This is a genomic window from Bradyrhizobium retamae (assembly GCF_001440415.1).
GTDB classification, from domain to species: domain Bacteria; phylum Pseudomonadota; class Alphaproteobacteria; order Rhizobiales; family Xanthobacteraceae; genus Bradyrhizobium; species Bradyrhizobium retamae.
Genome location: NZ_LLYA01000124.1, coordinates 1 through 56,091, shown reverse-complemented (window position 1 = coordinate 56,091; position 56,091 = coordinate 1). Strand labels below are relative to the sequence as shown.

Genomic DNA, 56,091 nt, shown 5'->3' with positions numbered 1-56,091 from the left:
GGACTTGCGATAGGGCTTTGCCAGCAGCAGCACGCCGGAATCCAGGCGGCCGTGATGGACGATAACGTTTTCGGTATATCCCGAGGTGTAGAGTGTCTTGAGGTCAGGCCGGCGCTTCAACGCTTCGTCGACGAGCTGGCGGCCGTTCATGATGCCGGGCATGATCACATCGGTAAACAGCAGATCGACGTTCGGGACGTCGTCGATGATGCGCAACGCATCGGAAGCGTTGGCTGCCTCCAGGGTGGTGTAGCCCAGGCTCTCGATCTGGGTGATCACATAGCGCCGCACCAGCGCATCGTCCTCCACGACGAGGACAGTTTCGTTGCCGCCCTCGATATTCCCGAGACCAGTGCAGCGGCGATGGGAGCGGCCCGGCCGCAGGGCGCTGTCGTTCCGGGGGCAGCGCTCTAGCAGTCTTACCGCTCGGCGCGTCGCAGACCATTGCCATCGAGGGCAGCCTCGATGAGCGAAACCGGATCGGCGCCAAACTGCCGTTGCGACAACGGAACCGACAGGCGGCAAACGAGACCTTCCGGGCGCCAGTCGAATTCCGCGCGGCCACCAAGTTGCGACTCGATGCTGGCGATGACGCTTCTGGTTCCGAACCCTCGCGACACCGGCTTCTCGACATGTGGCCCGCCAGTCTCCGACCATATGATCTTGAGAAGGCCCGCCTGATCCTCCCAACACACCGACAGCCGGCCCGACAGCGCAGACAGCGCGCCGTACTTCGCCGAATTGGTGACGAGCTCGTGCAGTGCCAGCGCAACCGTCTGAGCCGTCGCCGGCTCGAGATGGATCTCCGGGCCGGACAAGTCGATCTGGTCGCCGGTGGAGTAGGGCGCCAGCTCCTCATCGATCAGTTTGCGTATTTCGGCGCCCTGCCAGCTCGAGAGCGAGAGCACGGTGTGCACGCGCGCAAGCGCATTGATCCGTCCTTCGACGGAACGGACGTAGCTCTTCACATTGTCGCCGCGCGTCAATCGGACGATGGATTGCGCGAGTGCCAGCGCGTTCTTGGCGCGGTGGTCGACCTCCCGCGCCAGCAGGCTTTGCCGCTCCTCGGCCTGCTTGCGTTCGGTGATGTCGACGGTGACGCCGCTGACGCGGATGACGCGGCCGCCCTTGTCGGTGCTTGCCGCCGCCGTTCCCGCGCACCAGCGCACCTCGCCATTCGGCCGGATGATGCGGAATTCCGCTTCGTATGATTTCGCGCCCCGGGCGAAGCTGGCCCACGCCTCGTGCAATTCATGAACGTCGTCAGGGTGAAGCAGCGCCTGGATATTGGCCGGCGTCAGTTCGAACTTGCCGGGATCGACGCCGAGGATCTGATACTGGCCTTCGTCCCACATAAAGTCGCCATTGACCCAGTCCCAGTCCCAGGAGCCCATCTTGCCGGCCGCGATCGCCAGACTGCGGCGCTGCTCGCTTTCCAGAAGCCTGGCGTGCGATTCCTCGAGTTCGGCGGTGCGCGCGCGAACCCGGTCCTCGAGTTCGACGTTGAGCCGTTCGAGCTGGCGCGTTTTGCGATAGAGCTCCGCGAACACCTTGATCTTGGCGCGCAACACTTCGGGCACCACAGGCACCGGAACGTAGTCGACCGCGCCCATCTCATAGCCGCGCAGCCGGTCGATGTCGCTGACCTGGATCGCGGAGATGAAGATCATCGCCGTCTTCTGGAAGCGGGGATGTTCGCGGATCATGGCGGCGAGCTCGAACCCGTCGAGTTCCGGCATGCAGACATCGACCAGGATGATGGCAACATCGTTCTTGAGCAGGAATTCGAGCGCTTCGCGCCCGGACGAGGCCTTGACCAGGTTCTCGCCGAGTTCTTTCAGGATGACCTCATAGGCGAGCAGCTTCGCCGGCTGATCGTCAACCAGAAGAATGTTTACCTTCTCTTGATCCATCATCTGCTTACGCCGATCAGCGGTGTAACCACATTCGGATGGCGAGCAGCAACTGCTCGGTATTGACGGGTTTGGCGAGATAGTCCGAAGCGCCGGCTTCGAGGCATTTCTCGCGGTCGCCCTTCATCGCCTTGGCGGTCAGCGCAATGATCGGCAGGCGGCTGAAGGACGGATTTTCGCGGATGACACCGATGGTCTGATATCCGTCCATCTGCGGCATCATGATATCCATCAGCACGATTGCGATATTTGGATTTGATTCGACCAGAGCGATGGCCTCGTGGCCCGTCGTCGCGGTCAGCACCTTCATCCCGCGCCGCTCGAGAACGCTTGATAGCGCGAAAATGTTGCGGGCGTCGTCGTCAACCAGAAGCGCGGTCTTGCCAACAAGATCCTCATCGGAGCTATTGAGCTTTTCGAGCATTCTCTGCTTCTCGACGGGCAATTCCGTGATCACACGGTGCAAAAACAGCGACGTTTCGTCGAGCAGGCGTTCCGGCGATTCGACGCCTTTCACCACGATGCTTCTCGCCATGGTGTGAAGTTCCGCATCCTCCTCGGCCGAAAGTTCCCGGCCCGTGAACACCACGACCGGCACGTTCGATAGAGTTTCGTCTTTGCGAAGCCGGTCAAGCACCTCGAACCCGCTCATGTCAGGCAATCGCAGATCGAGCACGACACAGTCGCAGGGCTGGTTCCGCAACGTCGACAAGGCATCGGCGCCAGTGTCGGCGGTGAGGATCTCGATGTCGTCATGGCCGAGCAACTCGGTGATGCTCATCTGCTCTGCGGCATTGTCCTCCACGATCAGCAGGCGCTTGCGGCGGGGCTTGGCGTATTCCTTGATCTGCGACAGCGCCGCGCTGACGCCCTCGGTCGTCGTCGGCTTGTTTACGAAGGAAAACGCGCCGCGCGCCAGCGCATGCTGGCGGTCTTCGTCGAGCGTGATGATCTGCACCGGAATGTGCCGCGTCAGCGGACTGTGCTTGAGTTGGCTCAGCACGGTCCAGCCCAGCATGTCAGGCAGGAATACGTCGAGTGAAACCGCTGTCGGCTGGAACTGCTTGGCGAGCTCGAGCGCTTCGGCGCCGCGGCTCGCGACCAGCACCTTGAAGCCCTTGTCGCGGGCCAGATCGATCAGCACCCGCGCATAATGCGGATCGTCCTCGACGATCAGGAGGATGTTGTCCCCCGGCGCGAGATCGAGACGGTCGTCCGGCAATTGCTCGACGACCCGCTCCTGCGTCGAGGTGGCTTGCAGCGCTGGCACGGGCGTGAATGGTGACGGAGCGGCGATGCGCGGCGCGATCGTGGGGCCGGAATATTTCAGCGGCAGATAAAGCACGAAGGTGCTGCCCTTGCCGGGTGCGCTGCGCAGATGGATTTCGCCGCCGAGCAGGCTCGCGAGCTCGCGGCTGATCGCAAGGCCGAGACCGGTGCCGCCGTATTTCCGGCTGGTGCCGGCGTCCGCCTGCTGGAATGCTTCGAAGATCAGTTTCTGCTTCTCCAAGGGAATGCCGATGCCGGTATCCGTCACTTCGAAGGCGACGACGGCGGGGGCGTGATTGAGGATCGGGTGTTCGGCGCTCCAGCCGCCGACGGCGGCCGAAACGTTCAGCTTCACGCCGCCTTCCGCGGTGAACTTGAACGCGTTCGACAGCAGGTTCTTCAGCACCTGCTGCAGCCGCTTGGAGTCGGTGACCAGGCTGCGGGGAAGATTCTCGTCGACATTGATGTTGAACGAGAGGTGGCGGTTTTCGGCCTCGTGCTTGAACGGGCGGCCGACGGTCTCCAGCAGGCTCGACGTCAGGATTTCCTCGGCATCGACCGTCACCGTGCCGGATTCGATCTTCGACAGGTCGAGGATGTCGCTGATCAGGTTGAGAAGATCGGTGCCGGCGCCGTGGATGGTGCGGGCGAACTCGACCTGCTTCGGCGACAGATTGCCGTCGGGGTTTTCGGTGAGCTGCTGGCCGAGGATCAGGATGCTGTTGAGCGGCGTGCGCAGCTCGTGCGACATGTTGGCGAGGAATTCGGACTTGTACTTCGATGTCAGCGCAAGTTCCGTTGCTTTTTCCTCAAGCGCGCGTCGTGCTTGTTCGATTTCCTGGTTCTTGCGTTCCACCTCGACGTTGCGTTCGGCGAGCTGCTGGGCCTTCTGTTCGAGCTGTTCGTTGGTCTGCTGCAATTCCTTCTGCTGCGTCTGCAGTTCACCTGCGAGCTGCTGGGATTGCTTCAACAGGCCCTCGGTTTGCATCGTGGCCTCGATCGAGTTGAGCACGATGCCGATGCTGTCGGTCAATTGTTCGAGGAAGGTCATCTGCGACGTGGTGAACGGGCCGATCGAGGAAAGCTCGATCACGGCCTTCACCTGGTTCTCGAACAGCACCGGAAGCACGACGATATTCTTCGGGATCACGCGTAGCAGCGCCGAATTCACCGGCGCCGTATCGCTAGGGATGTCCGACACCAGCCGCTGGCGCTTGTCCATGGCGCATTGGCCGATCAATCCTTCGCCGAACTGAATGACTTGCGGATGCGGATGGGCACCGTCGCCGGCATAGGGGGAGAGCAGGCGCAATTGCGGCGTCTCGGCATTCTCCACCTGGTAGATCGCGCCCATATGCGCGTTGACGAGCGGCGCCAGTTCAGTCAACAGCAGCCGGCCGACGGTGGACAGTTCGCGCTGGCCCTGCAACATGTTGGTGAATCTTGCGAGGTTTGTCTTCAGCCAGTCCTGTTCGGTGTTCACCTGGGTGGTGAGCCGCAGGTTGCCGATCATCGTGTTGATGTTGTCTTTGAGTTCGGCCACTTCGCCGCGGGCGTCGACCTGAATCGAGCGGGTCAGGTCGCCCTTGGTCACGGCGGTTGCCACCTCGGCGATCGCGCGCACCTGCGAGGTCAGGTTGGCGGCGAGCAGGTTGACGTTGCCGGTGAGGTCCTTCCAGGTGCCGGCCGCGCCGGGCACGTTGGCCTGGCCGCCGAGCCGCCCCTCGACGCCGACTTCGCGCGCCACGCTGGTCACCTGATCGGCAAAGGTCGCGAGCGTCTCGGTCATGTTGTTGATGGTGTCGGCAAGGGCTGCGACTTCGCCCTTCGATTTCACCGTCAGGTTCTGCTTCAGGTCGCCGTTGGCGACCGCCGTCACCACCTTGACGATGCCGCGGACCTGTTCCGTCAAATTCGCCGCCATGAAGTTGACGGTGTCGGTGAGGTCCTTCCAGGTGCCGGCGACGCCCGGGACCTGCGCCTGACCGCCGAGCTTGCCCTCGGTGCCGACCTCGCGCGCCACGCGCGTCACTTCGCCGGCAAAGGCGTTGAGCTGGTCGACCATCGTGTTGATGGTGTTCTTCAGTTCGAGAATTTCGCCCTTCACGTCCACGGTGATCTTGCGCGACAGGTCGCCGCGCGCCACGGCGGTCGTGACTTCCGCGATGTTGCGGACCTGCGTGGTGAGGTTGGCCGCCAGCAGGTTGACGTTGTCGGTCAGGTCCTTCCAGGTGCCGCCGACGCCCGGCACCACGGCCTGGCCGCCGAGCCGCCCCTCGGTGCCGACCTCGCGCGCCACGCGCGTCACTTCGGCCGCGAAGGAGCGTAGCTGCTCGACCATCGTATTGAGGGTGTCCTTCAGCAGCAGGATCTCGCCGCGGACGTCCACCGTGATCTTCTTGGAGAGGTCGCCGCCGGCGATCGCGGTCGCGACCTCGGCGATGTTGCGGACCTGTGCCGTCAGGTTCGAGGCCATGAAGTTGACGTTGTCGGTCAGGTCCTTCCAGGTGCCGGCGACTTCAGGCACCTGGGCCTGGCCGCCGAGCTTGCCTTCGGTACCGACCTCGCGCGCCACGCGCGTCACTTCCGAGGCGAAGGCGTTGAGCTGGTCCACCATCGTGTTGACGGTGTTCTTCAGTTCGAGAATCTCGCCCTTGACGTCGACCGTGATCTTCTTCGACAGGTCGCCCTTCGCCACCGCCGTGGTCACCTCGGCGATGTTGCGGACCTGGCCGGTCAGGTTGCCGGCCATCGAGTTGACGTTGTCGGTGAGGTCCTTCCAGGTGCCGGCGACACCGGGCACGTTGGCCTGGCCGCCGAGCCGCCCCTCGGTACCGACCTCGCGAGCCACGCGGGTCACTTCGCCCGCAAAGCGGTTGAGCTGGTCGACCATCGTGTTCAGCGTTTCCTTGAGCTGCAGGATTTCGCCGCGCACGTCGACCGTGATTTTTCGCGAGAGGTCGCCGCCGGCAATCGCGGTCGCCACTTCCGCGATGTTGCGCACCTGCGCGGTGAGGTTGCCCGCCATCGAATTCACGGAGTCGGTGAGGTCCTTCCAGGTGCCGGCGACGCCGGTCACCTGGGCCTGGCCGCCGAGCTTTCCGTCGGTGCCGACCTCGCGCGCCACGCGCGTCACTTCGGATGCAAAGGCGTTGAGCTGGTCGACCATCGTGTTGAGCGTTTCCTTCAACTGAAGGATTTCGCCCGAGACGTTCACGGTGATCTTCTTCGACAGGTCGCCCTTGGCCACCGCGGTCGCGACCTCGGCGATGTTGCGGACCTGGCCGGTGAGATTGCTGGCCATCGAGTTGACGCTGTCGGTGAGATCCTTCCACGTGCCGGCGACGCCGCGCACCAGCGCCTGGCCGCCGAGCTTGCCTTCGGTGCCGACTTCGCGGGCCACGCGCGTCACTTCGCCGGCAAAGGCGTTGAGCTGGTCCACCATGGTATTGATGGTGTCCTTCAGCTCCAGAATTTCGCCGCGGACGTCCACCGTGATCTTTTTCGACAGGTCGCCATTGGCGACCGCGGTCGTCACCTCGGCGATGTTGCGGACCTGCGCCGTCAGGTTGGAGGCCATCGAGTTGACGCTTTCAGTGAGGTCCTTCCAGGTGCCGGCGACGCCGAGCACGTTGGCCTGACCGCCGAGCCGTCCCTCGGTGCCGACTTCGCGCGCCACGCGCGTCACTTCGCCGGCAAAGGCATTGAGCTGGTCGACCATGGTGTTGAGCGTTTCCTTCAACTGAAGGATTTCGCCCGAGACGTTCACGGTGATCTTCTTGGAAAGGTCGCCGCCGGCGATGGCGGTCGCGACATCGGCGATGTTGCGGACCTGCGCCGTCAGGTTGGAGGCCATGAAGTTGACGTTGTCGGTGAGGTCCTTCCAGGTGCCGGCCACACCAGGCACTTGGGCCTGGCCGCCGAGCTTGCCTTCGGTGCCGACCTCGCGCGCCACGCGCGTCACTTCTGATGCGAACGAGTTGAGCTGGTCGACCATCGTGTTGATGGTGTCCTTCAGCTCGAGGATTTCGCCGCGGACGTCGACCGTGATCTTGCGCGAGAGGTCGCCGCGGGCGACAGCGGTAGTGACGTTGGCGATGTTGCGGACCTGTGCGGTGAGGTTGCCGCACATCGCGTTGACGGAATCGGTCAGATCCTTCCAGGTGCCGGCGACGCCGGGAACGATCGCCTGGCCGCCGAGCTTGCCGTCGGTGCCGACTTCGCGGGCTACGCGCGTCACTTCGGAAGCGAAGGAGCGGAGCTGGTCGACCATCGTGTTGATGGCTTCCTTGAGCTGCAGGATCTCGCCGCGGACGTCGACCGTGATCTTCTTCGACAGGTCGCCATTGGCGACCGCAATGGTCACCTCGGCGATGTTGCGGACCTGGCCGGTGAGGTTGTTGGCCATCGAGTTGACGCTCTCGGTCAGATCTTTCCAGACGCCGGTCACTTCCGGCACCTGGGCCTGGCCGCCGAGCTTGCCCTCGGTGCCGACTTCGCGCGCCACGCGCGTCACTTCCGAGGTGAACACGCCAAGCTGCTTGATCATCGTGTTGACGATGGTGGCAGACTGCAGAAATTCGCCGCCCAGCGGGCGGCCGTCGACGTCGAGTTGCACGGTCTGCAGCAGATCGCCCTGTGCCACCGCGGCGACCGCGCGCGTGACTTCGCGGGTTGGCCACAGCAGGTCGTCGATCAGCGTGTTGACCGAGCCTTCCATGTCCGCCCACGAGCCGCTCGTGAGGTCGAACTTGACGCGCTGGCGCGTCTTGCCTTCGCGGCCGACTACCTGGCCGACGTGCTCCAGTTGCTGCGCCATTCGCTGGTTGGAGGCGACGATTTCGTTGAAGGTGTCGGCAATCTTGCCCTCGATGCCGAGATGATCGCCGGTCATGCGTACCGAGAAATCGCCGGCGCGCATTGCCTGCAATGCGTGCAAAAGATCTTGCATCGGATCGGACGTGCCGTTGGCGGGAGGTGGCTTGGGTTTGGCGACCCGGCGAGCGGAGGGAGATGCTCCAGGGGAAAGATCACTCATGGTGTCTCCTCGGCCAGTTCGCAAAATCTCATTGGCTGAGATGCAATTTCACGAATAGACCCGCTGCCCCGCGGCAGATCAAGTTGGAATAACGGTTTAGGTCGTGAAATCAATGACATGGAACTCAGCCCCAACCCTCCACAATGCCGCGGGAACCCAATCGTTCCAGCCGGTTAAAAATTATTTGGAACCGAAAATAAAAACGCCCCGGTAGGCCGGGGCGTTTTGATGTTGTGATCGCCGCCGATCGACGAAGGGATCAGGAGCCCTTCGGATTGATCTCGGTGTAGTTGCCCTTGGCGTCCCACTTGTAGACGACGTAGTCGATCACCTTGATGTCGCCCTTGGCATCGAAGCCCAGCTTGCCGAGCACGGTGTCCCATTCGCCGGCCTTGATGGTCTCCATGACCTTCTTCGGTTCGGTGGTCTTCGCCTTCGCCACGGCCTGCGACCAGACCTGCATCGCAGCGTAGGTGTAGAGGGTGTAGCCCTCGGGATCGATGTTCTTGCCTTTGAACTTCTCGACGATCGCCTTGGCGGTTGCCTTGTTGCGGGGGTCGGGACCGAAGGTGAACAGCGTGCCTTCGCCGGCCGGGCCCGTGATGGAGGCGAATTCCTTGTCGTTCAGGGCATCGCCCGCCATCAACACCGTCTTGAGACCCTGATCGCGCATCTGGCGCAGGATCAGACCGGCTTCCTGATGGTAGCCGCCGACAAACACCAGGTCGATGTTGTCGCGCTTCAGCCGCGACACGATCGAGTTAAAGTCCTTGTCGCCCTTGTTGTAGGACTCGAACATCTTCTCGGTGACGCCGGCCTTGTTGAGCGCCTTCTTAGTTTCGTCGGCAAGGCCCTTGCCGTAAGTCGTCTTGTCGTTGAGGATGGCGACGTTCTTGCCCTTGTAGTTCTTGACGATGTAGTCGGCGGCAACCAGGCCCTGCTGGTCGTCGCGGCCGCAGACGCGCGCCACGTTCCACAGCTTGCGCTCGGTGAACAACGGGTTGGTCGAGGCCGGGGTGATCTGCAGCACGTTGCCGTCGGCGTAGGCTTCCGACGCCGGGATCGACGACGACGAGCAGAAGTGACCGGCAACGAACGGGATTTTCGCGCTGGCGAATTTTTCCGCGATCGAGCGCGCCTGCTTCGGGTCGCAGGCATCGTCGCCGACCTGCAGCGCCAGCTTCTTGCCGAGCACGCCGCCGGCGGCGTTGATGTCGGCCACGAATTGTTCGGCACCGTTCTTCATCTGCCGGCCGAATGCGGATTCGCCGCCCGTCATCGGGCCCGCCACTGCGATGGAGATGTCCTGCGCCAGCGCCGTTGTCGACAGCGCCAGCGATGCGCCCAATGCCAGGCCGATGAGTTTCAGTGATTTCATGAGGTGTCCTCGCAGGTCAGTCGATTTCAGGAAGCACCCGGCAGGCCGGGTACCAAAATCACGCCTATTGTCGGCTGATTTTACGGCGAAGTCATCGGCAAATTTCGGGCAAATCCACGATCGGTTCGCCGCATCTTGCCGCAGCACGCAACCAAGGGTGCGCCGGGGGCGGGTGGGACCGCTACTCCCGGCGGCCGCCCTCCAGATAGGCGGCGCGGATTTCCGGCCGCTGCAGCAATTCGCTGCCGGTTCCGGACAGCGTGATCAGGCCGTTGACCATGACATAGCCGCGATGGGCCAATTTCAGCGCGTGGTTGGCGTTCTGCTCCACGATCAGCACGGTCAGGCCGTCCTGCCGGTTCAGGGTCCGGATCGCATCGAAAATCTGCCGCGCGATCAGGGGCGCCAGCCCCAGCGACGGCTCGTCCAGCATCAACAGGCGGGGCCGGCTCATCAGGGCCCGGCCGATCGCCAGCATCTGCTGCTCGCCGCCGGACAACGTGCCGCCGCGCTGGGTCATGCGTTCCTTGAGCCGCGGGAACAGCGCGAAGACGCGTTCCAGGCCGCTCGCCCGGTCGGCCTCGCTTGAGTCGGTGGCGTCGGCGCCCATCTGCAGGTTTTCCGCCACGCTCATGCGCGGGAAAATCCGGCGGCCTTCGGGCGACTGGGCAATCCGCAGCCGCGCAATCTCATGCGTCGGCACGCCGGTGATATCCCGGCCGTCGAACTCGATGCGGCCCGCGCGGGCACGGGGCCGGCCGAAGATCGTCATCATCAGCGTCGACTTGCCGGCGCCGTTGGCGCCGATCAGCGCGACGATCTCGCCGGCGTTGATGTCGAGGTCGACGCCCTTCAGCGCCTCGATCTTGCCGTAGGCCGCCCGCAGCGAGCGGATCGCGAGCAGGGGGTGAGTCATGACCCGCTCCCTTCTTCGCCCGGCGCGAGCCTGTCGGTTCTCCCTCCCCCTGGAAGGGACACCTTCCATGGGGTGGTGGGGGACTTGTCGCGCGGCTCGCTCACGTTCCGCTCTCCATCACCGCGATGGCTTCCTCCTCGTCGGCGCCGAGATAGGCCGCGATCACCTTGGGATCGTCGCGGATCTGGCGCGGCGTGCCTTCGGCGATCTTGACGCCGTGGTCCATCACCACGACGTGGTCGGAGATTTCCATCACCACGCTCATGTCGTGCTCGATCAAAAGGATCGAGGTGCCCTGGTCGGCGCGGATCGAGAGTAGCAATTCGCTCAAAGCAGCGCTTTCGCGCGCATTCAATCCCGCAGCCGGCTCGTCGAGGCAGAGCAGGGCGGGCTGGGTGCACATTGCGCGCGCGATCTCCAGGCGCCGCTGGTCGCCATAGGGCAGGTTGCCGGCGGCATCGTCGGCACGATCCAGAAGACCGATGCGCTCGAGCCAGGTCCGCGCCAGATCGATCGCGGCCTGTTCGGCGTGGTGCCAGGACGGCGCGCCGATCAGGCCAAGGAACGTCAATCCGGAGGCGCGCATCAGCGCGTTGTGCTGTGCGACCAGCAGGTTTTCCAGCGCCGTCATCCCGGGAAACAGGCGGATGTTCTGGAAGGTACGCGCGACCTTGGCCAGTTTGGCGATCCGGAAATCGTTCAGCCGCTCGAGCCGGATGGCGCGGCCATCGTCATGGGTAAGGCCGATGGCGCCCGAGGTCGGCTTGTAGAAGCCGGTGATGCAGTTGAACACCGTGGTCTTGCCGGCGCCGTTGGGGCCGATCAGCGCGGTGATCTCGCGCCGCTCGGCGTCGAAGGAGAGGTCGTTGACGGCGACGATGCCGCCGAAGCGCATCGATAGGCGATCAACGCAGAGAATCGGATCGCCGCTCATCCGTGTCCCTCCTTGACGAGGTCGGACGAGATCGCCTGGCTATGCTTGAGGAACACGGTCGGCGCGCGGTGGCCGACCAGGCCGCGCGGCCGCCAGATCATCAACAGCACCATCGCCATGCCGAACACCAGCATGCGGTATTGGTCGAACCCGCGAAACAGCTCGAAGCCGCCGATCATGGCGAGCGCCGCCAGCGCAACGCCAAGTTGGGAGCCCATGCCGCCGAGCACCACAATCGCCAGCACCAGCGCCGATTCGTGGAAAGTGAAGGATTCCGGGCTGATGAAGCCTTGTCGGGTCGCGAAGAACGCGCCGGCAAGACCGCCAAACAACGCGCCTGTTGCAAATGCCGTCAGCTTGGTCGTGGTGGTGTTGATGCCGAGCGCGCGGCAGGCGACTTCGTCTTCGCGCAACGCTTCCCAGGCGCGGCCGAGGGGCAGGCGGCGCAGGCGGATCGTGACCCAGTTGGTGAGCAGCGCCAGCGCCAGGATAATGTAAAACAGAAATACGATGCGGTGCGTCGGTGAGAATTCGATGCCGAGCAGGGCGGCAAGCCCGTCGTCGGCCGGCGTCAGCGGGATGCCGAACAGGGTGGGCCGGGGAATGCCGGTGACGCCGTTCGGGCCGCCGGTCAGGGTCTGCCAATTGATCAGGACGAGGCGGATGATCTCGCCGAAGGCCAGCGTCACGATGGCAAGATAGTCGCCGCGCAGCCGCAGCACAGGAAAGCCGAGCAGCACGCCCCAGAACGCCGCGAGGATGCCGGCGAGCGGCAGGCAGATCCAGAACGACAGCCCGAAATTGGTAGCCAGCAACGCATAGGAATAAGCGCCCACCGCATAGAACGCGACGTAGCCGAGGTCGAGCAGGCCGGCGAGGCCGACCACCACGTTCAGCCCCCAGCCGAGCATGACGTAAGTCAGCACCAGGATGGCGAGGTCGAGAATATAGCGCTCGTTGTAGAAGAGGACCGGCACCAGGAACGTGAATACCAGCAGCACCGGCGCGACCAGGCGTCGGGCGAGCGATAGTGCGCTTTGCACCGAAGGCGGCACCACCCTGACGGTGTCGACCGGTCCCCACCAACGCCGCAGCAGCTCGACGAGGATGCTGCCGCCGAACACGGCCGCAACCATGACTGCGAGGTCGTCGAAGCGCGTCCAGTAGACCAATTGCCCCTGCGGGCCGGCCTCGGTGCGCACGCCGATCATCAGCGAAAACAGCACCAGCGCCACGAACGCGCTGATCAGCGCTTTCTTCAGGATGAAGGCGGCGCCAGGGGCGCGCGAGGTTTGGGCGGCGGGGGGTGCGCTCACGCTGCGGCCGTCCATCAGACTTTTTCGACTTCAGGCCGGCCGAGCAGGCCGGTCGGAAGGAAGATCAGGACCACGATCAGGATCGAGAACGCGGCGACGTCCTTGTATTCGACCGAGAAATAGGCCGACCACAGCGTCTCGATCAGGCCGATCAGGAGACCGCCGAGCATCGCCCCGGGGAGCGAGCCGATGCCGCCGAGCACGGCCGCGGTGAACGCCTTGATGCCGGCGACGAAGCCCATGAAAAAATCGACCAGCCCGTAATAGAGCAGGTACATCATGCCGGCCACCGCAGCGAGCGCAGCGCCAATCACGAACGTCATGGAAATGGTGCGGTCGACATCGACGCCGAGCAGCGACGCCATGGTCTGGTCCTGCGAGCAGGCGCGCATGTCGCGGCCGAGCCGCGTGCTCGATACCAGCCAGGTGAACAGCGCGAGCAGCACGATGGTGGTGACGACCACGATGATCTGGACGTTGGAAAGCTGCACGATAAAGCCTTCAGGGCCCTCGTGCAGGGTGTAGCCCCCGGTGATGATCGGCGGCACCGGCTTGACCCGGGCGCCCTGGGTGACCTGCGAATAATTGCTCAGCACGAATGACATGCCGATGGCGGAGAGCATCGGCGCCAGGCGGAACGAGTGTCGCAGCGGCCGGTAGGCGATGCGCTCCACCGTCCAGCCATAAAGTGCCGTGATCGCCATCGACACCAGCAGCACGACCAGCAGGATCAGCGGGATGGCGGTAAGCCCGAACGAGACCAGGATCAGGAAGGTGATCAGGGCGATGAAGCCGCCGATCATGAAAATATCGCCATGGGCGAAATTGATCATGCCGACGATGCCGTAGACCATGGTGTAGCCGATGGCGATCAAGCCGTAGATCGAGCCGAGCACGAGGCCGTTGATCAGTTGCTGGGCGAAATAATCCATGCGCTGCCGTTTTTTGTATGAGGACGCGGCGAGAGCTCCGGCAGCCCATGACGACGCGTCGTGGCATTTTCTAACAGTGGGAACCGGGGGCGGCAACAGCGCCGGCTGCGGCTTATTTGGCTTGTACAGAGCTAGTTTTTGCGCAGGCGGTTCCGGCGCCACACTCCGGACACGGCATTGCCTTTCACGATCCCACCGGAACCGCTGTTCCGCTGCAACCGACGCCGCGGCTCTCCGTTAGTTCCGGCTACGTCTCAACAACGGAGATCCCTCAATGAGTAAGATGAACCAGAACCCGGGTCAGCAGAACCAGAACCCGGGTCAGAAGCCCGGTCAGCAGCAGCAGGGCGGCGGTCAGAAGTCGGGCCAGCAGCAGCAGGATCCGGGCCGTCAGGGTCAGAAACCGAGTCAGGATCCACGGCAGATGCCAGAGTAGAAGGGCATGCCAGGACAGAAAAAGGCCCCGCCGAGAAGGTGGGGCTTTTCTTTTTGTGCGTTGCCAACTTCATGTCCCGGACGCGGCGCAGCGCCCCCTGGCGGTGGGCCGCAGAGCCGGGACCCGCTTTGGTCCCGGCTCTACGTCGCGTCAGTTCGTGCCGCGTCCGGGACATGAAGCCCGGGCTGACGTAGCGCCCAGCTAGGTCTTCAGCAGACCTAGTTCGGCGATGATCGCGTTCGCCTCCTTGACGGCGTGGTTGGCTGCCGGCACGCCGCAATAGATCGCCTGCTGCAGCAGGATTTCCTTGATGTCGTCGGGCGTGAAGCCGCCCTCAGTGAGCGCCGCGCGCACATGCAGGCGGAATTCATCCCACTGTCCCAGCGCCACCATGGTGCCGATCACGAGCACGCGGCGGGTGCGGTGGTCGAAATGCGGCCGGGTCCAGATGTCGCCCCAGGCATACCGGGTGATCAGGTCCTGAAAATCGGTATTGAACGCGTTGCGGTTCTTGATCGACTTGTCGACCCATTCATCGCCGAGCACCTTGCGGCGCTGGGCCATGCCGTCGTCGCGGCGTTGGTTGTCGTCCATTGGCACCCTCTCTCTGTCATTGCGAGGAGCGAAGCGACGAAGCAATCCATGTCTGCGCAGGCGGTGAAATGGATTGCTTCCTTCGCTCGCAATGACGCCCTGGGTTGAATTAACTACCGTTGCGTCAGGAAGCCGATCGCCGCGTCGGTGAAGGCGTGCGGCTGCTCGACATTCGAAATGTGCGCGGCATCGAGGATGGTCATGCTCGCGCCGGGAATCCGGCTGCGCATGAATTCGGCATCCGCGACCGTCGTCGACATGTCGTGGCGGCCGGCGATCACCAGCGTCGGGCTCTTGATCTTGGGCAGCAGTTCGCGCTGGTCGAGCGTCGACAGCGCCTCGCAGCAGGCGATGTAGCCCTCGACCGGCGTGGCCAGCATCATCGCCTTCATGTTGGCGGTGATCTGCGGCTCGCGCTCGCGAAAGTCCGCCGTCAGCCAGCCGGCAATCACGGTATCGGCCACCGCGGCGATGCCGCCTTCCTTCACCGCCTTGATGCGCTCGTGCCAGCGCGTCGGGTCCGGGTAATAGCAGGTGGTATTGGACAGGATGATCTTGCCGAACCTGTCAGGCGCGTTGGCGCCCAGCCATTGCCCGACCATGCCGCCCATCGACAGGCCGCACCAATGCGTCCGCGCGATGTTGAGATCGTCGAGGATCGCGAGCACGTCGCGGCCGAATCGTTCCAGCGAGTAGGGACCGCGCGGCACGCTCGACTTGCCATGGCCGCGCCGGTCGTAGCGGATGACGCGGAACACCTGGGTGAGTGCCTTCATCTGCGGCTCCCACATCTGCATGGTCGAGCCCAGCGAGTTCGACAGCATCAGCGTCGGTCCGCCGTCGCGGCCTTCGACGGATACGTTGAGCAGGCAACCGTCGGCGTTGATCATCGGCATGGCAGTTCTCCGGCTTCTTATTTGTCGTCCAGCGAAGCGAGCAGGCGGTCGATCAGGGCTTGCGAGGCGCCCTGATAGGCCATCGGCTCGAACAGTTTTGCAATCGTGTCGGCATCAAGCTGTGCGGTGACGTTCGCGTCCTCCAGCAGCACATCGCGTAGATGTTTCTTGTCCTTGACTGCCTTCCTGCTGGCAGCCTCGACCAGATGATGCGCGTCGCTCTTGCCGATCTTTTCGGCCAATGCCATCGCCACCGCTTCCGCCATGATCAGCCCGTCGGTCGCGTCGAGATTGGCGCGCATCCGCGCGGCATCGACTTCGAGTCCTTCCGCGATGTCCACAATGGCTGCAAGCGCACCCGAGGTGACGAGCAATAACGTCGGCAGCGTCGGCCATTCCGCGTGCCAGGGGCCGGCGCTGCGCTCGTGATCCTGCACTTGCGCGGCAAATATCGTCGCTGCGAGGTTGGGCGCCATAGTGGCTGCCGCGAGCGCGCTGGCTGCCGCCACCGGATTGCGCTTGTGCGGCATGGTGGAAGAGCCGCCGCGGCCTTCGCCCGAGGGTTCGAACGCTTCGCCGACATCGGTCTGCATCATTAAGGAGACATCGCGCGCGATCTTGCCGCAGGTGCCGGCGATGATGGCCAATACAGAAGCAGCTTCAGCGATGCGGTCGCGGTGGGTGTGCCAGGGCGCGTCCGGTAGCGGCAGCTTCAGTTCCTCGGCCAGTTTTTCCGCGACTGCTAATCCCTTGTCTCCAAGGGCTGCGAGTGTGCCGGCGGCGCCGCCGAATTGCAGGGCCAGTGCCTGGCTGCGCACGCGCTGCAGGCGCAGCTTCGAGCGATGCAATGCAGCGGCATATTCGGCGAGCTTCAGTCCGAACGGCATCGGCAGCGCATGCTGCAGCCAGGTGCGGGCGACCACCGGGGTGTGGCGGTGCCGTCGCGCCAGTCCGGCAAAGCCTGCGATCGCGCGATCGATGTCGGCGAGCAGCGCATCGGTGCCGGCACGAAGACCGAGCATGGCGGCGGTGTCGATGACGTCCTGGCTGGTCGCGCCCCAGTGCACATAGCGTGCGGCCGCCGCGTCCGATTTGGCGACATTTGCGGTCAGCGCCTTGACCAGGGGGATGGCGAGGTTGCCAGCATTGGTCGCTGCCTCGGCCAATGCGGCGATGTCGAATGATTCGGCCCGGCACGCGCTGGAAATCGGGTCGGCCGCGCTTGCCGGAATCACCCCGGCTGCGGCCTCGGCGCGCGCCAGCGCCGCCTCGAAATCCAGCATGTTTTGCAGGCTCGCCATGTCGTCGCAGACGGCGCGCATCGCCGCGCTCGACAGCATCGGGGCAAGCAGGGGGGGGAGGGACGTGCTCATTGACGCGACCTAACCATTCCGGCCAGTCAATGCCAATGCCCCTTGTCGGGGTCGCGCCTGCTGCGGTTGCGAATATGCATCGCCCATCGCGTCGACGGCCTTCCTTTTGGCCCGGGCGTGCTTTACTTGGGAGCTATCAGGTTGACGCGATCCAGGAGGGCACCCCCATGGCCATGACGATGAACGGCGAAGTCCAGCTTGCGGCGTCGCGCGAGGCCGTGTGGGCCAAACTGAACGATCCGGAAGTGCTGAAGGCCTGCATTCCCGGCTGCGAGGAGCTGGAAAAGACGGAGGATAACGGCTTCCGCGCCATCGCCAAAATGAAGGTCGGGCCGGTCTCCGCCCGCTTCAAGGGCAAGGTCATGCTGAGCGATCTCGACCCGCCCAACGGCTACAAGATCTCCGGCGAAGGCGAGGGCGGCGTTGCCGGCTTCGCCAAGGGAGGCGCCACGGTGGCGCTGACCGAAAAGGATGGCGGCACACTCTTGAGCTACAACGTCGAAGCGCAGATCGGCGGCAAGCTGGCCCAGCTCGGACAGCGCCTGATCAACGGCGCGGCCAAGAAGCTGGCCGACGAATTCTTCACCAATTTCGGCAAGGCCGTGCAAGGCTGATTCTGACGACGCTGATTCTGACGAGGCTGATTCTGGCGAGTCCAATCCCGCGAGGCCCCCTCCGATAGCTCCGTCAAGTCACTCAGGCCATGCCCCAGAAGAGGGGCTCGTTGGGGCTCCTGAGGTTGCTCATTATCGGGATGGCCCATATTATGGGCTTTGGAATGACTATAAACGTCTGCGTTGCCCGCTTCGGCAGTGCGGCTCAAGAGAGTGGTTGATGGCCAAGATTTCCCTGATCGTGAACGGTAATCCCGTGAACGCCAACGTCGATCCCCGTACCCTTCTGGTCCAGTTTCTACGGGAAAATCTCCGGCTGACGGGCACCCATGTCGGCTGCGACACGTCGCAGTGCGGCGCCTGCGTCGTGCATCTCGACGGCAAGGCGGTCAAGTCCTGCACCACGCTCGCGGTGATGGCTGACGGCCATGAGGTCAAGACCATCGAGGGCCTGGCGCCCGACGGCGCGCCGCTGCACCCGATGCAGGAAGCGTTTCGCGAGCATCACGGATTGCAGTGCGGCTTTTGCACGCCTGGCATGATCATGACCGCGGTCGATCTGGTCAACCGCAAGGGCCACGACCTTGCGGACCATGTCATCCGCGAGGAGCTCGAAGGCAATCTGTGCCGCTGCACCGGCTATCAGAATATCGTGACCTCGATTGCCGCCGGCGCCAAGGCAATGGCCAAATCCGCTTAACCGACATGCCCGCTTAATCGACAAGTTCGCCTAATCGATTTCATCGCGAGTAGCGATCAGGAAGTTCTCATGTACGAATTCAAATATCATCGGCCGGCGACCGTGCGGCAGGCCGCCAATCTCCTGGTGAAGAACGAAGACGCCAAGGTGATCGCCGGCGGCCACACGCTGGTGCCGGTCATGAAGCAGCGGCTTGCCAGCCCGCCGCATCTGGTCGATCTGTCGCACATCGAAGGGCTCGATGCGATCGAGATGAAGGGCCGTTCGCTGGTGATCGGTGCGACCGCCAAGCATGCCGATGTCGCGACGTCGCCGATCGTCGGCGAAGCCATTCCGGCGCTCGCCGAACTCGCCGGCGGAATCGGCGACCCCGCAGTGCGCCATAAGGGCACGCTCGGCGGCTCGCTCGCCAATAACGACCCGACGGCGGATTATCCCGCCGCCGTTCTCGCGCTTGGCGCCACCATCGTCACCAACAAGCGCCGGCTGAAGGCGGAGGAATTCTTCCAGGGCCTGTTCACGACCGCGCTCGAAAGCGACGAGATCATCACCAAGGTGATGTTCCCGCTGCCGAAGAAGGCGGCTTACGTCAAATTCCGCAACCAGGCCTCGCGTTATGCGCTGGTCGGCGTGTTCGTCGCCAAGCGCCCGTCGGACGTGCGCGTTGCCGTCACCGGCGCCGGCTCTGAGGGCGTATTCCGCGCCACCCTGTTTGAGGAAGCGCTAAAGAAGCGTTTTTCGCACAAGGTGCTCGACGGCATTTCGGTATCGCCGGAGGGGCTGAACAGCGATCTCCACGGCAGCGCCGAATATCGCGCGCATCTGATCGGCGTGCTGACGCGCCGCGCCGTCGAAGCCGCGACGGCGAAGTAGGCTTGCCGGTTATTTTGCCGATTTCCGGCGCATCAAGATTGGCCATCGCATGAGTGCATCGGCGCTACCCAAATCCGTCGATGGGATGCTGGAGCTATTGACTTCGCGCGGCTATCTCGCGGAGCGGTCGCTCGCGACGGTCACCTATCTCTCGCTGCGCATGGGCCGGCCCTTGTTTCTCGAAGGCGAAGCCGGCGTCGGCAAGACCGAAATCGCAAAGGTCCTGTCGGCCGCACTTGGACGAAAGCTGATCCGCCTGCAATGCTACGAAGGCCTCGACGTCGCCTCCGCGGTGTACGAGTGGAGCAGCGCGGCGCAGATGATCGCGATCCGGCTGGCAGAGGCCGCCGGCGATACCGATCGCGAGCAATTGTCGTCAGATATCTTTGCCGAGCGGTTTCTGATCAAGCGCCCGCTGCTGCAGGCGTTGGAGCCGGACGTTGCCGGCGCGCCCGTGCTGCTGATCGACGAACTCGACCGCGCCGACGAGGCGTTCGAGGCGTATCTCCTCGAAATTCTCAGCGACTTCCAGGTCACGATTCCCGAATTCGGCACCATCAGGGCGCCGCATCCGCCGATTGTCATCATCACCTCGAACCGCACTCGAGAGATCCACGACGCGCTGAAGCGCCGCTGTCTCTATCATTGGGTGGATTACCCCGAAGCCGAGCGCGAGCTGGCGATCGTCAAGTCGCGCGTACCCGGCATTTCCGCAAAACTGTCGCAGCAGGTCGTTCACTTCGTGCAGGCGCTGCGCGATCAGGATTTTTACAAGTCGCCGGGCGTCGCCGAGACCATCGACTGGGCCACCGCGCTGACCGAGCTCGACGCCCGTTCGCTGACGCCACAACTGGTCGGCGACACGCTCGGCGCGCTGTTGAAGTACCAGGACGACATCGCGCGCATGCAGGGCGACACGCTGCAAAAGGTTTTGAAGGACGCGACAAGCGATTGACCCCGGCGTCATTCCGGGTTCACGCTTCGCGTGCTCGGAATGACGGAAGTGGACAGCGCGATGGCCATCGACCACCTCAATCCCCCGACCGGCCACATGGCCGACAATATCGTCGGCTTCGGCCGTGCACTGCGCGCTGCCGGCATTCCCGTGGGGCCTGGTGCCGTGATCGACGCCCTCGACGCGCTGCAGGCGATCGAGATCGGCAACCGTGCCGATGTCTACGCCACGCTGGAAGCGATCTTCGTCAAGCGCCACGAGCATATGCTGATCTTTGCCCAAGCCTTCGACCTGTTCTTCCGCGCCGCCGAGGACTGGAAGCACATGCTGGATTCGGTGCCGTTGCCCGATCACGCCAAAAAGAAGCCGCCGCCGGCCTCGCGCCGCGTGCAGGAGGCGTTGGCGCAGCCCTCGGCGCGCGATGAGCTACCGCAAGTCCAGGAGCAGGAACTGCGGCTGTCGGTCTCCGACAAGGAGATCCTGCAGAAGAAGGACTTTGCCCAGATGAGCGCGGCCGAGATCGCGGAAGTGACCCGCGCCATTGCGAATATGAAGCTGCCGCAGGCCGAGCTGCGCACCCGCCGCTATCAGCCCGATGCAAAAGGCCTGCGGCTCGACATGCGCCGAACCTTGCGCAGCAGTCTCCGCACCGGCGGCGAGATCATCGATATCCGAAAGCTCGGCCGGATCGAAAAGCCGGCGCCGATCGTGGCGCTGCTCGATATATCGGGCTCCATGAGCGAATATACCCGCCTGTTCCTGCATTTCCTCCATGCCATCACCGACGCGCGCAAGCGTGTCTCGGTGTTCCTGTTCGGCACGCGACTCACCAACGTGACGCGGGCGCTGCGGGCGCGCGATCCCGACGAAGCCTTGGCGAGCTGTTCGTCTTCGGTGGAAGACTGGGCCGGCGGCACCCGCATCGCTACCTCGCTGCACTCTTTCAACAAATTGTGGGGTCGCCGCGTGCTCGGGCAGGGCGCCATCGTGCTCTTGATCTCCGACGGGCTGGAGCGCGAGGCGGATGCCAAGCTCGCCTTCGAGATGGACCGGCTGCACCGGTCCTGCCGTCGCCTGATCTGGCTCAACCCGTTGCTGCGCTACAGCGCTTTCGAGGCCAAGGCGCAGGGCATCAAAATGATGCTGCCGCACGTTGACGAATTCCGCCCGGTGCATAACTTGACCTCGATGGAAGGGCTGATCGAGGCGCTTTCGGCGCCGCCTCCGCCGCACCACATGAGCCGCATCCGCTCAGCAGCTTGAAAGGGCATCCCATGCTCAATCGCGACGAAGACATTCTGCAGGCCGCCGAAAACTGGCAGAAGGCTGGTCACGGCGTGGCGCTGGCGACCGTGGTCGAGACCTGGGGCTCGGCGCCGAGACCGGCCGGCTCCAGCCTCGTCATCAACGATGACGGCACGTTTCTGGGCTCGGTCTCCGGCGGCTGCGTCGAGGGTGCGGTTGTTACCGAAGCGCTGGACGTGATCGCCAGCGGCAAGCCAAAAATGCTGGAGTTCGGCGTCGCCGACGAGACCGCCTGGAATGTCGGCCTGTCCTGCGGCGGCACCATCCGCGTGTTCGTCGAGAAGGTGGGCCAATCGTGAAACTGGAAACCCTCACTCAGGTCAATGCCGAGCGCGCCGCGCGCCACCCGGTCATCGTGGTGACCGACGTCGCCAATGGCGATCAGCGGTTGGTGAAGGCCAAGGACATCGCGACCGATCCCTTGAGCGCCGAGCTTTCAAAGCAGCTCCGCATGGGCAAGAGCGGCATGGTCGAGGCCGGCGGCAAGAAGCTGTTTTTCAATGTCTATGCGCCGACCGCACGACTTGTCATTGTCGGCGCAGTCCATATCAGCCAGGCGCTGGCGCCGCTCGCCCGCTCGCTTGACTACGACGTGACGGTGGTGGATCCGCGCACCGCGTTTGCAAGTCCCGAGCGCTTTCCCGATGTGCCGCTGATCGCGGAATGGCCTGATGTGGCGCTGCCGCCGCTCAACGTCGATCACTACACCGCGTTCGTCGCGCTGACCCATGATCCGAAGATCGACGATCCGGCGCTGCTGCACGCGTTTGAGCGCGACTGCTTCTATATCGGCGCGCTCGGCTCGCGAAAGACCCACGGCAAGCGCGCCGAGCGGCTGAAGGCGCAGGGCGCATCCGACGCCGACATTGCGCGCATCCATGCGCCGATCGGCCTTTCGATCGGCGCGGTGTCGCCCTCGGAGATCGCGGTCGCGATCATGGCCGAGATCACCGCCGAGCTGCGGCTGGCGAAAGAAACCGCGAAGGTGCAGGCGGCATGAAGTTCGGTCCCGCCAGTCCGGCCGATGCGATTGGCGGCGTCACCGTGCACACGCTGCGGCAGGGACCGCTGGTGCTGAAGAAAGGCACCACGATCGGGCCTGCCGAAGTCGAGGCGCTCGACAAGGCAGGTGTCAAGGAAATCGTCGTGGTGCGGCTGGAGGAGGGCGACGTCTCCGAAGACGAAGCCGCCGCCAGCATCGCGCAGGCCGTCGCGGGCGAGGGCGTCAATGTCGAGCGCGCCTTTACCGGCCGCGCCAATCTGTTCGCAGCACAGGCCGGCGTCTTGGTGGTCGACCGCGCCGCGGTCGACCGCATCAATGGCGTCGACGAAGCCATCACCTTCGCCACGCTGTCGGCCTTCAAGCCGGTGGTCGAAGGCGAGATGATCGCGACGGTAAAACTGATTCCGTTCGGGGTCGAGGCAAAGCTGCGCGATGCGGCCGTGGCCGCTGCAGGCCGCGATGTGCTGCGGATTGCGCCCTTCGTCATCAAGCGGGTCGGCGTGGTCTCAACGCTACTGCCAGGGCTCTCGCCAAAAGTCATCGACAAGACCCTGCGGGTGACGGCGGAGCGGCTGGCGCCTGCCGGTGCCAGCATCATTGCCGAGCGGCGCGTGCCGCATGACGAGGCGGCGCTGGCATCCTCGATCAGGGAATTGCTCGGCCTCGGCGCCGAGCTCGTCATCGTGTTCGGCGCGTCCGCGATCGCCGACCGCCGCGACGTGATTCCCGCCGCGATCAGCGAAATCGGCGGCGCAATCGAGCATTTCGGCATGCCGGTCGACCCCGGCAATCTGCTCCTGATCGGCAGCGCCGGCGGCGTGCCGGTGCTGGGCGCGCCGGGCTGCGCCCGCTCGCCGGTCGAAAACGGTTTTGACTGGGTGCTGATGCGGCTTCTCGCCGGGCTGAAGGTCACGCGCGCTGAAATCACCGGCCTCGGCGTCGGCGGCCTGTTGATGGAAATCGTCACGCGGCCGCAGCCGCGCACGGTTGCCGATACCGAAGCCAACCGCAACGTCACGGCCATCGTGCTTGCCGCCGGCCGCTCGACCCGCATGGGCGGTCCCAACAAGCTCTTGGCCGAAATCGACGGCAAGAAGCTGGTGCGCATCGTCGCCGAGCAGGCGCTGGCCTCGAAGGCAACGGATGTGATCGTCGTTACCGGCCACCAGGCCGAATTGGTCGAGCAGGCCTTGGCAGGCCTCAATGTAAACTTCGTCCGCAACCCGGATTTCGCCGGCGGGCTGGCCTCATCGGTGAAGGCCGGCATATCAGCGGTGCCCGACAGTGCCGACGGCGCCATCGTCTGCCTCGGCGACATGCCGCTGATCTCGGCAAAACTGATCGACCAGTTGATCGAGACGTTTGCGCCGGACCGCGGCCACCTGATCGCCGTCCCCGTCAGCGACGGCCGGAGGGGCAACCCCGTGCTGTGGTCGCGCCGCTTCTTCAAGGAGTTGATGACGCTGGACGGCGACGTCGGCGCCCGTCACCTGATCGCCAAGCACACTGAGGCCGTGGCCGAAGTGCCGGTCGAGGGAAACAGCGCGTTCCTCGATATCGACACGCCGCAGGCGCTGGAGGCGGCAAGACGGTCGTAAAGCAACCACCGCTGTCGTCCCGGCCCTTATGCGCAATTGCGCATCAGGAGCCGGGACCCATAACCACCGCTGCCGTTGTTGCGACGAGCTGGGGCCACAGCCTAGCCCCAACACGTCATCCTGTAGTTATGGGTCTCCAGGCGTTCGCCGGGACGACAGCGTGGATAGACTGACGCTTCCATTCTCAATCAACCGTTCACCAAGTGGAAACTCCCTCCGGCTTAGATTCTACCCGTTACCTCGGGGGAGGGGATTTTGATCGTTTCGACTGTCGCGGCACAGCGCCGCGCGCTGTTTGTCGTTGCATTGACACTGATACTGGCCGTCTCGAGCTATGTCACCAAGGCATGGGCGGCCGGCGCGGTCGCGATCGGCAAGTGCGGCGCTTACGGCCAGGCCTATGACTATGTCGCCGAGGCCGACGCGCGCGCCGCGGCGCTGAAGCAGTGCAAGGGCACCTGCACCGCGATCACCATGAAACGCGCCTGCGCTGCGTTCGCCGTCGACATGACCAATCCCTGCGGTCCCCACGGCTATGCCGTGAAATCCAAGATTTCGAGCTCGCTCAACGCCGCGACAAAGAAGTGCTACGAATTCGGCGGCAAAGAATGCGTGATCCGCGCCTGGGTCTGCGACGCCAAGGGGTGATTATTTTGCTATCGTCATTCCGGGGCGCGCGTTAGCGCGAGCTATGATGTTGCAATTGCACATCAGGGTTCGATGCTTCGCATCGCCCCGGAATGACGTCGTCACAGCGGAGACATCATGCAATTCGACACCAAGATCGCGGTCGTGATCCGGACCGATCTCGAAGCCTGGCAGAAGCTCAACGTCGCATCCTTTCTGGCCGGCGGCATCGCCGCCGCTTTCCCCGAATGTATCGGCGAGCCCTATGGCGACGGCTCAGGCACCAGATATCTGTCGCTGATCGGCCAGCCGATCTTGATCTACGGCGCTGACCGGCCGGCGATCTCCCGCGCGCTCGAACGCGCGCTCGCCCGCAACGTGACGCCCGCCATCTACACCGAGGATATGTTCAAGACCACGCATGACGCCGCCAACCGCGAGGTGGTGAGAACGGTGATCCGCGCAGAGCTCAACCTCGTCGGCCTGGCGATGCGCGCCGAGCGCAAGGTGATCGACAAGATCGTCGACGGGCTGAAGTTTCACAGCTAGCGGATCGATGATTCAGAGCGAGTCCTCAGAGGTTACGTGCTTTCATTGGTACGAAAGCTCTGACCGTAAATTCTGTGCCTTTCGAATGCCGAAAGGGTCTTCGCGGCGGGCCAGCGTCCGATAGGTGGCCAGATCATCTTCCTGGAGCGCCGGTCCCTCGCCACGGCGCCCAACAGAGCCCGCGCCTGACGCCAGCGGCAGCGAGGTGCCAACACCCGCATACAGGTATCGATTGCCGTAGGCCTGCTTCAACGCTGCAAATGTCGGCTCACCGGTGCAGTGGCCCGGAGCGATGTTCTCTACCTTGAACGTTTCCTTGAGCGCTACCACGGCCTTGGCAATGATCTCGTCCGATGCGACGACGAGGTGGAAACCGCCGGCGATCAAGCGAATTCTGGGATTGATCGCCGTCGCCGCCTCGACGATCTTTTCGATCCCAGGGTGCGCGCAGCCGACCACGAGCACAATGCCGTCCGAGGTGTTGATGGCCAGGGACAACTCTTTGAGCTCCCTCGTGCCGGGGGCGTCAGATACCAGTGCTATCAAGGTAACTCCTGGGGCGATTTCCGTTGTCTTATCGACAAGCTCGATGTTGGCTCGCTGCCACGCGGCGCCGAACTTCATGACTTCCGGCGGCCTGCCGTCGTAGTAGCGCATCTCGGACGGCAAAGTCTCGTCCTTGCGGTAGAAGCTCGATGGCAGCGACGAACCGTAAATGCCGAATCCTTCCCTGGGTGCGTAGATCTTAACCGTCGGATTCACGCTCAGAACATGGTTCAGGCCAGCCATGTGGTCGGAGTGACGGTGCGACAGGACGACGAAATCGATATTGGTGAGGTCAATACCCTTCGCCTTGACGTTAGCTGCGAAGATATCTGGATCGTTGCCTGTGTCGAATAGAATTCGTTTACCGGCGACCTCCACGAGCGCGGAGAAGCCCCAATCCTTCTTCATCGCGGCATCGCTGCCGAAGGCGTCGTAGAGGATGGTGATCTGGCTGTCAGGCTCAGCCGCAACGATCCTGGCAGGGGCAGCTACGGCGGCAACGCCGCCAAGTGCGACCGCAAAAAGCAATGCTGCGCGAAATTTCATGGCAATTCTCCTCTTTGAGAACGCCCCCTTGAGTTTGTTTATCGCAGCCCTGCGCGATTTCGCGATTGGAATCCCGCGCCTTGCTCGGCGCTGATCAGACGATATTTGAGCTATGCCAAAACACCGCTTACTTGTTCGACGAACCGGTCGTCGTTCCCGGTGTCATTCGCGGCTAATGCCTACGACGCTGAGGCCGTGATCAGTGCAACGCATGAGTACGCCCTATTTCCGGACGTGTCACTACGAAGGTCGCGAGGCGCGGCATAGACGCTTGGAGCAGCATCTCGTGTCAGCACCGCTGACATGCCTCAGCCAAAAAAGAGCGGGGGCCACAGCACGCATCGCTCACCCCGGGGCTTTGAGGAGTTAAAGGCGTGATCCGTGCCGAGCTCAATCTGGTCGGGCCCGCGATACGTGCGGAGCGCAAGGCGGTCGACAAGATCGTCGACGGGCCGAAGTTTCATATCTAGAGCAGTCGACCGGATAAGTTCAGAGCGGTCGGCGGCCGTTCGCTTTGATGCGCATTCCAGTGGGCCAGCGCGCCAACTGGTTCCGAAACGCAGGCTATGCCAAAGCAATCTCGCTTAGTCTTCGTCCGGCTCGCGTACGACCGGGGCTTCGTCTGCGCCCTCTTCTTCGTCCTCGTCCTCTTCCTCTTCCTCTTCGTCCTCATCGTCTTCATCAGGATCTCGAGGCGGCGTCGTGTTGCCCACGATCACGAAGGGATTGCAGTCGATCAACCTGGCAGAAGGTTTCTCGGGAATGTGTCGGGTCATGTTGGTGCTCCTTGGATGTGACCGTGTGAGCTAAGAGGCGGGCATCTCGGTCACGCCGCTACAAGCCCCGACGAACGGACATCGTTCCGACTGCGTATTCCTTCGCCAGCGGACATCATCGGGAGCGGTGACAATGTCAGCTTGTTCCAATGACAGAAATGGTGCCGTCAGACATCGCGCCGTCGTCTCCGCACAAGAGCGGACACCGAGCGGCGGCCGTCCTGGTCCTCAACTGTGCAGTCCGACAAATCCACGAAGCTTCTTGACCGTCTCGGCAGCGTCCTTGGCTTCCTCGGTTGTCAGGACGGTGATCTCGCCATTGCGCCTGTGCATGACGCTGTGGTGGATTGGTGCGCCTGAAAGGCCGTCCACCTCGGACTTCACCGCGATATCGTCGATTTCGGAGAGCGGGAACTCGACGGGCTTCTTGTTCCACAGCAACATTTTTTGCTGCAGTATCGCCTTGCCGGAATCCTTGTCGAACGTAAGCGTGGTCGAGCCCGCTTTCAGAACGAGCTTGCTCGGAGCTTCTTCGATACTAGTCATGGCAGGTCTCCGCTGTTTCCAACTTTGACTTGGCGGCTATCGGGCGATGCCTCGATAGACGACGATACTGCCCCTCAGCGACCGGTGATGATGATCACTGCCAGTACAGAAATTGCGAGCAATGCAAGTCCGACGACAAGCATGTCCCGCCTTTCTTGTGCGGCGGTCGCGTCTTGCGAATCTCGCAAGGTTTGTGGGCCCTGTCGAGCGACAAATTGACGCCAATGCCGCACGCCTCGAAGCGTAGAATCGCGCGCGGCGGCTCCTCCAGGCCGTCTTGCGGCAAGGCCGCAAAACGCGAATACTCCCGCCAGCCGGGTTTCCCGAAGGGAACTGCGGCCAAAAAGCCCGGCATAGGGGCAACGAGGGAGGATATCATGGCGCGGGAGTCCGGGCGCGATACGCCCAATGGCAACAATTTCAGTACCAGCCGGCGCAGATTTTTGGGCAGTTCAGGACTGGCTGCGATCGGCGCCGTCATCGGAGGCGCGATGCCGCTCTCACGCAACGGCAGCGGAATCCCTCAAGCCCATGCGCAGGCCGCGCCGGCCGCGCCCCCATCGGCCGCCACGCCCGCGCCGGCCAAGGGACCGCAATACCTGAAATATCCCGGCAAGCACGAAGGCCTCGTCGTGCTCGGTGAGCGGCCGCTGGTCGCCGAGACGCCGGAAAGCCTGCTCGACGATGACACCACGCCGATCGAGAAATTCTACATCCGCAACAACGGGCAGATCCCCGAGGAGACGAAGGATCCCGACGCCTGGAAGATCACCATCGATGGCGAGGTCAACAACAGCCTCGAGATCACGCTCGGCGAGTTGAAATCGAAATACAAGGCCGTGACGCGGCGCATGGTGCTGGAATGCGGCGGCAACGGCCGCTCACAGTTCTCACCGCCGGCGCGCGGCAACCAGTGGACCAATGGCGGGGCGGGCTGCGCCGAATGGACTGGCGTGCCGCTCGCCGATCTGCTCAAGAAGGCGGGCCTGAAGCCATCCGCAAAATACACTGCACATTATGCGGCCGATCTTCATCTGTCGGGCGACGCCAATAAGCCGACCATCTCGCGCGGTGTCCGCATCGAGAAGGCGATGGACCCGAACACGATGATCGTGTGGGCCATGAACGGCAAGCCGCTGCCGAACATCCATGGCGGGCCGGTACGCCTGATCGTGCCGGGCTGGTCAGGCTCGGCCTCGCAGAAATGGCTGACGCGCATCACCATCCGCGACCGCGAGCATGACGGCCCCGGCATGACCGAATTTTCCTATCGCACCCCCATCAAGCCGATGGTGCCCGGCGGCAAGGCCGATCCGGCAAACTTCCGCATTCTGGAATCGATGCCGGTGCGCTCGATCATCACCAATCCGGCCAACGGCGCCAAGTTCGCGGCCGCCACCAAGGAGCTGAAGCTGCGCGGGGCGTCCTGGGCCGGCGATCTCACCGTCAAGCAGGTGGATATCTCGACCGATTTCGGCGCGAGCTGGCAGCGGGCCACGCTCGAGAAGCCGAAGAACAAATATGATTGGCAGCGCTGGACCGCGACCTTGAAACTGCCGAGTGACGGCTATTTCGAGATCTGGGCGCGCGCCACCGATTCCAAAGGCGCGATGCAGCCGCATCAGGCCGGCTTCTGGAATCCGCAAGGCTATGGCGGCAATGCCATGCACCGCATCGCCGTGCTGGTCGGATGATGCAGCGCTTGGTGTGGCTCGCGATGGCCGGCGCGCTCTGGATCATGCCGGTCATGGCACAGACAAGCTTTGCGCCACGCGAGGAAAGTCCGGAGGAGTTTCCCGCAGGTCCCGGCCGCGACGAGACCTTCTACGCCTGCACCGCCTGCCACGGTTTCCGCCTGGTGGCGCAGCAGGGCATGACGCGCGCGCAGTGGGAGGATTCGATCAACCTGATGATCCGCCGCCACAACATGCCGCCGCTCGACGACGGGGATCGCGAAAAGGTCCTGAGCTATCTCGAGACGGCCTATCCGCCGCGCGCGCCAGCGGGCCGGGGAGGCTGGGTGAACCCGTTTGCGAAATGAGCGCTCGCGACTCACACTTCGGCCGGTGATCTCGCAGATCAGATGATTCGCTTGGGTCGTCGGACATGCGTATTTGATATTACAGCCATGTGATTGCGCCGGGCATTTTGCGCGGCGAGGTGCAAAATTGATGCATGAGTGCGAGGTATTTGGTCTCGCATTTGTTGGCACCAGTACCTATCTCTCGCATCAGGGAAGGAAATTCGCCCAAGGACAACTCCGATAAAGGAGCCATCCATGGCGAACGTACTCACCACTGGAGCCTGGTTTTCTGCCCCGACAGGGAAGCCCTCATTTTTCACCCGATTGTTGCGCGTTCAAATCGAAGCCCGTCAGCGGCGGGCTGACCGTGTCGTTGCGCAGTACCTTGCCGCCCGCGGGTCCGAACTGACTGACGGCGCCGAGCATCAGACCGGGCGTCTGCTTGCTAAAGCGGGGCGGCAGCCATGATCACACTCATCCTCGTGCGGTTGGCAACCAGGCTCGCTCGCCTTGGGAAGGAGGGTCTTGCGACGTGGCGCGAAGCCCAGCGCCTTCGCCGTCTCCTTCCGGGCCCGACCGAGGAGTAGCAAGCTATCCCGCATGAGCCAACGGGTCGCGCGAATGCGCGCCACGCGACGAGCGCAATTGCGCTCGCGCGGTGATGACAGGCTCAGCGATATGCGGGGCGCGGCCGGCCCCGCATATGGCGATGCTCGTGCGGGCTACTTGTTCGCTACTCGTTACCTCACCGCGATCGGCGACACCGTGGAGCCGGAGCCGCCCTGAATTTTGAGCGGCTGCATCACGAAGGCGAATTCTCCGACGCCCTTTTGCGCGAGCTCGTCGAGCTTGAGATTCTCCAACAGATGGATGCCGTTCACCACGAGCGCGATCTGGTGCACCGGAAGCGACAATTGCTTGTCGGGATTGGGTGAGACCTCGACCGGCCAGTTGTCGGCGCCGAGCAGCATCGGGTCCTTTGCGGCAAGCCAGAGCGCGGCCGGCACGCCGATGCCCGGGCAGGATTTCACGTAGCGCGGGTTGTCCTTGCCATAGAGCTTGCCCCAGCCGGTATGGATGATCACCGCGTCACCGGGCTGCAGCGTCAGGTTCTGCTTCTTCAGGGCGCCTTCGAGATCTTCCACGGTGATTTCGTAATTGTCGCCCAGCATCTCGACGCCCTTGAAGCCCGCGACGTCGATCAGCACGCCGCGCGTGAACAGCGTGCCCACATTATGGATTCCAAACTTCTTGAATCCGGTGCGATCTGAGTTCTCGTCTACCTTCTGGCAGTTGTACCAGCTATTGAGATGGGTCTGGTGCGCAAAGCCGTCGAACTGCGTGCCGACCTGGCCAAGCTCGGTAATGATGATCTCTTCGTTCGAGCCACGCATGTTGGAGAACTGGTTCATGAACGTGCGCTTGGTATGCATGTCGAAGCGCCGCGTTCCGAAGAACGCCATGCTCGGACCGAGCACGTGCGCCAGCTCGATCACCTCGCCGGTCTTGATCAGCTTCGCTGCGTTCATCACGGCCGCGGGCTTCTGGTGATTGGCCGAACCGCGCTCGTCGGCCGCGCCCCATTTCGACGGACAGCGTTGGCTTTCGGACGGAACGGTCCAGGTCGGTGCTTGCGCGTAGGCAGCGGCGGAAAATGCGAGCGCGATCGCCGCACCCAATGTGAATGCTTTCATCGGTAACCTCCCAGGAGAGGGCGCTCTGGAGACGGCACCCCTAGGATAAATAATGCTGGTCCGATTGAAGCGGTTCAAGCGACAATTCGCCTGATGACGATGAGGTTGTGCTTTCACGCATGCCTCGAAGTCCGTTATGATGAGATCAAACGGACGCGGAAGGCGCTTTGCCCCACGCCTATCGACTTTCATCTGAGGGAGTAAGCACATCATGAAACGCCGTACGTTCCTCAAAGGCAGCGCCGTGGTCGGCGCGACGACGCTGGTTGCGGCACCTGCGATCGCGCAAGCAGCGCCCGAGATCAAATGGCGTTTGACCTCGAGCTTTCCGAAGTCGCTCGAAACCATCTTCGGCACCGCGCAGACCTTTGCAAAGTACGTGGCTGATGCCACCGACAACAAGTTTCAGATTCAAACCTTTGCGGCAGGCGAGATCGTGCCCGGCCTGCAGGCGCTTGATGCGGTGAGCTCCTCGACCGTCGAGATCGCGCAGACGCCGCTCTATTTCTACATCGGCAAGGAGCCGGCGCTGGCCTATGCGACGGGCGCGCCCTTCGGCATGAACCATCGCCATCAGCATTCCTGGTGGACGTTCGGCGGCGGCGCTGATCTCTGCAACGAGGCGCTGAAGCCTTTCAAGGCGCACGCGATTCTGTGCGGCAATTCCGGCACGCAAATGGGCGGCTGGTTCCGCAAGGAAATCAAGACGGTCGACGACCTCAAGGGCCTCAAATTCCGCATCGCAGGCATGGGCGGCCATGTGCTCGCAAGGCTCGGCGTCGTGCCGCAGCAGATCGCGGGCGGTGACGTTTATCCGGCGCTCGAGCGAGGAACGATCGATGCCGCGGAGTTCGTCGGTCCCTATGACGATGAGAAGCTCGGCTTCTACAAGGTGGCGAAGTACTACTATTTCCCCGGCTGGTGGGAAGGCGGGGCCATGCTGCACATGGCCGTGAACGACGAGAAGTGGAATGCGCTTCCCAAGCCATACCAGGCGATCCTCAACCAGGCCGCTTCGGCAGCCGGCGCGTGGATGATCGAAAAGTATGACAGCGTCAATCCTGCCTCCCTGAAGCGGCTTGTCGCCAATGGCGCGGAGCTGCGCGCGTTTCCGCAGCCGGTCATGGAAGCCTGCTACAAGGCCACGCACGACCATCTGAACGAAATCGCCGAGAAGAGCCCGCTGTTCAAGAAGACCAAGGAGAGCCACGACGCCTACATGAAGGAAGTGCTGTTCTATACGCAGATCGCGGAAAACTACTACGACAACTACCTGCTCAGCAAAATGCGCAAGGGGTGAGGTGCGCGTCATCGATGTCCGATCGCCGGCGGCACCGTGAACAACATGCTGCGTGTTTCGGTAGCCGCCATATTCGCTTTGGTGGCGGCATCTGTCGTGACCTTGATATCGACGGCCGCGCTTGGAACCTGCAACACGACGCTGCGAGGAGAACTCGTGGCGGACGACAATCCAAAGCAACGCTTTCGCGTCGTTCCTCAGAAGTGGCTATTTTTTCGCTCGGTGAAATGGTGCAAGAGAACGGCTACACCGTGGAGAAGATCTTTCAGTCGTTTAGGTTCGTGAATACCAAGACGACGTTTCCCATTCCGTTCGCGAGCGACATCCGGCGCCGGGCGCGATGGACCACTTTGTCCGGTCGCTAGCGCTCAACTTGGCAGCAGGCCAAGATTTATCGCCAGAAAAGCAGGACCGTTGATACTGCCATGCACCACGATGCCCACGCACGTATTTTGCGAGCGTTGGACCGACCACGGAATAACAAACACAACGGGCAAGAGAACCAACAAGACTCCGGGGCCAAAACTGAAGTGGAACGCTCCGTGAAGCACGCCTTGAACGATCCAGGTGTTAGCCCCGAATACGGGCTCCTGGCGCGGTTGGATAAACCCACGCCACCACAACTCTTCTCCGATGATATTGACCGCGAAGAATGGCAGCCATACCGCAAGCAGATAAAGCTGGTCGGTCGCGAGCGGCTTAAAGTGTATGAAATCAGGCTGGGTTGGCAGTTGCGGCCAGACCAATACATTCAACGCGTGTAAGCCCGCAATTGCAGCAATTGTGCCACCTATGGCCAGCCCGGTCAGCCGCCAATCGCTAGATGTCATCTTGCGAACCCGCAAGTGTTCGAGGAGTCTTGCCTGCGAGGTTGATTGGATAGCCACTGCTCCGCCAACGAGGGCGGCAGCCAAGAGGGGCCCCAATACAAGTCCACCGGCAAAAAACCACGCCAGCAACGGTTCCCAGCCGCGAGCTAACAGGCGCGGCATCAACGCATGGGTTGCAAGCCAGAGCAGAGCCGCCGGTATGCCAAACAACACCACCGATGGTACGATTCCGATCCGATTCGGAATCTTTGCCCGTTTGATGTCCATTCGATTTTATCGGCGCTTCAGCCTTCGTCTCGCTAGGGTAGGCTGGTTCGGAAAGTATGTCACTGCGGCTCGGGCAGATATGCTACCCTGCCTGCGGTTGGTTAGATCCGGACGGCTCTTCAACGGCAGGTTATCAGCCCAGTCGCGCAAATATGCGTCAGAAGCGCACTTACAACTTGCGCGAGCGCTTGCGCCAAAAATCTAATTTGCTGAACAGATTCAAGCTGATTTGGGTCGTCCAGTCTGTCCCGCAAATATATTCCGCTTCCACATCACCCCAAATCAGTAGTTTCCTCCGCGCTGTCCCGCCTCGACAAGAGGGGCGTATCGCGGTCGTCACGAACGCGAGGCGGGATGCGGTGGACGCGAGGGCGTCGGCGCGCAAAGTGGTTGCAGGGCGAGATCAAACTCGTGAGCGGCTCACGGCACGCAAGATGAACGACGCTCGTTGCGTACGGCAAAACCGTGTGGTCCTGACACCCGTGGCTGGTGCCAAGCTGCCGGTGGCGAACTCGATCCAACCGGATCGATTTGGCCATCAAGCCCGCAGTGATGGAGGCAAGAGGAATTCGTCTCCAGGGAGAGCACGGCATAAGCCGTCAAACCATTGCGCAGGGAATGCCGGAGTGCTCCGGCTGTACCTGTATGCTCGTGTGCGCATCTCTTAGCGCTTACTGCACACGAGACCGCGGGTGCGAGCCAGCACCCGGCATTCCCTGCACCCTCTCGTTTTGAGGGAAAAGGTTAGACAAACCTCGGGCGCAATTCGCGTCGCGAGAACGCGAAACTGTATCCACCGTCATCGCGACGCGTTGGCTCGCAATGACCGGGGAAGGGCCGCGGCTTTGGCGGATACCCCACATATGCGGGATGTGATGCTTCCTCGGTGACACGCAGAATCTTGCGCCGGCATTTCGCGGACTCTCGGTAACGTCCATGTGAAAACCTCGGCTCTGCCCGAAATTGACAATGACTGACTAGTCAGTCATTTAATAGAACATGACAAATGAAGCCACCAAAAGCGCCAGGAAATCCGCTCCGAAGCCGGCCGATCGCCGGGCCGGGGCGAGGGCACCGGCCTCCTCGAAACCCAAGCCGGCCTCCAACCGCGCCGAGCGCGCTGCCGAGCGGCGCGGGGCCATCATCGCGGCGGCAATGGACGAATTCATCGCGCGCGGCTTTGCGGCGACACGGCTCGACGACATCGCCAAACGCGCCGGCGTCGCCAAGGGCACGATCTACCTGCACTTCAAGGACAAGGAATCGATGTTCGAGGAATTGATCCGGACCGCCATCGTGCCGCTCGTCACCCGCCTTTGGGCGACGCCCCCGCAGCCCGGAGCATCGGTGCGCGACATGGTGGAGGGCTTTGCCAAGACCTTCATCGAGGAGGTGGCCACCACGCGGCGCGGCGACCTTGTGCGGCTGATCGTTGCCGAAGGCCCGCGATTTCCCGAGGTCGCCGACTTCTATTACCGCGAAGTGGTGTCGCGAGGCCTTGCAGGCATGCGCGCGCTGATCGAACTCGGCATCGCGCGTGGCGAGATCCAACACAAGAACCTGGCGCAGTTTCCGCAAATCATGGTGGCGCCCGCGCTCATCGCCGTGATCTGGCAGAGCCTTTTCAGCAGACATGCGCCACTGGATGCTCTCGAAATGTTTCGGGTGCATCTCGATCTGATTTTTGGCGAACGGAGGACGGCATGACTTCGTCGCGAACGATAGCGATCCTGGCTGCGCTAGCGCTCGCCGTCGTGCTCTCAGGCTGCAAGGAGCGCAGGGATCCGGGCTTCCAGGGCTGGGTCGAGGCCGACATGATCTTTGTCAGCCCCGACGAATCCGGTCGCGTCACCAAGCTCAACGTGCGCGAAGGCGACGAGGTGAAACCCGGCATGCAGCTCTATACCGTCGACGACGATTTGCAGCAGGCCGACCTCAATCAGAACAAGGCGACGCTCGCCAATGCGCAGCAGACCTATGACCGCGCGGCGTCGCTGAGCAAGACCGGCTCCGGCACGCAGGCCAACCTCGATTCGGCAACCTCGGCGTTGCGCGTCGCGGAAGCCCGCGTCAATACTTCGCAGACTCGCCTCGCGCGGCGGAGCGGCTTCGCGCCGGTCGGCGGCACCATCCAGCAGATCTATTTCCGCGAAGGCGAAATGGTGCCGGCGCAACGGCCGGTACTGTCGATCATGCCGCCCGGCAACATGAAAATCCGCTTCTTCGTGCCGGAGACAGAACTGCCGAAGCTTGCGATCGGCGACGAGGTAAGGGTGACCTGCGACAATTGCGCGCCCGATCTCACCGCAAAAATCTACTTCATCGCGACGACGGCGGAATACACCCCGCCGGTGATCTACAGCCTCGATGAACGCAACAAGCTGGTCTACCTGATCCAGGCGCGGCCGAACCGGCCAGACGTGTTGCGTGTCGGCCAGCCGATCAGCGTATTCCTCAACGCCCGGACGCCGGTAGCGGAGAAGAAATGAGTTCGGTTTCGACGACATCTGCCGCGGATATCGCCATCAAGGTCGACGGGCTGTCGAAATCGTTCGGCGGCCGCGAGGTCGTGCATGACCTCTCGATGCAGGTGAAGCGCGGCTCGATCTACGGCTTCCTCGGGCCGAACGGCTCCGGCAAGACCACCACCATCCGCATGCTGTGCGGGCTATTGACGCCGGATGCCGGCGAGGGCACCTGCCTCGGCTACGACATCCGCCGCGACGCCGACAAGATCAAGCGCCTGGTCGGCTACATGACACAGCGCTTCAGCCTGTATCAGGATCTCTCGGTCCGCGAGAACCTCGAATTCGTCGCGCGGCTCTACGGAATGCGCGACGCGCGCGGCGCTGCACGTGACATGATCCGGCGGATCGGCCTGAACGGCCGCGAGGAGCAGCTTGCCGGCGAACTGTCCGGCGGCTGGAAGCAACGGCTCGCGCTCGGCGCCTGCACGCTGCCTAATCCCCAACTGCTGCTATTGGACGAGCCGACCGCCGGCGTCGATCCCAAGGCGCGGCGCGATTTCTGGAACGAGATCCATGCGCTTGCCGCCGAAGGGCTGACGGTGCTGGTCTCCACCCACTACATGGACGAAGCCGAGCGCTGTCACGAGATCGCTTACATCGCCTACGGCCACCTCTTGGCGCATGGCACGGTGGACGAGGTGATCGCGAAATCGGCGTTGTCGACCTACACGGTTTCCGGCGACGACCTCAACGGGCTCGCGGCCGAGCTCGCAGGCAAGCCCGGCGTCGATATGGTGGCGCCGTTCGGCACCAGCCTGCACGTCTCAGGACGCGACAAATCCGCGCTGGAGACAACCATCGCGCCTTATCGCGATAAGAGGGGATGGCGCTGGGAGGACAGCGAGCCGTCGCTGGAAGACGTGTTCATTGATCTCATGAACCGCTCAAAGGACAATTTCCAATGAGTGCAACCGATGCTGCCAGCCAAAATCGCGGCGTGCCGGAGCCTGCTTTCGGCTTCTGGCGGCGCAGCTATGCGATGCTGGTCAAGGAATTCATCCAGCTCCGCCGCGACCGGGTCTCCTTCGCGATGATCGTGATGATCCCGGTCATGCAGTTGTTGCTGTTCGGCTATGCCATCAACACCACGCCGCGCCATCTGCCGACGGCGGTGCTGATCCAGGAGGATAGCGATCTGGCGCGCTCGGTGCTGAAGGCGCTGGAGAATACCAAATATTTCCGCTTCACCCGCGAAGTACACAGCGTCGCCGAGTTCGACGATCTCCTGCAGTCCGGCAAGGTGCTGTTCGGGGTCGAGATCCCGCGCGGCTTCGAACGCGCGGTGCGGCGCGGCGACCGCCCGGCGCTATTGGTCGCGGCTGATGCGACCGATCCGGTCGCGGCCGGCTCCGCGCTGGGCACGCTCGGTGCAGTAGTGCAGACCGCGCTCGCGCACGACCTTCACATCGGTGATCCGCCCGCGATGCCGTTCGAGATCAGGGCACATGCCCGTTACAACCCGGCCGCGGAATCGCGGCTCAACATCGTGCCGGGCCTTGTCGGCACCATCCTGACCATGACCATGCTGATTTTCACCGCGCTGTCGGTGACGCGCGAAATCGAGCGCGGCACCATGGAGAGCCTGTTGTCGATGCCGATCAGGCCGGTGGAAGTGATGTTCGGCAAGATCATTCCCTACGTGATCGTCGGCTTCATCCAGGCCTCGCTGATCGTCGGCATCGGGACCTTGCTGTTCGGGGTGCCGATTCTCGGCAGCGTGGCGCTGCTAGCGGCGCTGACGACGCTGTTCATCACCACCAATTTGTCGATCGGCTACACCTTCTCCACCATCGTGCAGAACCAGTTGCAGGCGATGCAGATGTCGATGATGTTTTTCCTGCCGAGCATTCTGTTGTCCGGCTTCATGTTTCCGTTCGCCGGCATGCCGGTGTGGGCGCAGTATCTCGGCGAGGCACTGCCACTGACCCATTACATCCGCATCGTCCGCGCCATCATGCTGAAGGGCGCGGGTCCTTCCAACCTGCAATACGACACGATTGCACTCATTGTACTGATGCTGGTGGCAATGACGATCGCGGTGACGCGCTTCCGCCGCACGCTCGATTGAGGCATATAGTCGATGTCAGTTGATCGACGTCATTCCGGGGCAATGCGAAGCATCGAACTATGGTGCGCAATTGCGCACCTGAGAATCTCGAGATTCCGGGTCTGGTCCTTCGGACCATCCCGGAATGACAAGGGAAGAAAACAGTGAGGTTCTGGGGCAGGAAGACGAAGGAGCAAGAGCCGGCGGTGTCGGCCGACTTCCAGCGCGCGTTGATGCAGGAAGTGATGAAGACCGAGCTGCTCCGCATCAAGGCGCTGATCGCAACCACAGCGCTCTTGGCGCTCATTCTCTGGACCGTCTACCTGGTTGCACCCGAGGCGGTGAGCCGCGTGTGGCACGGCAATCTCAAGCCGCATTATCTTTATTCGATCATCGTGCCGTTCATCCTGTTCGAGCTGTGGGTGCATGGGGCGATCGCCCGCCACATGCGTCAGGGGCGCGACCTGCCGATATTCCGGCGCTATTTGGGCGCGCTGATCGAGACCTCGATGCCGACGATCGCGCTGGCGCTGCACATCAACAGCATGGGGTCGGTCGCGGCGCTGGGCTTCGTGGTGCCGCTGACCTATTTCATCTTCATCATCCTCTCGACGCTGCGGCTGGACTTCTGGCTCTCCACCTTCACCGGCGCGGTCGCCGCCGTTCAACTGTTTTGCATGGCGATGTTCTACCACCCGCCGACCGGCGTAGAGGCCGAGCCCAGTATCTACTATCACGCTGCGCGCAGCCTGATCATCTTGATCTGCGGCGTGCTCGCTGGTGCGGTCGGGCACCAGTTGCGGCGGCAGTTCGAGGCGAGCATCAAAGCGGCGACCGCGCGCGACCGCATCACCAATTTGTTCGGCCAGCACGTCTCACCGCAGGTGGTCGAACGCTTGATGGCCGAGGGCACCAAAACCGACAGCGACATCCGCCGCGTGGCGGTGATGTTCGTCGATTTCCGCAGCTTCACCGCCGGCGCGCGCACACGCACGCCGCAGGAAGTGGTGGATCGGCTCGATGGCGCCTTTGCCGTCCTGGTCGACATTCTCGATCGCCACGGCGGCATCGTGAACAAGTTCCTCGGCGACGGATTCATGGCGTTGTTCGGCGCGCCGCTGCAGGCGCCGGATCCGGCGCACCGCGCGGTCGCCGCGGCGCGCGAAATGCTGGAAGCCAATGCGCGGATTAACGAGGCGGCGAGCTGGCCGCTGCGCATCGGCATTGGCATTCACCTCGGCGAGGTCGTCGCCGGCAATATCGGCTCGCCCCGGCGCAAGGAATACACCGTGATCGGCGACACCGTAAACTTCGCCTCGCGGCTGGAAGCGCTCAACAAGGATTTCAACTCGCAATTCCTGATCTCCGAAGCGGTTCGCGACGCGCTGGGCGAAGCATGCCGCGATGCCGTCTCGCTCGGCGAGGTGGAGGTCAGGGGCTATGAGCGGCCGATGGCCGTGTGGCGGTTGGCATAGGGAGAGAAAGAATGCAGAAGCGTTATATCACTGTAGACGTTTTCACCGACCGCGCCTTCGGCGGCAATCCGCTGGCCGTCGTGCTCGATGCCGGCGGGCTGTCGACCGAACAGATGCAGGCGATCGCCACCGAGTTCAACTATTCGGAAACGACCTTCGTGCTGCCGCCGCGCGAGAGCGCGAACGACGCGCAGGTTCGCATCTTCACCGTGAACCGGGAGATACCCTTTGCCGGCCACCCCAATGTCGGCACCGCCTTTGTGCTGGCGACGTTGGCAGCAAAGCCGCCGGCGCGGCTATTGTTCGAGGAAAAGGCTGGCCTCGTGCCGGTCGAGATTCTGACGGATCATGGCAAGGTCGTCAGCACCGAATTCACGGCGCCGCAGCCGCTCAAGCGGATGTCCGATGTCAGTGTCGAACAAGCGGCGGCCTGCCTCTCGTTATCGGCTGGCGACGTCAAGACAGACCGTCATCCGCCGCAGGTCATCTCGGTCGGCCTGGCCTTCCTCGCGGTGGAAGTGGCCTCCCGCGAGGCGCTGCGGCGTGCCAGGCCGGATGCCGCGGCGTTCGCAAAAACCTTCCCGTGCGATGGCAGCGACGCCGTCTACTTCTATACGCGCGACGTGCCGGCCGATGAAAGGCCGTGCGATTTGCAGGCGCGAATGTTTCATCCTGGCGCCAGTGGATTGTCCGAAGATCCGGCCACCGGCAGCGCGACGGCCGCCTGCGCGGCGCTGCTTGCCGATCTCGACCCCACCAAGGACGGCGAACTGAAATTGCGGATCGGGCAGGGCGTCGACATTGGCCGGCCGAGCCTATTGCTGACACGCGTCCGCAAAGAGAATGGCGTGATTTCGTCCATTCACGTCGGCGGCAGCAGCGTGAAGATGATGGAGGGCACGTTGCAGCTAGACGGGAAGGGGTGATGTTTTTCCGTCATTCCGGGGCGATGCGACACCATCGAACTATGGTGCGCAATTGCGCACCTGAGAATCTCGAGATTCCCCGATGCGCAATTGCGCATCTGAGGTCTGGTGCTGACGCACCATCCCGGAATGACGGAGAGGCCCTAAACCTGAGGCGCGACCAGATTTTCAACCTTCACGCCGTCGCGATCCTCGATGATCTCGGCAATCCATTGGCGGTGACAATGAGAATGGTCGCGCTCATAACAGAGAATGCAGACGGGTCCCGATTGCTTCACCAGCGCCGAAAGCTCGTCGAGCTCCTCCTTGGCCTGAGCGGTCTTCAGGTGCTTGGAATAGATCCTGTGAAGGAGATCGAACTTGCCGCTGCGCGCCGCCTCGCGGCCCTCCTTCGGCGTTCCCAGGCCCTTCAGGTGCAGATAGGAAATGCCGCGCTCGTCGAGGCCGGCCGCGAGCTGAGTTTTGGAGAAGCCCGGCCGCCGCGAGGAAGCAACGGCGCGCACGTCCACCAAGAGCTTGACGCCCGACGCTTCCAGCTCGTCGAGCACAGCCTTCGCCGGCGTTTGCTCATAGCCGATGGTGAAGAGGCGTTTGGTCTTGCGAGCCATGTCGATATCCGGTGCGTTGATCTGTCATCGGGAAAGCTAGGATCGTGCGAGGATGATTTCCATATGCCGCGTTGCCGCCGGGCGCGGCATGTCGCATAGTCCCTGCAAAGAGCCTCTCGAAGGCCGCATGCACGGGGGACACGATGAACCGATTTTGCCGGACACTGGCAGGGCTGCTCGTGCTTGTCGTTTGTGGCATTGCCGCAGCGCACGCCCAGACAAGCTATCCCGATCGCCCGGTGAAGATCATCGTCCCGATCGGGCCCGGCGGCAGTTACGATCTGGTCGGGCGGCATGTGGCGGATGCGCTGTCGAAGCGGATGGGGCAGGCCTTCGTGGTCGAGAACAAACCCGGCGCCGGCACCGTCGTCGGCACGCAGGCCGCCAGCCAGAGCGAGCCGGACGGCTACACCCTGGTGGTCGGCGGGCTCTCGAACATGGCATTCAATTCGGCGCTCTATTCCAAGCTCGGCTACGACCCACGCAAGGATTTCGTGCCGGTCGCGCTGGTCTACAAATTCGGCTACGTCATGGTCGGCCGCAAGGATTTGCCGCACGGCAAGCTCGCGGACATCGTGGCTGCCGCAAAGGCCAACCCCGGCTCGATCTCGGTCGCGACGGCTGGCGTCGGCACCGGTCAGCAACTGGTAGCGGCTGCCTTCATGAAGGCTGCGGGCGACAAATTCCTGGAGGTGCCCTACAAGGGGTCTCCGCCGGCCTTCACCGATCTGCTGGCCGGCCGCATCGACCTGTTCTTCGACTCAATCGCCGCCGGGCTGCCTTACGTGCAGTCCGGGCAGGCGCGGGGCATTGCGGTGCTGTCCTCGAAGCGCAGCCCGCTGGCCCCTGATGTGCCGACCATGTCTGAGGCTGGCGTGCCCGGCCTCGACGTCGATTCCTGGCTCGGCATTTTCGCGCCGGCAAAGACGCCGCCGGACGTCATCGCCAAACTGCGCCGGGAAATCCGTGCCTCGCTGCCCGAACTCAAGGAGCGCTTCGAGAAGAGCGGCGGCGAGCCGTGGGATTTGCCTGACCACAAGCTCGATGCGTTCGTCGCGTCCGAATACGACACCTGGACGAAACTGATCCGCGAGGCCGGCATCAAGCTCGACTGAGCGTTTGATTATTTTACGCGCTCGATCAGCTCCATCGCACCCGCAGGCGCACGCAGCTTGCCTTCGTGGATCACATACGCGAACACGTCGCGCGGCATCTTGTTCGGCTTGGCCTTGTCGACGCGCGGCAGGTCGTCGGGCTCGCCGCCGGCGGCCCAGGCCTGAAAGCGCTTGGCCCAGGCGTCGAGCTGCTTCGGCGGATAGCAGGTCTTGAGCTCGTCATTGCCCTTCTGCAGCCGCGCATAGACGAAATCGCTGACGACGTCGGCGATCGCTGGATATTTGCCGTGCTCGGCGAATACGACCGGCGTCTCGAATTGTCGCAGCAATGCGATGAACTCCGGCACGCAGAAACTGTCATGCCGCACCTCGACCACGTGGCGCAGCGCGCGGCCGTCGAGTTTGCGCGGCAGCAGTTCGAGGAATTTGCCGAAATCGGCCTCGTCGAATTTTTTGGTCGGCGCGAATTGCCAGAGCACCGGGCCGAGCCGGTCGCCAAGCTCTATCACGCCGGAATCGTAGAAGCGCTTTACGGAATCGCCGGCCTCCGCCAGCACACGACGATTGGTCGCGAAGCGCGGTCCCTTCAATGAGAACACGAAGCCGTCGGGCACTTCACGCGCCCATTTGCGAAAACTCTCCGGCTTCTGCGAACCGTAATAGGTACCGTTGATCTCGATCGAGGTCAGCTTCGAGGCGGCGTAGGACAGCTCTTTCGCCTGCGCCAGCTTCTCGGGATAGAACACGCCGCGCCACGGCTCGAAGGTCCAGCCGCCGATGCCGATATAGATGCTGCCGCTGCTGGTTGCGGTCGACTTCGAGGGCTTGCTCACTGGAAGACTCTTCGGAAAGGGGGAGGGCTCCGAGCGATGTTAGCCAAACCGGCTGTGATTGGCCAGTTTGTCGCAGCGGACGACAAGCTTTCGGAAACCAGAGATAGCGCGCAGTGACGGCCGTAGAGTTGGATGCAGATGTTTCTGCGGCGAACAATCATGTGGGGCCGGGCGGGCAGGGCCCCGGCTCATAGGCGTGGTCCCCTGAAAAAAGCCCCGGAAAACCGGAGCCTTTTGCTTCCACCCACTTCCACCCAGTTGCGCCGGACCACGTGAACGTCAGGACTTGCCGTGCGGCGCCCGCGTAGTGCCCGTCAGTCCCTTGAAGGGTTGTTCGAGGGTCTGCTTGGCGAGTTTGGTGTGGAGTTCGCAGATCTTCTGCGACTCGGCCACTGACGTCTCATAAGCCCGCTTCACAAATTCGCTTTGAACCGTCATCGCCTTGTCGAGCGAGCGAACGCCGCTGAGCTGCTCGACAAAGGACCCGAAATCCTCGAGCGATTTCCTTGTGTAGTCGCGATAGGCGTTCGCGATGGTCTGCAGGCTGACCGGCGCAGGCTCCGCCGCGGGTTCGACTGGCGCGGACGGGATCGAGGCAGCCTCGGCTGGCGCAGGCTCGGCCGGCGAGGGCGCCGGGGTCGGTTGCGGCTCGGGCGATGCGGCGACGGCTGGTTCGTCGATGGCCGGCTGATCGACCTTCGGGCTTTCCGCGTGAACCGGCTCGCGCTGCAGCGGCGGATCCTGATCCGGGTTTTGCAGTTCAACCGGCGCCGGGCGCGCTGTTGGGCTCACGGTCGGGTTCTCTTGGGGAGCGACCTTTTTGCCCCGCTCTCCCTTCCGGTTGCGCCGTCCGGATTTCCCGGTCGGCTTGCCCTGATCTGCATTCGACATCTGCTTCCCCTATTCCCTGTCAAATCAAAGGTCGAGACTCCGCCATGTTTGCGATCTAATCGCGGTTCTTGCTTGTCGGATGCGCGGCACTCGCGTGGTCAGATTTTGAAAGGTGGACTCGAAGGCCGATTTTCTCAATGTCGACTCAGGGACTATTCCTCCACGTGCTTATTCCATGATATCAGTTCCCGGTCAGGCGTAGGGGAACGTTGAGTATGAATTCGCAGTCATTCGCCGGTCTTTTGGGAGCCATCGTCGCCTCGGTCGTGATGGTGGTCGCCGTCGCCTACGGGCCGATCGGCCAATATGGAAAGCCCGCCAAACCGGCCAGCATCCAGCAATCGGCGCCGGTGCAGATGCAGCCGGTTCCAGTTGCGCCAGCGCCGCGCGGGCCGGTGATTCGGGAAGTGCCGAATTAGAAGAGACGGGATGCCCCTTGCGGAACGCGGCGGTGTTCCCATGTTACATCTAACGGCGACGTTGACGCTTCAAGACTCCGGCGCTGGGACGACCATGAATAGTTTGGCTGCGCCGGATGTACGCGCGCCTCTGTTCGTGGTCGTTGGCATTTTGAGCTCTTCCTTAAGGCCGTTTTTCCTCGATTGAGTGGCTGTTCCGGAACCCCGCCTTGGCATGTGAGGCGGCTGCGGATATACGCTGGCTCCCATGAATGACGCCATCAAACCGGGCCCCGAAACCCCGTCGCAGGCCGGTTTGCCTGAGCTTTCGGTCGTCGTCCCGACATTCAACGAACGCGACAACGTGACGGTGCTGTACCGGCGCCTGGAGGCGACGCTGGCCGGCATCGCGTGGGAAGTCGTCTTTGTCGATGACAATTCCCCCGACGGAACTTGGGAAGTGGTGCGGGGGCTGGCGCAGAAGGATTCCCGCGTCCGCTGCATCCGCCGGATCGGGCGACGCGGACTGTCGGGTGCCTGCATTGAGGGTATCCTGGCATCGAGCGCGCCCTATGCTGCGGTGATCGACGCAGACCTGCAGCACGACGAAGCGCAATTGCCGAAGATGGTCGCGCTGCTGCGGAGCGGTGAGGCGGAACTGGTTGTCGGCAGCCGCTATATCGAGGGCGGTAGCGCCGACAGTTTCAACAAGCAGCGGGCAGGCGCCAGTCAGCTTGCGACCGAGGTCGCCAAGCGCACGCTGAAGGTCGAGATCGCCGATCCCATGAGCGGCTTCTTCATGATTCGCCGCGATCGTTTCGAGGAACTGGCGCCGCAGCTCTCGACTCAAGGCTTCAAGATCCTGCTCGATATTGTCGCCTCTGCGCAGGGTAATTTGCGCACCATCGAAATTCCCTACTCCTTCGGTTCGCGCCAGCACGGCGAAAGCAAGCTCGATTCCATGGTGGCGCTGGATTTTCTCGGCCTGGTACTGGCGAAGCTGACCCACGACGTGGTGTCGCTGCGTTTCCTCTTGTTCGCAATGGTCGGATCGACCGGCCTTGTCGTCCATCTCGTGGCGCTGTTCATCGCGCACGAAATCTTCAATGCCCGGTTTGCTGAGGCGCAGGCCATTGGTGCGCTGGTCGCGATGACCAGCAATTTCATTCTGAACAATTTCCTCACCTATCGCGACCAGCGGCTGAAGGGATTTGCGATCTTGCGCGGCCTGCTGCTGTTTTATCTGGTGTGCGGCGTCGGCCTGCTTGCCAATGTCGGCGTGGCGTTCTCGATCTTCGAGCAGGAGCCGATCTGGTGGCTCGCGGGGCTTGCCGGCGCGCTGATGGGCGTGGTCTGGAATTACGCCATGTCCGGTATGTTCGTCTGGCGCAGGCGATGATCGGAAGATGACCTCGAACGAGGCGCGGGTTGCCCTCAACACGGGTCTGGCGATCCTGGCGCTGATCGCGCTACGCCTGATCGCTGCCGCGTTCACGCCGATCACCTTCGACGAAGCCTATTACTGGATGTGGTCGAAGCATCTTGCCGGCGGCTATTACGATCATCCGCCGATGGTCGCCGTGGTGATCCGGCTCGGCACCCTGATCGCAGGCGATACCGAATTAGGCGTGCGGGTGGTCTCGATCCTGCTGGCGCTGCCGATGAGCTGGGCGATCTACCAGGCCGGCGCCATCCTGTTTGGCAGCCGGCGCGTGGCGGCCTCGTCGGCAATCCTTTTGAACATCACGCTGATGGCGGCCGTCGGCACCATGATCGTGACGCCGGATGCGCCGCTCCTGGTGGCGTCCAGTCTCCTGCTGTTTGCGCTCGCCAAGGTGCTGCAGACCGGCCGCGGCGTGTGGTGGCTGGCGGTCGGTGCAGCGGCCGGCTGCGCGCTCTTGTCGAAGTACACCGCACTGTTCTTCGGACCCGCCATCCTGATCTGGCTGATCGCGGTTCCCAAGCTGCGGCACTGGCTGGTCTCGCCCTGGCTTTATCTCGGCGGGCTCGGTGCGCTAGCCCTCTTCGCGCCGGTCATTCTGTGGAACGCCGAGCACCACTGGGTTTCCTTCATCAAGCAGATGGGGCGGGCGCGGATCGAGGATTTCCGCCCGGTCTATATCGCTGAACTGATTCCGACCCAGATCGCGTTTGCGACGCCGCTGGTCTGGATCCTCGGCGCAATGGGTCTCTACGCGCTTCTCCGCCGCCGGGCCGGCGCGCTGCCGGCGTGCACGCTGGTCAACCTGATGTTCTGGATCATCGTCGCCTATTTCGTCTGGCATTCGCTGCATGCGCGCGTCGAGGCGAACTGGTTTGCGCCGGTTTACCCGGCGTTTGCCATCGCCGCCGCCGTCGCCGCCCATCTGGTCGAGTGGGAGCCGGGCTGGCAGCGCCTGGTCGATTTCTGCCGGCGCTGGGCCGTGCCCGCCGGCGTCCTGATGTTCGTGCTGCTGGTCGTACAGGCCAACAGCGGCGTGCTGTCAGGTTATCGCCGCGATGCCACAGTGCGCAGCGTCGGCATCGGCTGGCGCGAAACTGCCGCAGCGATCGAAGCGGCGAGGGCGCGAACGGGAGCCACATGCGTGCTCGCCTCGGATTACGGCACCACCGGCTGGCTCGCCTTCCATCTGCCGAAGGGCACTTGCGTGGCGCAACAGAACCTGCGCATCCGCTGGGTCAACATGCCCGAGCCCGATGCAGCGCGGCTTGCCGGCCCGTTGCTCTATGTCCGCGAGGTCTGGCCGGGGGATCCTCCGTTGAGGGACATGTTCGCCAGCGTGGAGAAGATCGGGGAGGTCGAGCGCAGGCGTGGCCCGCTCGTTATCGAGACTTATGCGCTCCATCTCCTGCGGAACCCGAAGGGCGACGTGTTCGACCGCAGGCCGCCGCCGGAATTACAATAAGACGCGGCCAGTCACTCGGCGGCGTCGCGATGCGTGCGTTGGTCCAGCGTGGGGCGTTCGCTCCGCCACAGCCAGACCGCGAGCGAGCCTGATCGGCCGCGAATCTGCGCTTCGACGGGGCCGGCAAGGCTTCCGGTTTTCAGCCGCGCGCCGGTGCGTTTGGCCGCGATGCGCAACGTATCGCTGAGCGCCAGCCTGACATCGTGGCGGGCCGCCACCTCCATCAGCCGGCTCGCCACGTTCACGGTGTCGCCGGTCGCGGTGATGTGCTGATGGTTGCGGCCGCCGAGCCGGGATGCGACGATCGGCCCGTAATGCGCGCCGATCTTGAAGCCGATCCGCACGGCGATCGGCGGCGGCAACGCTTCGATCCAGCGTTCGGTCTTGACGCAGAGCGCGATCGAACATTGTGCCGCGCGCGTAGCGTCATCCTCAGCCGGCTGCGGCAGGCCGAACAGGATCATGGCGCCGTCGCCGAGAAAGCTCGTGATCATGCCGCCGCATCGCGTCGCTTCCTTGTCGACCAGCGCGTGAAATTCCTTCAACAGCCCCCGCGTGGCATCCGGATCGAGCGTTTCGCTGAGCGAGGTAAATCCAGAGAGATCGACGAACACGACCGCGGCATTCTGCCGTACCGGAGCCAGCAGGAAGTCAGGATCGCGTGTCAGCCATTCCTGCAAGCCCGGCGTCTGGAATTGTTCGAGCAGCCTGTTTTGTACGGCGAGATGCTGGGCGCTACGCCGGCCCCACCATAGCTGGACCGCGCCGAACAGCATGAGCGGCGGCGCTGCTGCGGCAATGGTCGTCGCGGCGTCGAGCCAGATGCCGTGCGCGAAAGCAATCGTGTTCGCGGTCGCCCATGCCAGCACGACCGCGCTGACCGCCACGAGACCGATCGGGTTTCGCCGCCACACCAGCAAACCGACCAGCAACATCGGCAGCAGGATCGCCGTGATCGCCCCGGCGATGCGAACCGTTTGGTTGCGCACGAGGCCGTCTCCTGCGATCAGATGCGTAATCGCAGTGGAAATGATTTCCACCCCGGGCATCAGTGAATCGAACGGCGTCGGAAAGAAGTCGCCGGCGCCGGTTGCGGTCGCGCCGAGCACGACGATGCGGCCCTGTATCGCTTCCTTGTCGATCTGGCCGTCGATCAGACTGGCAGCACTGATCGTGCGAATGGTTTGGCGTGGGCCGTAATAGGAAATCGGCAGCGCATAGTGGGAGGCGGTTGGGATCAGCCGATCGCCGAACCTGAGACGGTCGGGCTCGATCGTCAGCGGTTGGTCGATCGCGATCGATGCGACACGGAGCGGAAACGACAACTCGATCTTGTCGCGCGTCCGGAACAGCATCGGCACCGAGAGCGGCGTGCCGGTCTGGCCCGTCGCAACATTGGCGATACCGACTTCCGCGCGGTCGGCGAATGCCGGCAGCGGCAGCAGGAAGCGGCTGGCCTTCGGCAGGCGGGCCAGTGGCCCATCGTTTTCCGCGGAAGGCTGAACGGTGTTCGAAAATACCGCAGCCGCTGCAAGGACCGTTGGACCCGCCGCGACCGATTTCGCGAGCGCCGCATCGCCATCGGCGGGTCCCTTGTCGATCAGCAGGAGATCGATCGCGATGACTTTCGGCTCCAGCCGCGCGATCGCCTCGACGATTTTGGCTATCTCTGCGCGTGGCAGGGGATAGGTGCCGACGAGTTTGACAATGGTGTCGTCGATCGCAACGATCGTGACGAGGTCCGGCGGCGCCTTCACGCCGCGCACCAGCGTGCGCACGTCGGTCAATGCCGACTCGAGCCGGTCGAGAAACCGCAAATGGCCAGCCGAATGGCCGAGCCATATCGCGCCTGCCCATAATCCCGTGCAAAGCAACGCAACCAGAATATGAAGGCGTCGACGGCTCATTCGTTCGCTTCTATTGTCCCAATCTTGCCATCAGGGCCGCAACGCGCGCGGGCGGCCAGCGCTTTATGATCAACTCGCCCGACGGCTCGACATCGACGCCATCACCGGCGCCGAGTACGACGCTGCCGCGGCCAGCGGGCCGCGCCACGCGCACGCGTCCGTCGACGACGAAGACCGACGTCTTTGTACCTTCGGCGTCCACTGTCCATTTGGTACCACGCACCGCGGCAATCGCCTGTGGCGTCATCACCTCGAACCTGACGCGTCCCGGCTTCTTCGGCACTTCGAGCAGGAGAGCCTTGTTACTGAGTTCGACGGAATCGACCTGGCCATCACGGTTACGGTCCCTGAGTTCGAATTTCGCGCCGTTTTCGGCCACGATCGTGATCGCGGACTGGCAATGCAGTGTTTGCGTCCCGTGGGCCGTCGATGCGGACGTGCAGCCTGATTTTGCCGGCTGCGCCGCCGCAGGTCCGGCGAACAGCAGCATGCCTGCGAAGGCGATCGATCCGGCGCGGGCCAGCATTGTCATGGCGGCTCCCTCTTGGGGTGCGGCGAAACAGAGGAGTAGGACGATACGGTGCCGTATCAAGCGCCGCGATCCAATGCAAAGCCAATGGTAGACGATAGTATGTCTGCCTTCGGCGGGTAAGGTTCGGCGAAGTCTCCCGATCCGGCAGTTCGGCAAAAAGATCCGGTAAATCAGCGCAGAAACGGCTCGAAAAGGACCGAAACGGCGACCGGAACATCGAAGTTTTCCGGTGCGTAGGTGTAGGACCGACGGGTGGCGAAACGTCTTGTAACCACTCGACCACAACCGAGGTGTTTGCCATGTCCAGTTCCGCACTGAAACCAGCCGTCGAACTCGCAAGCACGAGGCGCGTGCGCTTTCCCAACGAGAGCACCGAATATCGCCGCGTGCGTGAACAATTGCTGGCTGAGGAGATTGAACTGCGCCGTCACATCGAACGGGTCGCCGAATTGCGCCGGGAGTTGCCGCCGGGCGGTGCGGTGACGAGAAGCTACGAATTCGAAGGCGAGGCCGGCAAGGCGACCTTGTCGGACCTGTTCGGCGACAAGCAGACGCTCGTGATCTACAGCTACATGTTCGGCCCGCAGCGCGAGCAGCCGTGCCCGATGTGCACGTCCTTCATGAGCACTTGGGAAGGCAAGCTGCCCGACCTCGAACAGCGCATCGCCTTCGTGTTCGTGGCGCGTTCGCCGATCGCGCGATTGATCGAGGCGAAGAAGGCGCGCGGCTGGACTCGGCACAGGATCTATTCGGACGCGTCGGGCGATTACACGCGCGACTATGTCAGCGCGGCGGATGCCGATGTGCCCGGCTACACCGTGTTCACGCGGCGTGACGGCAGCATCCGCCATTTCTGGTCCGGCGAGATGGGACCATCGACCGCCGACCCCGGACAGGACCCCCGCGGCGCGCCTGACATCGATCCGCTGTGGACCATTCTCGACACCACGCCGGAAGGGCGCGGCAAGGACTGGTATCCGCGGCTGAGCTATTAACCTAGACTGCCAGAGGTGATCGCCCCGAGCACGCCGGCCCGATCAAGGTCCAGCACACGCTGCGTCCGTTGGCGGTAGCGATGGCGGGCGAGAACGAGTTCTATCCGTTCAAGGATTGAGGCCGAACTTGGCCCGTTATGGGACATCTGGTTGTTACGTCGCGCCGGGTGTCCCTGATTGGGACCAACGCCCGCATCATTGCGGGGAAATTTCTCCAATAGTTCCATGGATTTGAGCCCGCCTTAGATCCGCCCGCGTTTAATCCGGATTTAACTAAAAGTCGCCTTAATGACGCTCTGTGCCTCTGCGAGATGCTGCCCGGGGACATATCCGGACGCGGCATCAAAGGGGGACTTGGTGGAATGGTTGTTCTGGGCGTTGTGTGAATGAGTAAGCGTACGCGTGCGTTCGGTCCTGCGGCCCGCAGCCGCGGGAAATCCTCCCGCAAAGGCATTCCCCAGTATTTTCTCGGCGGTGTCGCGGTCGCAGGCCTCGTGCTGGGCTGCGCCTGGACCGTCTACACCAACGTGCTCGGCGCCAACATCTATCCATCCGTGAACAACGCCGGCTTCGAGGCGCCCGCCGTCAACAGCCCGAGCACCGTCGCGGCGCATGCCGTGCGGCCGGCCTTCAATGAGATTTTCGCCTCGCTGCCGCAACAGTCGCTGGTTCTGCCCGCCCCGGAGGACGTCGCGAGCTCGCTGATGTTCAACGAAAGGTTCGGAGCCGCCGCCGCGCAAGGCGAGCCCTCGAGAGCGGCCGAATTTAAGCCCGTCGAACCGACGAAACTGGCGGAAGCTTCGGCGCCGGCCGAGGCGCCGAAAGCCGTTCAAGCATCGAAGCCCGTGGAAGCGGCGAAGCCGAAGATCTCCGCTCCTGCCACCAAGCTCGCCTTGAACGCACCTGCGCCAGCGCCAGCAGAGACCGAAGCCAAGACGGCGAAGACGTCCGGCTCCACCGTTCGCGACATGGCGCAGCGCGCCAAGGCCGCCGTGATGTCGATTGCTTCCAACGACAAGCAGACCATGGTTGAAAAATTGTGGGGCAAGCAGCCTTCGCAGAACTCGCTGCTCGCTTTTGCATCCGCCGACGCCAACGTCACCGGGAGCATCATCGATACGCGAAGCCAGAACCCGATGATGGGCGGCTCGCCGCCCTATGATCGCCAGACCGCGGTCTACGACATTTCCGCGCGCAAGGTCTATCTGCCCGACGGCACCCAGCTCGAGGCGCATTCGGGACTGGGCTCGAAGATGGACGATCCAAAATATTCGCATGTGCGGATGCAGGGTGTGACGCCGCCGCACATTTACGAACTGAAGCCGCGCGAGGCGCTGTTTCACGGCGTGCCGGCTCTGCGGCTGACGCCGATCGGCGGCGAGGAAAAAATCTTCGGCCGCGATGGGCTGCTCGCGCACAGCTACATGCTCGGGCCGAGCGGCCAGTCCAACGGCTGCGTGTCGTTCAAGGACTACTATGCGTTCCTCGACGCCTATCGCAACAAGGGTATCCGCCGGCTCGCGGTGCTGGTGAAAGTCCAATAGGCGGATGCGGCCAAGTCGTCGCTCTGCTACGCGCAATGACGAGGACGGATTTGACCCAAGAGCCTAACGTCGGATGTCGTCCCTGCGAACGCAGGGCTCCATAACCACTGCTCGTGGTTGTTGGGATCGCGAGCTCCAGCTTCATTTCCCAATTCGCATTTGTGATTATCGCTCCCTGCGTTCGCAGGAGCGACACACTGAGACACACTGAATATGACTTCGTGATCTCGCGGCGCATTGCGCCCGAAGTTGCTCTTCACTTCCCGCCCTCTCATTCAGAGACCGCAGGGAAGACCGGGTGCTGGCTGCTCCCGCGGTTTCATGTGCCCGTAGCACAGGCAAAGCGACGACGTCCGCCATAGCTCCCTGAAGGGCCGGCAGTACGCCGAGGTGCGTCGCTTCCGGGTTTTGCATTCTTGAGAACAGCCTGAGCCGCACGGATCGGAAGTTTCAGAAATGGAACAGTCTTTTGATCGCGATTTTGTCGTAGGCCGGGATGGAACCATACGGTCCCCGTAAGCTTACGGTGTTACCCATGCGCATTTTGCGGTTGCGTCTGGCGACCCATTTGCATCTAACTCTTTGAGACGCCGCGAGCAGTCTGCCTCGCGCCGGAACGTTTGGAGTTTGTCGAGCGAGAGCATGTTGAGTGAGTACGCGTAAGAAAGGCATTTTCAAACTCATGTTAAAGCTCGCGTGCCAAGACGCTCCAGACGGAGATGGTTGCGGACGCCTCACCAAGGGTTTTCCGCAGTGACGTCTCGCCGCGGAATGGGAAATCGCCTTCTTGCAGCATTGCCGGCGTCGGACTTCGATCTGTTGGAGCCCGAGCTTGAGGCAATCGCGCTCAATCAGGATGCGGTCCTTTCGCGGGCGGGTGACGCAATCGAGTACGTCTACTTCCCTCATAGCGGCGCCATCTCGCTGATGATCGACATGGCTGACGGACACACGGTCGCTACCGCCGCAGTCGGGCGTGAGGGGGCAGTAGGCATGCTTTCGGTGCTCGGGCCGTCACCTTCGGATATGACCGCGGTCGTTCGTGCGGCGGGCACCGCCTTTCGGATTCCCGCATCGCGATTTCACGCCGCTTTCAACCGGAGCCCCGCGATCCGGTACGCGGTCCAGATTCACGTCAGGGCGATGCTGATGCAGCTTCAGCTCGGCTCGGCCTGCAATGCGCTTCACCCGGTCGAGGCGCGCATGGCTCGCTGGTTGCTCCAGCTTCGCGACCGCGTCGACCATGATGTGCTCCCGCTCACCCAGCAGGCGCTGTCGCAAATAGTCGGTGTACGACGCACGACCGTAACACTTCTGATGCGCAAGCTGCGAGCCCGTGGCGCGATCAGGTCCGATCGACGAGGCATGATCGAGATCGATCCGGCGCGGCTCGCGGCGGTCGCATGCGAATGCCACAACGTCATGCATCTCGCAGTCGAGGAGATGTTCGCGCTCCATTCGGCCCGATCTCGCGCGGCGGTTCTGCCGGAAGATCGGCGGATTCCGGGAATTAAATCGGGCGGAGCCATCTAAGCGCGTTTCAGCGACCGCTCGACCTTCCGCGTCGCGACTTGCTGCTGCGGCATTCCGGAACGCACATCGAAGGGTGGATTCTCCGCCAGATCAGGTTCTTTGCCGCCGATCACGTTCGAGCGCTGACTCGGATGTCGCCTCGAGCTTCGCAATTTCGCGCAGCACCTTCGCTGTCTGGCGCAGCTCGTCGCGCTCAGGGCCCGGCTTCAGCCGTCGCGCCTCGTCAAGAATGTCCTTTGCCTGTAGCAGCCAGGCGGAGGTTTCGGTTGAGACTTGCATGCGCGCCATAGCGTCCCTCCATCGCGATCATCACTAGATCTGTGTCGGTGCGCTGCGATGCCGCACACGGATGCCCGGCTCGTCGACCCAGGCTTCACGGGCAAACCAGGCGTGATCGGTGTGGCAGATCACGCAACGGGTCCGTGAGAAGAACACTGCGCTGCGGCTGAAGCTCTCGCGATCAGTCTTGATGCCGGTGGGAATCGCATGTCCGGTCCGCGGACATTTGACCATGACCATTCCCATATCGCCCTCCCTTGAGATTGGTTTCTTGTTTGAGAAAAGCACCGGCCGGTTGGAGTGCGCCACTTGTCGGTGCGGGTTACTTGGGGGGCATCGCGCACCGCGTCTGATCGAGCATCGGGTAGTGGGCCCGCATGCTGATCGCTTGGACTCGTTCCAACCGGCCGGATCCCTCCTTGACGTAGTCTCGGGTGTGAATTGAACGCCGGGCTTTTAGCCGGCTTTGTGGAGAACCTTGGTGAAGTGCTTCCTGATCGGCTCACCTGTTTCCGTCGCAAGCTTCTGGGTGAGCACCCACAATTCCCTGTTCTGGTCAGAAGCGGTGTCGAACGCCTTGCGCGCGTGCGCCGCGGATACGCTAAGAACATCAGTGGCTGACTTGCTGCCGGACAGACGTACGAAGAAATCGAGCGTGGAGGCGGCATTGGCGTTTGAGATTTCGAGCAGCTTGAGCCCGTAATCGGTCGCGCCCCTCGCATTGCTCGAATAGCTCTCGCGCAGCGCTTCCGTCATCTCCTCCGAAGCGGCCTTGATTTTCTCGCAGCCTTCACGTGCGCGGGCGAAGCCCTGCTCGGTAAGCTCGCTAACCACGCCAGGCGCGGCGATCTTCGAGAAGTCCAACCATGGCATTCCGACAATATGCGTTCCGTTCGACGTGGCTTTCATTTCGCTTTCACTCACGGCAAGATTACCTTTCTCAAGCGAAAGCATTCCTCGCAACGCGCGCTTGCGTCACGAGAGCTCACGCTCCGCGTTAGATCAGATTGTGGATGAGGATTCTTATCCAGCCCTCGGGGTTACTTTGCCCAGGAGAGTTGGGACTGTCGGTTCGGTTTGCGACTCTCGCGAAAAGTTTTTTTGAAGTTGTCAACGCATACGCTGGTATAGTTTACACAGCGCTGTGCATAACTGGGATATCTCAAGCAGCGGGAAGGTTTTGCGTCAGCGTGATGTTGCAGAGACACCGCGCCGTTGCGGTCGGATCCTCCCAAACAAAAACCCCGGCATTTCTGCCGGGGTTTTGCATTCTCGTATCGCCTGAGTGGCTGGATCAGAAGTCCATGCCGCCCATGCCGCCGCCTGGGGGCATTGCGGGGCCGCCGGCGTTCTTCTTCGGCAGTTCGGCGATCATGGCTTCGGTGGTGATCAGGAGAGCCGCGACGGAAGCCGCGTTCTGGATCGCCGCACGGACCACCTTGGTCGGGTCGATGATGCCCTTGGAGACCAGATTGCCGTATTCGCCGGTCTGCGAGTCGAAGCCGTAATTGTACTGCTCCTTCTCGAGGATCTTGCCGACGATGACGGAGCCGTCTTCACCGGCGTTGATCGCGATCTGGCGGGCCGGCGCGGAGAGCGCCTTGCGCACGATCTCGACGCCGGTCTTCTGGTCGTCGTTGGCGGTCTTGATGCGCTTGAGCTGCTCGGACGCGCGGAGCAGGGCGACGCCGCCACCCGGCACGATGCCTTCTTCAACTGCCGCACGGGTCGCATGCATCGCGTCATCAACGCGATCCTTACGCTCCTTGACTTCGACTTCGGTCGCGCCGCCGACGCGGATCACCGCGACGCCGCCCGCGAGCTTGG

At 62.9% G+C, this 56,091-nt stretch carries 53 protein-coding genes and 2 pseudogenes (1 of these 55 only partly in view); 29 read left to right on the top strand and 26 right to left on the bottom strand.

The features are described from left to right. From CQ13_RS44440 to CQ13_RS15480, 8 genes and pseudogenes are all read right to left on the bottom strand, one after another. Window positions 1-339, bottom strand: a pseudogene (locus tag CQ13_RS44440) (response regulator) (its annotated part extends 39 nt beyond the left edge of the window); the annotation flags it as partial. Between the two features lie 80 nt (window positions 340-419). Further along, a complete protein-coding gene (locus CQ13_RS15510) occupies window positions 420-1,913 on the bottom strand; it encodes an HWE histidine kinase domain-containing protein (protein ID WP_082637492.1) in 1,494 nt (497 codons plus the stop codon). 16 nt (window positions 1,914-1,929) lie between these two features. Beyond that, window positions 1,930-8,220, bottom strand: a complete 6,291-nt coding sequence (locus CQ13_RS15505; protein WP_057843731.1) for a HAMP domain-containing protein — start codon at window positions 8,218-8,220, stop codon at window positions 1,930-1,932. Window positions 8,221-8,479: 259 nt separating this feature from the next. After that, window positions 8,480-9,598 carry a branched-chain amino acid ABC transporter substrate-binding protein gene (locus tag CQ13_RS15500; RefSeq protein WP_057843730.1) on the bottom strand — a complete coding sequence of 373 codons (1,119 nt, stop codon included), beginning with the start codon at window positions 9,596-9,598 and terminating at the stop codon, window positions 8,480-8,482. Between the two features lie 181 nt (window positions 9,599-9,779). Further along, window positions 9,780-10,514, bottom strand: coding sequence for an ABC transporter ATP-binding protein (locus CQ13_RS15495; protein WP_028349942.1), 735 nt, complete (start codon window positions 10,512-10,514; stop codon window positions 9,780-9,782). A gap of 100 nt (window positions 10,515-10,614) precedes the next feature. Then, entirely contained in the window at window positions 10,615-11,448 is an 834-nt protein-coding gene (locus CQ13_RS15490) for an ABC transporter ATP-binding protein (RefSeq protein WP_057843729.1), read from the bottom strand. Continuing rightward, complete coding sequence (gene livM, locus CQ13_RS15485; RefSeq protein ID WP_057843728.1) at window positions 11,445-12,779, bottom strand: high-affinity branched-chain amino acid ABC transporter permease LivM; 1,335 nt, start codon at window positions 12,777-12,779, stop codon at window positions 11,445-11,447. Before livM ends, CQ13_RS15490 begins: the two co-directional genes overlap by 4 nt. Continuing rightward, the gene (locus CQ13_RS15480; protein ID WP_057843727.1) at window positions 12,779-13,696 is read right to left on the bottom strand and encodes an ABC transporter permease subunit; all 918 of its coding nucleotides are present in this window, start codon (window positions 13,694-13,696) and stop codon (window positions 12,779-12,781) included. Before CQ13_RS15480 ends, livM begins: the two co-directional genes overlap by 1 nt. Window positions 13,697-13,970: 274 nt before the next feature. On the opposite strand from CQ13_RS15480, the gene CQ13_RS44435 reads away from it, so the two are divergent. Then, window positions 13,971-14,132 carry a hypothetical protein gene (locus tag CQ13_RS44435; protein ID WP_197427346.1) on the top strand — a complete coding sequence of 54 codons (162 nt, stop codon included), beginning with the start codon at window positions 13,971-13,973 and terminating at the stop codon, window positions 14,130-14,132. Window positions 14,133-14,333: 201 nt separating this feature from the next. Here the strand turns inward: CQ13_RS44435 and CQ13_RS15475 are convergent, their stop codons facing one another. The 3 genes from CQ13_RS15475 to CQ13_RS15465 form a co-directional block, all read right to left on the bottom strand. Continuing rightward, complete coding sequence (locus CQ13_RS15475; RefSeq protein ID WP_057843726.1) at window positions 14,334-14,726, bottom strand: carboxymuconolactone decarboxylase family protein; 393 nt, start codon at window positions 14,724-14,726, stop codon at window positions 14,334-14,336. A gap of 113 nt (window positions 14,727-14,839) precedes the next feature. Then, window positions 14,840-15,622: a 3-oxoadipate enol-lactonase gene (pcaD, locus tag CQ13_RS15470; RefSeq protein WP_057843725.1), complete on the bottom strand. Its 783-nt coding sequence runs from the start codon at window positions 15,620-15,622 to the stop codon at window positions 14,840-14,842. A 17-nt stretch (window positions 15,623-15,639) separates the two neighbouring features. Further along, window positions 15,640-16,995 carry a 3-carboxy-cis,cis-muconate cycloisomerase gene (locus CQ13_RS15465; RefSeq protein ID WP_057843724.1) on the bottom strand — a complete coding sequence of 452 codons (1,356 nt, stop codon included), beginning with the start codon at window positions 16,993-16,995 and terminating at the stop codon, window positions 15,640-15,642. Between the two features lie 167 nt (window positions 16,996-17,162). Here CQ13_RS15465 and CQ13_RS15460 point away from each other — a divergent pair, with 167 nt between their 5' ends. The 10 genes from CQ13_RS15460 to CQ13_RS15415 all read left to right on the top strand — a co-directional run bounded on the left by CQ13_RS15460 (window position 17,163) and on the right by CQ13_RS15415 (window position 25,219). Beyond that, a complete protein-coding gene (locus CQ13_RS15460; RefSeq protein WP_057843723.1) occupies window positions 17,163-17,609 on the top strand; it encodes an SRPBCC family protein in 447 nt (148 codons plus the stop codon). Window positions 17,610-17,829: 220 nt separating this feature from the next. Then, on the top strand, window positions 17,830-18,309 hold the full coding sequence (locus CQ13_RS15455; protein WP_057843722.1) for a (2Fe-2S)-binding protein: 480 nt from the start codon (window positions 17,830-17,832) through the stop codon (window positions 18,307-18,309). A 69-nt stretch (window positions 18,310-18,378) separates the two neighbouring features. Continuing rightward, complete coding sequence (locus CQ13_RS15450; RefSeq protein ID WP_057843721.1) at window positions 18,379-19,182, top strand: FAD binding domain-containing protein; 804 nt, start codon at window positions 18,379-18,381, stop codon at window positions 19,180-19,182. Between the two features lie 49 nt (window positions 19,183-19,231). Continuing rightward, window positions 19,232-20,137, top strand: a complete 906-nt coding sequence (locus tag CQ13_RS15445) for an AAA family ATPase (protein ID WP_057843720.1) — start codon at window positions 19,232-19,234, stop codon at window positions 20,135-20,137. A gap of 60 nt (window positions 20,138-20,197) precedes the next feature. Next, on the top strand, window positions 20,198-21,400 hold the full coding sequence (locus CQ13_RS15440; RefSeq protein WP_197427345.1) for a vWA domain-containing protein: 1,203 nt from the start codon (window positions 20,198-20,200) through the stop codon (window positions 21,398-21,400). Between the two features lie 11 nt (window positions 21,401-21,411). Next, window positions 21,412-21,741 carry an XdhC family protein gene (locus CQ13_RS15435; protein ID WP_025589337.1) on the top strand — a complete coding sequence of 110 codons (330 nt, stop codon included), beginning with the start codon at window positions 21,412-21,414 and terminating at the stop codon, window positions 21,739-21,741. Beyond that, window positions 21,738-22,442: an XdhC family protein gene (locus CQ13_RS15430; protein ID WP_057843719.1), complete on the top strand. Its 705-nt coding sequence runs from the start codon at window positions 21,738-21,740 to the stop codon at window positions 22,440-22,442. The genes CQ13_RS15435 and CQ13_RS15430 overlap by 4 nt, the downstream gene beginning before the upstream one ends. Beyond that, complete coding sequence (locus tag CQ13_RS15425; RefSeq protein ID WP_057843718.1) at window positions 22,439-24,043, top strand: NTP transferase domain-containing protein; 1,605 nt, start codon at window positions 22,439-22,441, stop codon at window positions 24,041-24,043. Before CQ13_RS15430 ends, CQ13_RS15425 begins: the two co-directional genes overlap by 4 nt. Before the next feature lie 258 nt (window positions 24,044-24,301). Next, a complete protein-coding gene (locus CQ13_RS15420; RefSeq protein ID WP_057843796.1) occupies window positions 24,302-24,691 on the top strand; it encodes a DUF4189 domain-containing protein in 390 nt (129 codons plus the stop codon). Window positions 24,692-24,808: 117 nt separating this feature from the next. Further along, window positions 24,809-25,219: a DUF2000 family protein gene (locus CQ13_RS15415; RefSeq protein WP_057843717.1), complete on the top strand. Its 411-nt coding sequence runs from the start codon at window positions 24,809-24,811 to the stop codon at window positions 25,217-25,219. A 42-nt stretch (window positions 25,220-25,261) separates the two neighbouring features. Here CQ13_RS15415 and CQ13_RS15410 read toward each other — a convergent pair whose 3' ends face one another. Beyond that, on the bottom strand, window positions 25,262-26,311 hold the full coding sequence (locus CQ13_RS15410; RefSeq protein ID WP_057843716.1) for an MBL fold metallo-hydrolase: 1,050 nt from the start codon (window positions 26,309-26,311) through the stop codon (window positions 25,262-25,264). 365 nt (window positions 26,312-26,676) lie between these two features. On the opposite strand from CQ13_RS15410, the pseudogene CQ13_RS43020 reads away from it, so the two are divergent. Next, window positions 26,677-26,781 (top strand): annotated as a pseudogene (locus CQ13_RS43020) (DUF2000 domain-containing protein); the annotation flags it as partial. Between the two features lie 114 nt (window positions 26,782-26,895). On the opposite strand, the gene CQ13_RS15405 reads toward CQ13_RS43020, so the two are convergent. From CQ13_RS15405 to CQ13_RS44430, 3 genes are all read right to left on the bottom strand, one after another. After that, window positions 26,896-27,087 carry a hypothetical protein gene (locus tag CQ13_RS15405; protein WP_057843715.1) on the bottom strand — a complete coding sequence of 64 codons (192 nt, stop codon included), beginning with the start codon at window positions 27,085-27,087 and terminating at the stop codon, window positions 26,896-26,898. Between the two features lie 228 nt (window positions 27,088-27,315). Continuing rightward, window positions 27,316-27,633 carry a hypothetical protein gene (locus tag CQ13_RS15400; RefSeq protein WP_057843714.1) on the bottom strand — a complete coding sequence of 106 codons (318 nt, stop codon included), beginning with the start codon at window positions 27,631-27,633 and terminating at the stop codon, window positions 27,316-27,318. A 94-nt stretch (window positions 27,634-27,727) separates the two neighbouring features. Further along, window positions 27,728-28,114, bottom strand: a complete 387-nt coding sequence (locus CQ13_RS44430) for a hypothetical protein (protein ID WP_197427349.1) — start codon at window positions 28,112-28,114, stop codon at window positions 27,728-27,730. 10 nt (window positions 28,115-28,124) lie between these two features. Here CQ13_RS44430 and CQ13_RS15390 point away from each other — a divergent pair, with 10 nt between their 5' ends. After that, complete coding sequence (locus tag CQ13_RS15390; RefSeq protein WP_245309192.1) at window positions 28,125-29,327, top strand: sulfite oxidase; 1,203 nt, start codon at window positions 28,125-28,127, stop codon at window positions 29,325-29,327. Continuing rightward, window positions 29,324-29,674, top strand: coding sequence for a hypothetical protein (locus CQ13_RS15385; RefSeq protein ID WP_057843711.1), 351 nt, complete (start codon window positions 29,324-29,326; stop codon window positions 29,672-29,674). The genes CQ13_RS15390 and CQ13_RS15385 overlap by 4 nt, the downstream gene beginning before the upstream one ends. 722 nt (window positions 29,675-30,396) lie before the next feature. Here the strand turns inward: CQ13_RS15385 and CQ13_RS15380 are convergent. Further along, the gene (locus CQ13_RS15380) at window positions 30,397-31,350 is read right to left on the bottom strand and encodes a cyclase family protein (RefSeq protein ID WP_197427344.1); all 954 of its coding nucleotides are present in this window, start codon (window positions 31,348-31,350) and stop codon (window positions 30,397-30,399) included. 211 nt (window positions 31,351-31,561) lie between these two features. On the opposite strand from CQ13_RS15380, the gene CQ13_RS15375 reads away from it, so the two are divergent. After that, window positions 31,562-32,650, top strand: a complete 1,089-nt coding sequence (locus CQ13_RS15375) for a TRAP transporter substrate-binding protein (protein WP_057843709.1) — start codon at window positions 31,562-31,564, stop codon at window positions 32,648-32,650. A 14-nt stretch (window positions 32,651-32,664) separates the two neighbouring features. After that, complete coding sequence (locus tag CQ13_RS43015; protein WP_156433690.1) at window positions 32,665-33,015, top strand: hypothetical protein; 351 nt, start codon at window positions 32,665-32,667, stop codon at window positions 33,013-33,015. 3 nt (window positions 33,016-33,018) lie between these two features. Here CQ13_RS43015 and CQ13_RS15370 read toward each other — a convergent pair whose 3' ends face one another. Next, the gene (locus tag CQ13_RS15370) at window positions 33,019-33,747 is read right to left on the bottom strand and encodes a CPBP family intramembrane glutamic endopeptidase (protein WP_057843708.1); all 729 of its coding nucleotides are present in this window, start codon (window positions 33,745-33,747) and stop codon (window positions 33,019-33,021) included. A 999-nt stretch (window positions 33,748-34,746) separates the two neighbouring features. On the opposite strand from CQ13_RS15370, the gene CQ13_RS15365 reads away from it, so the two are divergent. From CQ13_RS15365 to CQ13_RS15340, 6 genes are all read left to right on the top strand, one after another. Further along, complete coding sequence (locus CQ13_RS15365) at window positions 34,747-35,454, top strand: TetR/AcrR family transcriptional regulator (protein ID WP_057843707.1); 708 nt, start codon at window positions 34,747-34,749, stop codon at window positions 35,452-35,454. Further along, entirely contained in the window at window positions 35,451-36,236 is a 786-nt protein-coding gene (locus tag CQ13_RS15360) for an HlyD family secretion protein (protein WP_057843706.1), read from the top strand. Before CQ13_RS15365 ends, CQ13_RS15360 begins: the two co-directional genes overlap by 4 nt. Beyond that, window positions 36,233-37,180, top strand: a complete 948-nt coding sequence (locus CQ13_RS15355) for an ABC transporter ATP-binding protein (protein WP_057843705.1) — start codon at window positions 36,233-36,235, stop codon at window positions 37,178-37,180. The genes CQ13_RS15360 and CQ13_RS15355 overlap by 4 nt, the downstream gene beginning before the upstream one ends. Then, window positions 37,177-38,343: an ABC transporter permease gene (locus CQ13_RS15350; RefSeq protein ID WP_057843704.1), complete on the top strand. Its 1,167-nt coding sequence runs from the start codon at window positions 37,177-37,179 to the stop codon at window positions 38,341-38,343. Before CQ13_RS15355 ends, CQ13_RS15350 begins: the two co-directional genes overlap by 4 nt. Before the next feature lie 212 nt (window positions 38,344-38,555). Next, a complete protein-coding gene (locus CQ13_RS15345) occupies window positions 38,556-39,797 on the top strand; it encodes an adenylate/guanylate cyclase domain-containing protein (protein ID WP_082637491.1) in 1,242 nt (413 codons plus the stop codon). 11 nt (window positions 39,798-39,808) lie between these two features. Beyond that, window positions 39,809-40,723, top strand: a complete 915-nt coding sequence (locus CQ13_RS15340) for a PhzF family phenazine biosynthesis protein (RefSeq protein ID WP_057843702.1) — start codon at window positions 39,809-39,811, stop codon at window positions 40,721-40,723. Between the two features lie 143 nt (window positions 40,724-40,866). Here the strand turns inward: CQ13_RS15340 and CQ13_RS15335 are convergent, their stop codons facing one another. Beyond that, window positions 40,867-41,331 carry a DUF488 domain-containing protein gene (locus CQ13_RS15335; protein ID WP_057843701.1) on the bottom strand — a complete coding sequence of 155 codons (465 nt, stop codon included), beginning with the start codon at window positions 41,329-41,331 and terminating at the stop codon, window positions 40,867-40,869. 143 nt (window positions 41,332-41,474) lie between these two features. Between CQ13_RS15335 and CQ13_RS15330 the strand changes: the two genes are divergently transcribed. Next, window positions 41,475-42,446, top strand: a complete 972-nt coding sequence (locus CQ13_RS15330; RefSeq protein ID WP_063800088.1) for a Bug family tripartite tricarboxylate transporter substrate binding protein — start codon at window positions 41,475-41,477, stop codon at window positions 42,444-42,446. Between the two features lie 8 nt (window positions 42,447-42,454). Here the strand turns inward: CQ13_RS15330 and CQ13_RS15325 are convergent, their stop codons facing one another. Continuing rightward, entirely contained in the window at window positions 42,455-43,279 is an 825-nt protein-coding gene (locus CQ13_RS15325) for a DUF72 domain-containing protein (protein WP_057843699.1), read from the bottom strand. Between the two features lie 279 nt (window positions 43,280-43,558). Next, complete coding sequence (locus CQ13_RS47125) at window positions 43,559-44,170, bottom strand: phasin family protein (protein WP_057843698.1); 612 nt, start codon at window positions 44,168-44,170, stop codon at window positions 43,559-43,561. Window positions 44,171-44,385: 215 nt separating this feature from the next. Here CQ13_RS47125 and CQ13_RS15315 point away from each other — a divergent pair, with 215 nt between their 5' ends. The 3 genes from CQ13_RS15315 (at window position 44,386) to CQ13_RS15305 (ending at window position 47,474) form a co-directional block, all read left to right on the top strand. Next, window positions 44,386-44,589 carry a hypothetical protein gene (locus CQ13_RS15315; protein WP_057843697.1) on the top strand — a complete coding sequence of 68 codons (204 nt, stop codon included), beginning with the start codon at window positions 44,386-44,388 and terminating at the stop codon, window positions 44,587-44,589. 247 nt (window positions 44,590-44,836) lie between these two features. After that, window positions 44,837-45,967 (top strand): glycosyltransferase, encoded by a 1,131-nt coding sequence (locus tag CQ13_RS15310; protein ID WP_057843696.1) that lies wholly within the window; start codon window positions 44,837-44,839, stop codon window positions 45,965-45,967. Between the two features lie 7 nt (window positions 45,968-45,974). Beyond that, complete coding sequence (locus tag CQ13_RS15305; RefSeq protein ID WP_057843695.1) at window positions 45,975-47,474, top strand: glycosyltransferase family 39 protein; 1,500 nt, start codon at window positions 45,975-45,977, stop codon at window positions 47,472-47,474. 11 nt (window positions 47,475-47,485) lie between these two features. Here CQ13_RS15305 and CQ13_RS15300 read toward each other — a convergent pair whose 3' ends face one another. Together CQ13_RS15300 and CQ13_RS15295 are read right to left on the bottom strand one after the other, a co-directional pair. Next, window positions 47,486-49,381, bottom strand: coding sequence for a CHASE2 domain-containing protein (locus tag CQ13_RS15300; RefSeq protein WP_057843694.1), 1,896 nt, complete (start codon window positions 49,379-49,381; stop codon window positions 47,486-47,488). 10 nt (window positions 49,382-49,391) lie between these two features. Then, the gene (locus CQ13_RS15295; protein ID WP_057843693.1) at window positions 49,392-49,913 is read right to left on the bottom strand and encodes a FecR domain-containing protein; all 522 of its coding nucleotides are present in this window, start codon (window positions 49,911-49,913) and stop codon (window positions 49,392-49,394) included. Window positions 49,914-50,212: 299 nt separating this feature from the next. Between CQ13_RS15295 and CQ13_RS15290 the strand changes: the two genes are divergently transcribed. The 3 genes from CQ13_RS15290 (at window position 50,213) to CQ13_RS15280 (ending at window position 53,985) form a co-directional block, all read left to right on the top strand. Then, window positions 50,213-50,908, top strand: a complete 696-nt coding sequence (locus CQ13_RS15290) for a DUF899 family protein (protein WP_057843692.1) — start codon at window positions 50,213-50,215, stop codon at window positions 50,906-50,908. A 386-nt stretch (window positions 50,909-51,294) separates the two neighbouring features. Beyond that, window positions 51,295-52,452: a DUF2778 domain-containing protein gene (locus tag CQ13_RS15285; protein ID WP_082637487.1), complete on the top strand. Its 1,158-nt coding sequence runs from the start codon at window positions 51,295-51,297 to the stop codon at window positions 52,450-52,452. A 771-nt stretch (window positions 52,453-53,223) separates the two neighbouring features. Beyond that, entirely contained in the window at window positions 53,224-53,985 is a 762-nt protein-coding gene (locus CQ13_RS15280) for a Crp/Fnr family transcriptional regulator (RefSeq protein WP_057843691.1), read from the top strand. A 90-nt stretch (window positions 53,986-54,075) separates the two neighbouring features. On the opposite strand, the gene CQ13_RS15275 is transcribed toward CQ13_RS15280, so the two are convergent. The 4 genes from CQ13_RS15275 to CQ13_RS15260 all read right to left on the bottom strand — a co-directional run. Next, complete coding sequence (locus tag CQ13_RS15275) at window positions 54,076-54,273, bottom strand: hypothetical protein (protein WP_057843690.1); 198 nt, start codon at window positions 54,271-54,273, stop codon at window positions 54,076-54,078. A 24-nt stretch (window positions 54,274-54,297) separates the two neighbouring features. Continuing rightward, a complete protein-coding gene (locus tag CQ13_RS15270; protein WP_057843689.1) occupies window positions 54,298-54,510 on the bottom strand; it encodes a hypothetical protein in 213 nt (70 codons plus the stop codon). 210 nt (window positions 54,511-54,720) lie between these two features. After that, the gene (locus CQ13_RS15265) at window positions 54,721-55,173 is read right to left on the bottom strand and encodes a phasin family protein (protein ID WP_245309191.1); all 453 of its coding nucleotides are present in this window, start codon (window positions 55,171-55,173) and stop codon (window positions 54,721-54,723) included. Between the two features lie 385 nt (window positions 55,174-55,558). Next, a partial coding sequence (locus CQ13_RS15260) for a TCP-1/cpn60 chaperonin family protein (RefSeq protein WP_283807508.1) occupies window positions 55,559-56,091 on the bottom strand: 533 nt, incomplete at its 5' end.

Excerpts from the sequence above, each read along its gene's own strand:
- CQ13_RS15510 (WP_082637492.1), bottom strand. The coding sequence starts at position 1,913 with ATGGATCAAGAGAAGGTAAACATTCTTCTGGTTGACGATCAGCCGGCG.
- CQ13_RS15505 (WP_057843731.1), bottom strand. The coding sequence starts at position 8,220 with ATGAGTGATCTTTCCCCTGGAGCATCTCCCTCCGCTCGCCGGGTCGCC.
- CQ13_RS15500 (WP_057843730.1), bottom strand. The coding sequence starts at position 9,598 with ATGAAATCACTGAAACTCATCGGCCTGGCATTGGGCGCATCGCTGGCG.
- CQ13_RS15495 (WP_028349942.1), bottom strand. The coding sequence starts at position 10,514 with ATGACTCACCCCCTGCTCGCGATCCGCTCGCTGCGGGCGGCCTACGGC.
- CQ13_RS15490 (WP_057843729.1), bottom strand. The coding sequence starts at position 11,448 with ATGAGCGGCGATCCGATTCTCTGCGTTGATCGCCTATCGATGCGCTTC.
- livM (WP_057843728.1), bottom strand. The coding sequence starts at position 12,779 with ATGGACGGCCGCAGCGTGAGCGCACCCCCCGCCGCCCAAACCTCGCGC.
- CQ13_RS15480 (WP_057843727.1), bottom strand. The coding sequence starts at position 13,696 with ATGGATTATTTCGCCCAGCAACTGATCAACGGCCTCGTGCTCGGCTCG.
- CQ13_RS44435 (WP_197427346.1), top strand. The coding sequence starts at position 13,971 with ATGAGTAAGATGAACCAGAACCCGGGTCAGCAGAACCAGAACCCGGGT.
- CQ13_RS15475 (WP_057843726.1), bottom strand. The coding sequence starts at position 14,726 with ATGGACGACAACCAACGCCGCGACGACGGCATGGCCCAGCGCCGCAAG.
- pcaD (WP_057843725.1), bottom strand. The coding sequence starts at position 15,622 with ATGCCGATGATCAACGCCGACGGTTGCCTGCTCAACGTATCCGTCGAA.
- CQ13_RS15465 (WP_057843724.1), bottom strand. The coding sequence starts at position 16,995 with ATGAGCACGTCCCTCCCCCCCCTGCTTGCCCCGATGCTGTCGAGCGCG.
- CQ13_RS15460 (WP_057843723.1), top strand. The coding sequence starts at position 17,163 with ATGGCCATGACGATGAACGGCGAAGTCCAGCTTGCGGCGTCGCGCGAG.
- CQ13_RS15455 (WP_057843722.1), top strand. The coding sequence starts at position 17,830 with ATGGCCAAGATTTCCCTGATCGTGAACGGTAATCCCGTGAACGCCAAC.
- CQ13_RS15450 (WP_057843721.1), top strand. The coding sequence starts at position 18,379 with ATGTACGAATTCAAATATCATCGGCCGGCGACCGTGCGGCAGGCCGCC.
- CQ13_RS15445 (WP_057843720.1), top strand. The coding sequence starts at position 19,232 with ATGAGTGCATCGGCGCTACCCAAATCCGTCGATGGGATGCTGGAGCTA.
- CQ13_RS15440 (WP_197427345.1), top strand. The coding sequence starts at position 20,198 with ATGGCCATCGACCACCTCAATCCCCCGACCGGCCACATGGCCGACAAT.
- CQ13_RS15435 (WP_025589337.1), top strand. The coding sequence starts at position 21,412 with ATGCTCAATCGCGACGAAGACATTCTGCAGGCCGCCGAAAACTGGCAG.
- CQ13_RS15425 (WP_057843718.1), top strand. The coding sequence starts at position 22,439 with ATGAAGTTCGGTCCCGCCAGTCCGGCCGATGCGATTGGCGGCGTCACC.
- CQ13_RS15415 (WP_057843717.1), top strand. The coding sequence starts at position 24,809 with ATGCAATTCGACACCAAGATCGCGGTCGTGATCCGGACCGATCTCGAA.
- CQ13_RS15410 (WP_057843716.1), bottom strand. The coding sequence starts at position 26,311 with ATGAAATTTCGCGCAGCATTGCTTTTTGCGGTCGCACTTGGCGGCGTT.
- CQ13_RS15405 (WP_057843715.1), bottom strand. The coding sequence starts at position 27,087 with ATGACCCGACACATTCCCGAGAAACCTTCTGCCAGGTTGATCGACTGC.
- CQ13_RS15400 (WP_057843714.1), bottom strand. The coding sequence starts at position 27,633 with ATGACTAGTATCGAAGAAGCTCCGAGCAAGCTCGTTCTGAAAGCGGGC.
- CQ13_RS44430 (WP_197427349.1), bottom strand. The coding sequence starts at position 28,114 with ATGACGGCGCCGATCGCAGCCAGTCCTGAACTGCCCAAAAATCTGCGC.
- CQ13_RS15390 (WP_245309192.1), top strand. The coding sequence starts at position 28,125 with ATGCCGCTCTCACGCAACGGCAGCGGAATCCCTCAAGCCCATGCGCAG.
- CQ13_RS15385 (WP_057843711.1), top strand. The coding sequence starts at position 29,324 with ATGATGCAGCGCTTGGTGTGGCTCGCGATGGCCGGCGCGCTCTGGATC.
- CQ13_RS15380 (WP_197427344.1), bottom strand. The coding sequence starts at position 31,350 with ATGAAAGCATTCACATTGGGTGCGGCGATCGCGCTCGCATTTTCCGCC.
- CQ13_RS15375 (WP_057843709.1), top strand. The coding sequence starts at position 31,562 with ATGAAACGCCGTACGTTCCTCAAAGGCAGCGCCGTGGTCGGCGCGACG.
- CQ13_RS43015 (WP_156433690.1), top strand. The coding sequence starts at position 32,665 with ATGTCCGATCGCCGGCGGCACCGTGAACAACATGCTGCGTGTTTCGGT.
- CQ13_RS15370 (WP_057843708.1), bottom strand. The coding sequence starts at position 33,747 with ATGGACATCAAACGGGCAAAGATTCCGAATCGGATCGGAATCGTACCA.
- CQ13_RS15365 (WP_057843707.1), top strand. The coding sequence starts at position 34,747 with ATGACAAATGAAGCCACCAAAAGCGCCAGGAAATCCGCTCCGAAGCCG.
- CQ13_RS15360 (WP_057843706.1), top strand. The coding sequence starts at position 35,451 with ATGACTTCGTCGCGAACGATAGCGATCCTGGCTGCGCTAGCGCTCGCC.
- CQ13_RS15355 (WP_057843705.1), top strand. The coding sequence starts at position 36,233 with ATGAGTTCGGTTTCGACGACATCTGCCGCGGATATCGCCATCAAGGTC.
- CQ13_RS15350 (WP_057843704.1), top strand. The coding sequence starts at position 37,177 with ATGAGTGCAACCGATGCTGCCAGCCAAAATCGCGGCGTGCCGGAGCCT.
- CQ13_RS15345 (WP_082637491.1), top strand. The coding sequence starts at position 38,556 with ATGCAGGAAGTGATGAAGACCGAGCTGCTCCGCATCAAGGCGCTGATC.
- CQ13_RS15340 (WP_057843702.1), top strand. The coding sequence starts at position 39,809 with ATGCAGAAGCGTTATATCACTGTAGACGTTTTCACCGACCGCGCCTTC.
- CQ13_RS15335 (WP_057843701.1), bottom strand. The coding sequence starts at position 41,331 with ATGGCTCGCAAGACCAAACGCCTCTTCACCATCGGCTATGAGCAAACG.
- CQ13_RS15330 (WP_063800088.1), top strand. The coding sequence starts at position 41,475 with ATGAACCGATTTTGCCGGACACTGGCAGGGCTGCTCGTGCTTGTCGTT.
- CQ13_RS47125 (WP_057843698.1), bottom strand. The coding sequence starts at position 44,170 with ATGTCGAATGCAGATCAGGGCAAGCCGACCGGGAAATCCGGACGGCGC.
- CQ13_RS15315 (WP_057843697.1), top strand. The coding sequence starts at position 44,386 with ATGAATTCGCAGTCATTCGCCGGTCTTTTGGGAGCCATCGTCGCCTCG.
- CQ13_RS15310 (WP_057843696.1), top strand. The coding sequence starts at position 44,837 with ATGAATGACGCCATCAAACCGGGCCCCGAAACCCCGTCGCAGGCCGGT.
- CQ13_RS15305 (WP_057843695.1), top strand. The coding sequence starts at position 45,975 with ATGACCTCGAACGAGGCGCGGGTTGCCCTCAACACGGGTCTGGCGATC.
- CQ13_RS15300 (WP_057843694.1), bottom strand. The coding sequence starts at position 49,381 with ATGAGCCGTCGACGCCTTCATATTCTGGTTGCGTTGCTTTGCACGGGA.
- CQ13_RS15295 (WP_057843693.1), bottom strand. The coding sequence starts at position 49,913 with ATGACAATGCTGGCCCGCGCCGGATCGATCGCCTTCGCAGGCATGCTG.
- CQ13_RS15290 (WP_057843692.1), top strand. The coding sequence starts at position 50,213 with ATGTCCAGTTCCGCACTGAAACCAGCCGTCGAACTCGCAAGCACGAGG.
- CQ13_RS15285 (WP_082637487.1), top strand. The coding sequence starts at position 51,295 with ATGAGTAAGCGTACGCGTGCGTTCGGTCCTGCGGCCCGCAGCCGCGGG.
- CQ13_RS15280 (WP_057843691.1), top strand. The coding sequence starts at position 53,224 with ATGGGAAATCGCCTTCTTGCAGCATTGCCGGCGTCGGACTTCGATCTG.
- CQ13_RS15275 (WP_057843690.1), bottom strand. The coding sequence starts at position 54,273 with ATGGCGCGCATGCAAGTCTCAACCGAAACCTCCGCCTGGCTGCTACAG.
- CQ13_RS15270 (WP_057843689.1), bottom strand. The coding sequence starts at position 54,510 with ATGGGAATGGTCATGGTCAAATGTCCGCGGACCGGACATGCGATTCCC.
- CQ13_RS15265 (WP_245309191.1), bottom strand. The coding sequence starts at position 55,173 with ATGAAAGCCACGTCGAACGGAACGCATATTGTCGGAATGCCATGGTTG.